Genomic DNA, 57671 nt, shown 5'->3' with positions numbered 1-57671 from the left:
GTCCCGTATCCCATGCGTAGGGGGGCGGCGGCTGGTACCGGTTGTTGCATGAAATCGCCACCGCGGCGGTCAGCAGCAGGACCGGAAGCGCCGCGAGCCGGCAAAAGATGGAGCGGTCGTCGCCCATTGCGTTGAGTCTATCGGCATCGCTCGCGCGGTTTCTTGCAAGAGTCCGCCGCAGGTGCTCGGCTATGCTTGGTGCATGCTCTTGCGCCGATCCTCGATCCTCAGGACCGCCGCCGCACTCGCGGCCCTTGCGGTGGTGTCGGCCCTGGCCATGTCCTTCGATGACGCAACTCCAACCGCGGACTCGCCCATGAAAACCAAGACTCGAACGCTCTCCCGCTCCGGTTACAGCGTGGCCCCGCTGGCCAAGGAGCAGGTTGAAATCCTCGCCAAGAAGCTGACTCCGGAGCAGTACAAGGTGACTCAGAAGGCGGGCACGGAGCCGGCCTTCTGCGGCAATCTGCTCGACAACCACAAGGAAGGTTCCTACTGCTGCGTGGTCTGCGGGCTGCCCCTCTTCTCGAGCGAGCACAAGTTCAATTCCGGCACGGGCTGGCCGAGCTTTTTCGCCCCCTTCGACACCGACCATGTGAGCTACAAGAAGGACAACGAGTTCGGCATGGAGCGCGTCGAGATTGATTGCGCCCGCTGCGGCGCCCACCTGGGCCACGTTTTCGAGGATGGACCCAAGCCGACCGGCCTGCGCTACTGCCTCAACTCGGCGGCGCTGGTCTTCCACGACAAGGGCGCGCCGCTGCCGTTGGAGAGCCAGCCGGTTCCCCTCAAGACCGCCTACTTCGCCGGCGGCTGCTTCTGGGGTGTGGAGCATCGCTTCCAGGAATGCCCGGGCGTGGCCGACGTGGTGAGCGGCTACATGAACGGCACCACCGAGAACCCGACCTACGAGGAAGTCTGCGCCCACAAGAGCGGCCATGCGGAGGCCGTGAAGGTGACCTACGACCCGTCGAAGGTCACGTTCCGGCAATTGCTCGACGGCTTCTTCCGCATGCACGATCCGACGCAGCTCAATCAACAGGGGCCTGACTTCGGCGACCAGTACCGCTCCGCCGTGTTCACCACCGACGAGGCGCAACTCTCTGAGGCGAAGGCCTTCGCCGCCGCGCTGCAGGTCTCGCCCGGGTTCGCGGGCAGGAAGATCGTCACGGTCATCGAGCCGGCGCGAAAATTCTTCCCCGCCGAGGAATATCACCAGGACTATGTCGAGCGGACCGGACGGGCCTGCCATGCGATCAATCCATGGCCCGCCGTCTTCGCCGAGAAGGCCGAGAAAAAGGAAGCTCCCGCCGCGAAGGCGGCGCCATGAGCGCGGGCAAGCTCAACCAAGCCAGGGCGATCGCGATCTCGTGCCTGCTCGGCGCCTCCATGGCCGCGGCGACCGGGCCCGATGCGCCGCAGACCGGCGAAGCCGCGCCGGTTCAAAGTGCCGCCACTCCAAAAACCGAGTCGAAGGCGCCGACGCCGCTCAACGCGCGGCAGTACGCCGACAAGCTGATCTCCCTGCCGCAGGCAGCCGAGCTGCGGCGCTGGCACGACGTGCTGACCCAGGAGCCCCATGTCGCGGGAACTCCGGGCGACGTGCGGCAACTCGACCGGCTGAAGCAGGCCTTCGAGTCCATGGGAATCGGGGCCCGGATCGAGGGCTTCCGCGCCTACCTCTGCCGACCGGTCAGCGCCACGCTCGAAATCGTCGAGGGCGGTGATTTGAGCGAGGCGGCCGCAGGCGCCGCCGCGAGCGGACGCAAGGGGGTCATGACGCTTTCGGTCTCGGAGAAGAACCTGCTCGAGGATCCGGCGACCGCGCATCCCGATCTGACCTACGGCTGGAACGCCTACAGCGGCAACGGCGACGTCACCGCCGAAGTGGTCTACGCGAACTATGGAACCCAGGAGGACTTCGATCGGCTGAAGGCGCTCGGAGTCGACGTCACCGGAAAAATCGTGCTCGCCCGCTACGGAAAAAATTTCCGCGGCTACAAGGCGCGCTTCGCGGAGAAGGCCGGCGCCGCCGGATTGATCATCTTCACCGATCCCGCCGACTCCGGTTTCTCCAAGGGCGCCACCTGGCCCGGCAAGGGCGGCTGGGCCAACGATTGCTGCATTCAGCGCGGCACGCTCAACACGCTTTCCTATCCCGGCGATCCGGGAACGCCCGGCGTCTATTCCTCCGACAACGTCATGCGCGAGGATCCGAAGCTGCTGGATCTGCCGCGCATCCCGGTGCAGCCGGTGGGCTACGCCGCCGCAGGAGCGATTCTCTCAAGGATGAAGGGCGTGGACTGTCCCGATCCGACATGGCAGGGCGGATTGAACCTGCCCTACAAGCTCACGGGCGGCAGCGGATTGAAGGTGCGCCTCGCGGTGGAGCAGCAGCGCTTCATCGGATCCTCCGCCAATGTGACGGCGCTGGTGCAGGGCTGGCGCCGGCCCGACGAAGTGATCGTCATCGGCTGCCACCACGACGCCTGGGGCTACGGCGCGGCCGACCCCTGCGCGGGAACGATCTGCCTGCTGGAGGCCGCGCGCTGCGTCGCCGAGCTGACCAAGCAGGGGATCTGGCCCGAGCGCTCGCTGATCTTCGCCGCCTGGGGCGCCGAGGAGTTCGGCATCATCGGCAGCACCGAATGGGTCGAGGCCCACGAGCTGGAGATGGGCCAGAAAATCGTCGCCTATGTCAACCTGGACATGGCGGCGATGGGGCCGAATCTCTCCATGGCCCTCTCGCCGGAGTTGACGCAAGTGGCCAAGGACACCGCCGCGATCATTCCTGCGGCGCGGAATCCTTCGGAGACGGCGCTGGCGGTCATGCTCAAGAACCACAAGTCCGACACGCTCTTCGGAACGCTTGGCGGCGGAAGCGACCATGTGGGATTCGTCTGCCGCATGGTGGTGCCATCGATATCCATTTCGGCCGGAGGCTCGGAGGGCACGAGCTACCACAGCAACTACGACACCACGGCGTGGTACCGCGCCACCGTGGGCGAAGACTATGAGCCGGCGCTGCTGGTGACGCGGGCCACGCTCGCCTTCACGGCGCTGATGTCCAACCAGAAATTTCTGCCCTATCAATATGGCGAGATCGGGCGGCTGGGATTGAAGGCGGTGGAAGATCTGATGACGGTGGCCAAAAGCGATCAGGAAAAATCCTCGATGGAGACTCTGCGCCCGCTGCTGGTGACGCTTCAATCCCAGGGCGAGATGGTCGACGCGGCGATCCTGCAGAATCGAACGCTCGATCCGCAGTCGGAGCAGAGGCTGGTCTCGGGCATGAAGAAATTCACCCGGGCCTTCCACGATCCCGGCGGATTGCCCGACCGTCCCTGGTATCGCAACCTCTGGGTCGCGACCGATCCCGCCAACAGCTATTCGCCCAGCGTCTTTCCCATGGTGCGCGACGCGCTGCTGGCGCAGGACCAGGCACAGGTGGACGAGGCCGTGGCCCGCACCGGGCTGGCGGTGCAGCGGGCGTCGGCCGCAGCGGACCTGATGCTGCTGGGGCTCCGCTCCGGCGCGAGTCCCAACTCTCAATAAACTTCCACCGGGAATTCGCGGGAAACCTCGAAAGAAATTCGAACGGGGTCCGCGCGACCTGCCGTAAACTGGGCACATGCCGCAGAAGCAATCGACCGTCCCTTTCGCCTGGCTCGCCGCGGTGCTGGGCATGCTGGTCTCGGCGGAATCCTTCGGACAGTCCGCTCCCGCAGCGGCTCCACCCGCCGGCGCGCCGACCGCCAAGGCCTCGACGGTGTCGATCGCGCCATCCCAGATTGACTTCGGCGTCATCAAGCCCGGCTCGCGCCAGAAAGGCGAGTTCAAGATTCAGAACAAGGGCACCACCGCGGTCAAGATCGAGTCGGCCTTTCCCAGCTGCAAGTGCACGACCATTTCTGATCTCGCGGGCAAGGAAATTCCCGCCGGCGGCGAGATCGACCTGATCGCCTCGCTCGACGCGCCGCGCACCCCCGGCCCGAAGGACGCCAAGGTCTTCGTCACGATCGCGGGCGATCCGCAACCGCTCATAGCCAAGATGCAGGGGGACGTGCAGCTGCCGCTGCTGGTGCAGCCCACCTACATCGACGCGCTCAAGGGAAAGATGCAGGGGGTGGTCGAGATTTCCAGCCCGAACGGGACGCCCTTCCATGTGCTTTCCTGCGACGGCGCGACGCCGGTCTTCGCCGGGTTCGATCCGGCCAAGGACGCGCCGCAGTCCAGCTACCGGCTGCGCTGGGACTTTTCGATGGTGCCCGACGGCAAGATGCAGCAATGGTGGTGCGTGGAGACCGATGTCGCCGATTGCCCGATCGTGCCCTTCCGGATTCGCCATGAATCCACGGGGCTTCGCTTCGATCCCAAGATGGACGAGCGCCGCTGGTTCATTCCGGAAGCGATCGTGGTCGCCGGCAAGATCGCCCTGAACAAGCCGGTCGAGCTGGAGATGGAGTTGGAGAGCTCGGTCGCCAAGGGCAAGCCCCAGCCCGCAGGCTGGGACGCGGTGCGCGGTTTGAAGTCGCCCAGCCCGGATGTGGCGGTCGAAGTGATCTCAAGCAAGCGCGACGGTGACCGGGTGCGCGTCCAGTTCCGCTTCACCGTGACCAAGTCCGCCGGCGGATTCCTCTACGCGCCGGTCACGATCACCACCGACACGGGCACGGCGCGCTTCTTCGTCGCGGCGACGGTGTCGCCGTGAAACTCGCCGACATCGACCACCTCGGCGCCGCCGGCGTGGCCCGACTGCTCGGCGCCGCCGCCCAGACCATGCAGTCCGATCCCAAGCGGCGCGGCTCCTGCGTGCATCTGGAGGGCGAGGGGCGGCTGCTGGCCACCGGCGACCTGCACGACAATCCGGTCCACTTCGTGAAGGTGGTCGCCTTCGCACAACTTGAGCAGCCGGAGAACCATCTGGTGCTGCATGAGCTGATCCACGGCGACCGGCTGACTTACGGCGTTGACATGAGTTGGCGGATGCTGGCGAAAGTGGCCCGCCTGATCGAGAAGCATCCCGGGCAGGTCCATGTGCTGCTGGCCAACCACGAGCTGGCTCAGGCCTTCAACCAGCCGGTGAGCAAGGGCGCCGGGGAGAACACGGAGCTCTTTCGCGGCGGTCTGCGCTGGACCTTCGGCGAGGACGCGGAGATCGTGGAGGAGGCAGTGCGGGTTTTCGTCCGGGCCATGCCGCTGGCGCTGCGGACCCGCGGCGGCATCCTCTGCTCGCACTCGCTGCCGAGCCCCTACGACATGAAATCCTTCGATATGGGGATTCTCGAGCGCGATCTTCAGGAGCCGGACTACGAGGCAACACGCGGCAGCGCCTGGCAGATGACCTGGGGAAGAAACCAGAAGCCGGAGCAAGTGGCGGCGCTGGCCAAGGCGTGGGGCGTCAAGGTCTTCATCTCGGGGCATGCCATGGTGCCGGAGGGCGCGGCGGCTCCCAACCCCGGGCTTCTGCTGTTGAACACTGATCATGAGCATGGCGCCGTTCTTCCCATCCAGCTTTCCAGCGAGGTGCCCAGCGCCCAGGAGCTGCTCCTGCACGCGGTGCCGATCAGCTCCATCGAAGGGTCGCTCGTTGACTAGGCGCTTTCGCACTCTTCAATCCGTTTCAAGGATCTCGCGATGAACGCGGCTCGCCTGATGCTGGCACTGGAGACCTCGCAGCGGAAGTCCTCAGTGGCGCTGGGCGCGGTCGCGCCGGGCGGCGGCGCGGATGAGATCTTCAGTGAATCGATCGACACCCGCGACCGGCTGGTGGAGGACGCGCTGCCCGCGGCGCAAAGGCTTTGCGCCCGCGCCGGCGCTTCGCCGCACAATCTCGGCGCGGTGGCGCTCAACGCCGGCCCGGGCGGATTCACCGGGCTTCGCATCGCCCACGCCGCGGCGCAGGCGATCGCGGAGTCGCTCTCCATTCCGCTCGTGCAGGTTTTCGCGGCGATCGTCGCCCGCGAGGCCGCCGTTCTTGCGGGCCGCGTTCAACCCGGGCAGACGGCGTGGGTGGCGCTGGTGGCCAAGGACGATGGCTGCTGGATGGCGAAAGTCTCCGGTGCGGCGCAGGAATTGGGCGAGCACGAGGATGCCGGCGTGCGCTCGATCGAGCAGTGGCCGCTCAGGGACGGGGAGGCGCTGATCGCCGACGAGCATCTGCCCGCGAGCTGGCGCGAGCGCGCGGAGCGCTCGAAGATCTCCATCGTGCCGCTCGAGCCCACCGCAGAGGCGGTGCTCCGCGCGGGGCGGCGCCTGCTGGCCCGCGGCCGGACGACTGCTCCCGAGCTCGCGCTGCCGGTCTATCCGCGCGAGGCCGAGGCGGTGCGCCTCTGGCGCGAGCGCCACGGCACAGCCTGAACAGGCCGCACAGACGGAACCGGACCCCATTCTTTTTGCCGGGCGCATGGAGTCGCTCCTGGGTTGCGTCGATTTCACGCGGAAGTGGAAGCCGATTCCTCCCATTCCTGGCAGAGCAACCCTCACGGCCGACTTCTGGTCGCGGGGGATCCCGGCAACTGGTCGCCGCTGGTCGCGCCGCTGGTCGACTATGGATTCCAGGTGGAGATGGTCACCGACATGGAGCGCGCCGCCATCCGATGCGTGGAGCAGGTGGTGGACGCGGTCGTCATCGACCTCTCCCAGTCCATCGACGAGATTTCCAAGGCGCTGCGCCTGCTGCAGCGCGTCTCCCACTACACCAAGATCGTGGTGCTCTGCGAATCCGCCCAGGACGTGCCGCCCACGCTTGCGGCCTATGACAATCTGCAGCGCGTCGTCTCCGATGTCTCTCCGGCCGACTTCATCCACATCATGCGCACCGCTGTCCGCGTCTCCCGGCTCAGCCGCGAGCGCAACGAGCGCATCCACACGCTGAAGTCCCTGGCGACCAAGGTGCAGGATGCCGAGCAGCCGACCGGCGACCTGGAGAAATTGCTGAGCATCCTGCAGGAGCACAATCCTCGAACCCAGTTTCCCAAGCTCAAGCTGCCTGAAATCGAGGCGCTCAACGAGGTCCTGGCCAAGTCGCTCGAGCCGCTGACCGCGTCGCGGGTGGCGGTCGACTTCGTCGAGCGCTGCCTTCCCGGCGCCATGGTGGTCTCCTGGCTCGTCGGGCCCGATCTGCGCACCGGCCTCGCCGCCTGCGCGGGCAACGGCGGCGCCAACGCCATCCTGTCCGCCCGGCTTCTGAGCGAGATCGAGACCCTGCATTTGCCCCGCGTGCTGCGCGAAAAAACGATTTGTGCCGTGGACGACATCCGGCAGTTCGTCGCCGGCGACGAGTACCAGGTCTTCGCCGGGCGTTGGGCCATGCTGGCGCCCTGCCGGGCCAATGGCGAGTGCTTTGCGGCCATCCTGATCATGGGCACGGCGGGGAGCCGTCCCGCGCAGGCCGAGCAAGGGCTGGGCGACGTCTGCTCTGCGCTGGCGACCCAGCTCGCCTTCGACGCGAGAATTCACCGGCGAATCTTTCCGGTGTGGCCAGGGGATTCCTCCGACGAAGAGCCCGAACTTTTTGGATGAACTACGGGGCTGAAGCGGCCGGAGCCAGGGAGGCGATCGCAGTGCGCCCCGCACGGACGCATGCGCCTTCGCGCACCAGGCTGGTCGCCCGCTCGGGCTGGGGCAGGATCAGTTCGGTGGTCGAGCCGAACTGGATCATTCCATATTTTTGACCGCGATGAAGGCGATCGCCGGGCTTGGCGCCGCAGATGATGCGCCGGGCGATCGCCCCCGAGATCTGCCGGATTCCGTAGACGCGGCCATCGTCGAGCCGGAGGGTGAGCAGCAGATTTTCATTCACGCGTGCGCCCGCGGCGGCGCGGGCGTCGAGATAGCGTCCGGGCTGATGGCGCAGGCCCACGACCACGCCATCCTGCGCGGCGCGATTGATGTGCACGTCGAGCACGCTCAGAAAAATCCGGATGACCAGCGCCGGTCCGCCGGTCGCCTCGTGGTGGGCGACGCGCACGACGGCGCTGATGGTTCCATCGGCGGGGCTCAGGAAGTGGGCGGGGTCTTCGGTCTCAGGCGTTCGCGGCGGATCGCGGAAAAAGGCGGCGAACCCCGCCAACAGCACCGTCAGGATTCCGGCGGGGATCCACCACTCGGGCTCGCCATTGGAGGCGAGCCAGGCGCAGGCGCCAGCCACGGGCAGAATGATCGCCGCAGCGGGAAGCCACTGGTTCATTCCATATTTTGTCAGCATGTCGTTGCGGCCCGCTTACTCAGTAGCCTTGCCGACGAAGAAGCCGATGCCGCCGCAGATCGCGATCGCGCCGGCGTAGCCGCCCGTCCAGACCATCCAGTCGCTGGCGAACATCACCGCAAGCTCGGGAGTTCCGCCCAGCCCCTTGACGACCAGCATCGCAGCCGTGGCGGTGAGCCCGACGATCGCCGGCACGAGCAGGCCGACGGTCAGTCCGCTCCATGAACCGCTGTAGACCTCGACGCCGACTGCGGCCGCGCCCGCGAAGGCGGGAGCCGCGGCGGCAATGGTGCCGCTGTTGACGATGGCCGCGTCGTTGATGCCGCTCTCGCCCGAAGCTCCGCCGAAAATGCCGCTGGCGTTCTTGGGCGCCTCTTCGTCGTCTCCCTGGAAGGCCTCGTCCATGAGCGCCGCGCCCATCTGACTGTCCTCGCTCTCCTGCGTGAGATCCAAAAGTCCGCTGCCGGAGCCCGGTTGATCGAGATTGATCTTGTCGGCCTCAAGGCTTCCGGAAGCTCCTATGGCGCTGTCGACCCGGCTGTCCAGGCCGAGCGCGCTGCCGTCGCGTGCATCCTCGATGGTCTGGTCGAAATCGGTGGTCTGGCCGCCGGTGGCGCTCTTGGCGGGGCTGGCGGCGATGCCGCTGGCGAGACTGTCCTCGAGGAACAATGCCTCAGAATCGGCCTGCGATTTGCCGCCCGACTTGGTCTTGCCGGGAGCCGCCGGGGCTGCGGGGGCGGAGTCGGAAAGATCGAGCTCGAGCGTGAGCGAGTCGTCGTCGAAGGCGGCAGACTTGGCGGCTGCGGATTTCGCCGCGGACGCGGAGGCCGAGGCGGCGGGCGCCGCGCTGGCGTTGGAGGCGTCCAGATCGAGCTCCAGAAGGAGGTCGTCGGAATCCGACTTTGATTTGGCGGGAGCGGCCGGAGTCTTCGCCGCCGGCGACTTCGCGGTCGGCGCCGCATCGGGCTCGAGCTCAAGCATCAGATCGTCGTTGTCATCCTTGATGCCCGCGGGGGCCGAAAGACCGACGGGGCTGTCACCCTTGGGATCGGCTGCGAGGGCCGGCGAGGCGGAGTCGGAAAGGTCCAGCTCGAAGCTGTCGCTGCCGCCGCCGAGATTGGCGGTGCCGGAGTCAAGCTTCAGGTCCAGGCCGCTGTCGGAGGCTGCGTCGGTGGAGAGGCTGTTTACGTCCTCGACTTTGAGCATGAGCTGTCCGCGGTCGCGGAACTCGCGGAGCTTGCCGTTCTTGATCAGCTCCATGACCTGGTCGTTGGACTTGCCGAGTTTGGCGCACGCTTCATCGATGGTGTAGAAAATTTTTGCCATTGCGGTGGGTCGGGTCGAAAAGCCTCGCGGCGGTCGGTTAGGGTAAATGGGGAGTCGCAGACTCGCAAGGGAGTATTCGCCAAACCCATGAGAAAGGTTGCCCGACAAGTGCCGAAAGAGCGAGCGATCGTCCCGCGGCTGGAGGCTTGGTTTCCAGCGGTTTTTCGCGATTTTCCGTGGCGAAAGCGGCGAACGCCGTGGCGGGTTCTGGTCAGCGAGGTGATGCTCCAGCAGACGCAGGCGGGGCGGGTGGCCCAGATGTATCCGGCGTTTCTCCGGCGGTTTCCCACCCCAAAACGGCTCGCCCGATCCACCGAGCAGGCGGTGCTTTCCCAATGGCAGGGACTGGGCTACTACCGTCGGGCTCGAAATCTTCAGGCCGCTGCGAAGGAGATGACGCTGCGGTTCGGCGGGCGGGTTCCGCGCTTGCTCGAGGATCTGCGCTCCCTTCCCGGCGTCGGGCGCTACACCGCCGGAGCGGTCGCCAGCCTCGCCTATGGGCAGGCGGCGCCGATCGTCGATGGCAATGTGGCGCGGGTGCTCTCGCGGCTTGCCGATCGGCGGGAGTCCGTCAAAGGCAGCGCGGCCCAGACCTGGCTCTGGAGCGCCGCTGAACGATTGGTGCGGGCCGCCAAGTCCCCCGCGGTGCTCAACGAGGCGCTGATGGAGTTGGGGGCGACGATCTGCACGCCGCGTTCCCCGCGCTGCGGAGCGTGTCCGCTGAAGAGCCTCTGCGCCTCGCGCCGCGCGAACTCGCAGGAGTTTGTGCCGCTGACCAGCCCGGACAAGCCCAGGCGGACGGTCGTCCACCATGCCTGCGTGGAGATTCGCGGCTCGAAACTGGGGGTCGAGACGCGCCCCGCCACAGGCTTGTGGGCCGGACTGCTCTCGCCGCCGGTGGTCGAGGCCCCCGGTAACGCCTCCCCGGCGCGGCTGCTGCAAATGCGCCGCGACATCAAGCGCATCAGGGGTTTCGACCGGGAGTTCGAGTTTCTCACCTCCCACCGGAGGATTCGATTCCGCGTCCACCACGTCGAGTTCCGCCCGGGAGCGAAGCTGCGCTGGATCCCCCTCGCAAAACTGGAGGATTACGCGGTCAGCAACGCGGTTTTGCAGATCGCCCGGCCGCCGCTCGAAGCGAAGCCCCGCCCCGGGAATCGCTAAAGTGTCCGGCGTGGATGCACTTCGAACGATCCTGGGCCGCGGCGCGCTGCTAGTGACGCTCCTCTGCGGCGCCTGCGCGGAGACCAAGACGCAACCGATCGTCACTTCCAACGACGTTTTTCCGGGAGATCTCCCGACCGTTGACCGCGAACTTTCGTCACGTGAGTCGCAGCGGGTGATCGACGCGATGGCCTCGACGCGCCGTCCGCAGGACATCTCGGAAGCGCGCCCTTTCGAGACAAGCCCCAAGGGCCGCTGGTCGGAGGTTCCACTCGCCGCAATTCTTGGCTCCAAGTTTGTCGAGATGGCCGTGGTGAACTGGGTTGTGGAGCCCGATGGAGTGCGTTTCACCATTGTCGCCTTGAACAACGACGCCGGCGAGCTGCTGGTGAAGGGCGATCCGATGCATGGAGTGACCAGCGCCACCGCGACCCTGGGATTGTTCGACGAGCGCCCGCAGGATGCGGATCTGCTGGTGGAATCTTTTTATTCCCACCTTCACACGCTGGGCGCGGTGCCGCGCCCGGCCCCGATGCCGCAGACCGCCTCGATGGTGCAGGAGTGACTCAGGAAAAATCGGGCGCCTGCCGCGGCAGATCCGGGTAGAGCTTCTCCACCATCCGCGCCGCACGCAGTAATTTTGATTCCGCGAATGCGGGGGCCTGCAGGTGGAAGCCGACCGGAAGCGATTTCGCGCCCTCCTTCACGAATCCAATCGGCACCGACAGGGCGGGCAATCCCGCGATATTCGTGTTCACCGTGTAGACGTCGCAGAGGTACATCTTGAGCGGATCGGACATGCCGCCGAAGGCAAAGGCGGGCGAGGGGCTCGCGGGACCGGCGATGACGTCGCACTTCTGGAAGGCGCGGTCGAATTCGCCCTTGATCAGGCGGCGGATGCGCAGCGCCCGTCCGTAGTAGGCGTCGTAGTAGCCCGAGCTGAGCACATAGGTGCCCAGCATGATGCGACGCTGCACCTCGGGGCCGAACCCCTCGGCACGGCTCCGCGCGTAGAGCGTGTCCAGGCTTTCGCCGGGCTTGAGCGCAGCGCGATGACCGTAGCGGATGCCGTCGAAGCGGGCCAGGTTTCCGCTCGCCTCGGCGGGGGCGATCACGTAGTAGGTGCTGATGCCGATGTCAGTCAGCGGCAGGTCGACCTCCACCAGCGTCACGCCCTGGCCCTTGAGCCGCTGCAGCGCGTCATTCACACAGTCGTTGACCGCGGGATCGTTCGCGTCGCTCAAATATTGCTTGGGCACGCCGACTCGAAGACCGGCGAGCGGAACCTCGAGTTCCTTCATCGGATCCTCGACGGCGAAATCGGCGCTGGTGCTGTCGCGGTGATCGAGTCCCGACATGACCTGGTAGGCCAGCGCGGCGTCGCGCACGCTGCGGGTCAGCGGACCGACCTGATCCAGACTGCTGCCGAAGGCGACAAGTCCGTAGCGGCTGATGCGCCCATACGTTGGCTTGAATCCGACGCATCCGCAGAGCGATGCGGGCTGGCGGATGCTGCCGCCGGTGTCGCTGCCCAGCGAAAATCCGCACAATCCCGCGGCCGCGGCCACGGCGCTGCCGCCGCTGGAGCCGCCGGGAACGCGCAACGTGTCCCAGGGATTCTTCACGGCGCCCCAGGCGCAATGCTCGGTGCTGGAGCCCATGGCGAACTCATCCATGTTGGTCTTTCCCATCACGATGGCGCCGGCGGCCTGGAGCCGCTCCACGCAGGTGGCCGTGAAGGGGGAGCGGTAGTTCTCGAGCATGCGGCTTGAGCAGGTGGTTTTCCCAACCTTCGTCGCCAGGTTGTCCTTCACCGCCACGGGAACGCCGGCGAGCGGGCCGGGATCATTGCCGGACTTCACCTTTGCGTCGATGGCTCGTGCGGCTTCGATCGCTTCGCTTTCAAAAACTTCATGGAAGGCGTTGAGGGCTTTGTTCGAAGTTGCGGCACGGCGCAGAAAATCCTTTGCGACCTGCTCGGCGGAGGTTTTCCCCGAACGAACTGCGTCGCGAATCGAAACCGCGTCGGTGAATTCGCCGCTCACGAGCTCTCCTCCGCCAAGACCTTCGGCACGGCGAGAAAGCGCCCCTCGACTGCGGGCGCGTTCATGAGCAACTCCTCCAGCGAGAGCACTGGGCCCGGTTCATCGGCGGCGAGCCGATTGACGGAGTCGACCGGGCTGGTCAGGGGCTCGACGCCTTCCACATCCACGGCCTTGAGCTTGGCGACGTGGCCCAGCACGCTGGCCAGCTCTCCGCGGTACTGCTCGAGCCTGTCCGGCGCGACTTCCAGCCGCGCCAGCTTGGCGACGTGGGCGGTCTCCTGGATCGAAAGCTCATGCGGAACGGTCACGATTTCGAGTGTAACGAGGAGAGGGACCGGGTCGGTTAGATTGCGCGCATGGCAGAGCGCAAACAGCGGTTCACCGGGCCGATCGTCGGCGTGGATCTGGGCGGCACCAACATCAGCATCGGGGTGATCGACGAAAAGGGGCGCGTGCTCGGCCGTTGCCGGCGCAAGACCAAGGCCGTCGAGGGACGGGAGCGGGTCGTCACGCGGCTGGTCGAGGGGATCGAGCGTGCCTGCGAAGACGCCAAGCTTCCGTTGAAGGAGATCGAGGCGGCGGGCGTCGGCGCCCCCAGCGCCGTCGACTGGGACAAGGGCAGCGTGATCCACGCGGGCAACCTGGGCTGGAAGAAGGTTCCGCTTCGCGACATCCTCTCCAAGCGCCTGGAGATGCCGGTGGTGGTCGACAACGACGTCAACGTGGCGGCGCTGGGCGAGAGCCGCCTGGGGGCGGGCAAGAATCGCGGCGACCTGCTCGCCATGTGGATCGGCACGGGCATCGGCGGCGGGCTCATCCTCAACGGAAAATTGTGGCGCGGCCCCTTCCACACTGCTGGAGAAGTCGGCCACGTCGTGCTCTTCCCGGGAGCGGGCCCGGGCCATCGCTCGCTCGAGGACCATTGCAGCCGCACGGCCATGGTGCGCAGCATGATGATGCTGCTGGGCCACTATCCCGACAGCATGCTGCGCGAGTTCCTCAACAAGGAGAAGGACGAGGAGGGCAAGCCCGATCCATCGGCGATCGGCAGCGGCGTACTCGCGGAGTGCTATTCCAAGGGCGATCCGCTGGTGCGCAAGGTGGTCGACGCCTCGGCCGAGCTGCTGGGGCTGGCGATCGCGAATTTCATCACGGTGTTGAGCCTGAGGACGGTCGTGCTCGGCGGCGGAGTCTCCGAGGCACTGGGCAAACCCTATCTCTACAGCGTCCACGAGAGCTTCGAGCGCACGGTTTTCCCGCAGTCGCTGCAGCGCTGCGAAATCGTTCCCAGCGAGCTCGGCGACGACGCGGGCATGCTCGGGGCGGCGCTGCTGGCGCGGGAGACGCTGCAGGAGGAAAAGGAGTGAGGCTCGTCGCGGCCCCAATCGGACTCCATCGAAATTGATGTCGTTCTAGATGTTCGCCAGCGGATGGCGGTCCTGCCGGCTCACGAGCAGACGCACCGCGGGCACATGCAGTTGAAGCAGCTTGGCGAAGTGGGGAAGGAATCCGCGCTCGGTGTTGGTGTGTCCAGCCAGCACCAGGTCGCAGCCATTGTCCTGCGCCAAGAGAACGTCGTGGTGCTTCGCCTCGCCGGTGACCATCAGGGTGCACTGCGCGGCCAGTGCCTGCGGCAACATGCTCGCTCCGGAGCCGGGCACAATGGCGACGCGCTCATGGCGCCGCGATTTCTTCGCGTCACATATTTGAACTGTCCCGGCCGGAAGTTTCAGCGAAGTCCGAAGCCGCCGCGCGATGGCGCCTGCCGTGTTTGGTTTGTTCAATGTCAGAGTGCGGCCCTGGCCCTGCGCATGATCCAACTCCGTCGCCAGAGGCACGACATGGATCGCCGGTGTCTCGTAGGGATGCGATCGTTCGATGGCCTGGATGACTTCGCCCTGGATGGAGGCACTGGCGATCATCGTGAGATGCGCCTCCGCGACTTCCTCGAGCGAGCCGCGGCGGCCGACGGCGGGATGGCTCGCAAAGCCGCCCAGGAAAGTTCCCCGGCCATCGACCGTGAAGGAACATTGCGAATAATCGCCGATGTGTCCCGCTCCGGCCTGCGCCATGGCCTCGCGCACCGCGTCCACCGAAGCGACGGGCACATGCGTGCTCACCAGGACCTGCGCTGCCCGCCCGGCCGGTTCCAGCGCCGCGCGCTCGCCCGCTCCAATCAGGTCCGCCAGCCAATCGGCCATGCCGCCACGAACTGCGTCCAGGGCCGTGTGCGGTGAAAGCAGCGCGATTTGGTGCACGGCGCAGCGCAGCAGCAGATTTTCCCGGGGATTCATCGCCGTCACCTGCTTGAGCGGTTCGAAGATGGGCGGGTGGTAGGCGACGATCGCCTCGCAGCGGGAGGCGATGGCCTCGTCGAGCACTTTCGACGTCAGGTCGATCGTCAGCAGGGCGCGGCGCAGCGGCAGGGAGGGATCGCCGAGCAGGAAACCGGTGTTGTCCCACGACGCGGCGAGTCGGCGCGGCGCGACCGCCTCCATCGCCAGTGCCAATTCACCGATCATCGACCCGGAGCGCTTGGGCATGAGGTCGCGTCCTCAATCTCGCTTGCCGCCGAAGATCATGGCGAGGCGGAAAATGATTTTCATCGACTCGAAGTAGATCCACACCAGGCTGACGGTGAGCCCGTAGGCCAGGTACCACTCGCTGCTGGCCGGCGCGCCCTCCTTCGCAGCCTGGTCCACCATCTGGATGTCGGCGACAAGGGTGAAGGCCGCCACCACCAGGATCAGCGCGTTGATCCCCAGGCCGATGTACGCCCCCGAGGATCCGCCCGTCTGACTCGGCAGCGCGATGAAGGGGGTCTGCACTCCGAAGAGGTAGAGCACGAAGGAGATGAGATAGGTCACGCCGATGCCGAGCACGCACGCCCAGAGGATGAACGCCCCGCGCTGGGTGATCCGCACGGCGCCGCTTCGGTAGAGGATCAGGCACGTGACGGCCACGCCCACCGTCATCACGAAGGCCTGCAGGGCGATGCCGCCGGTGAGCGAGATGCCCCGCGCCTTGAGCAGGTTGTCCAGCACCAGGCCGACCGCGCCCAGGAAAAAACCCTGGACCGCGGCGTAGATCGGGGCGAGAAAGACCGCCCAGCTGGGCCGGCCGAAGAGGGCGAAGCCAACGCCCAGCGAAACCGCGAACGCAGCGACATTCACAATGCCCAACTGGCTTGGATTGGCCTGGGCGAAGGCATTGCCCAGCGCCCCGAACACCACGGCAACGGCCAGGCAGAGTGTGGTCTTGTTGACGACGCCCCCGACGGTCACGGTTCCCTCCGAGCGCGGCGCGCAGCGCAGGGCCTCGGCCAGGCGGCCTTCGGCGAGCACGGGGTTGGAAGATTGCAAGATCGACATGATTTTCTCCTGGATTCCGAGTCTATCCCGACCGCCGGGGAAGCGGCGGAAATCCTACCGAATCAAAGGCCGGCGTCCGGCGCCCGCCGCGCACGCCGATCTTTTGAAAGGATAAAGATTGTGCGAACTTGACTCCAGGGACTTCCGAATCCAAGTTGCAGCACCCGAGTGGCCGATACTCTAGACGACAACTCGCACACCTCGCACCGTTTCGAAGGGAATTTGCCTCTTGAAGAATCCTTCGTCCTCCGCATCGCGGACGCCGTCTGAAACCCGAGCCGAGAAAACCAAACCCGCCGCAGGAATGCCCAGCGGGTCGTCCATTGGGGCCGCACCCAAGAGCGAAGCCTCCCAATCCGGCGCCGCCGATCTGCGCAAGCATTTCGTGCTCGACACGAACGTGTTGCTGCACAACCCCAACGCCATCTTCAAGTTCGAGGAGCACGAGGTGGTGATTCCTCTGCAGGTGATCGAGGAGCTCGATCACCTCAAGAAGAACAACGATGAAACCGGGCGCAACGCCCGCACCGTCATCCGCCGCCTCGACAAGATGCGCTCCATCGGGCGGCTCTTTGAGGGAGTGGTCTGGAACGAGCAGGGGGGCTCGATCCGCATCGAGCGCTGCGACCTGAAGACGCCCTTCGCCCTGGACTTGGATGTGGCCGACAACAAAATCCTGGGCGTGGCCCACCGCCTGCACAGCATGGGCCTGCGCACCATCTTCATTTCCAAGGACATCAACGCGCGGGTGAAGTGCGACGCGCTAAACATTCCCTGCGAGGACTTCGAGGCCGACCGCGTGGACGCCGACTGGCTCTACGGCGGCTACGCCTCGCTCTCATGCCCGGGCGCCACCATTGACGAGCTCTACCAGGAGCGGCAGCTCAGCCTGGAGCAACTTGAGGGATTGATCTTCCGCACGATCGAGGGGGCCGAGTTGAAGGCCCACGATCTGGTCGCCAACCAGTTCGTCATCCTGCAGGACGACGCCGACGAGAGCCACACCGGACTCGGGCGCGTGCTTTCCGACACGGGCCATCTGATCCCGGTCACGGGTCCGCGCAAGCCGATCTACGGCATTCTCGCACGCAATGTGCAGCAGACCATGGCGATGGATCTGCTGCTGGACGACGAAGTGCGCCTGGTCTCGCTCATCGGCGCCGCGGGCACGGGCAAGACGCTGCTGGCCATCGCGGCGGGCATGCACAAGGTGCTGCGCGAGGAGCGCTTCGACAAGCTGCTGGTGGCGCGGCCGATCATGCCGCTGGGCCGCGACATTGGCTTCCTGCCCGGCGACAAGGATGAGAAGCTCGCCCTCTGGATGCAGCCGGTCTTCGACAACGTTTCCTATTTGCTTTCCACCCGCGGCGGCAGCGGCACCGACGCCGACAGCCGCAGCACCGAGCAGCGCATGGACCAGCTCGTGGCCAGCGGCAAGCTGGTCATGGAGCCGCTGACCTACATCCGCGGCCGCAGCATTCCCCACCAATTCATCATCGTGGACGAGGCGCAAAACCTCTCGCCGCACGAGGTGAAGACCATCGTCAGCCGCGTCGGCGAGGGCACCAAGATCGTGCTCTCGGGCGACATCGGGCAGATCGACAATCCCTACCTCGACGCGGCCAGCAACGGCCTTTCGCACATGATTGAGCGCATGAAGGGACAGCGCATCGCCGGGCATGTGACGCTGAGCCGCACCGAGCGCAGCGAACTGGCCAGCCTCGCCGCCGACATCCTCTGAGCCGTCCTTGCGCGTTGGTTCGTCAACGGCGCGAGTCGCCGGACTTCGCCTTAACGCGCCGCACTGTCGCTGCGGTCGGTCGCATGCACGGTCGGTCCGGAGAGCTCGGCGCGGCGGATCCGGTACTGCATCGAGGTGGTGATCAGCGTGGCGTGGCTCCACGTCAACGGGCTCACTGATATTTGGGCGCCGGTGTAGGGGTGGTACTGCTCCGCCAGCACTCCGCTGGAGGAGGCCCGCCAGTTGGTCCATTCCAGGTAGGGAAGCGCTTCCTCCAGTTCCGCCGGCGTCTGGGCCTTGGCGATCAGCCACTGGGCGAACCAGAGCGTGCAGATCACCCAGGGATTTCCCGGGACCTGGTCCAGGTCGGCGTGCTCCACGCGCTGGTAGGAGTCGCGCTCATAGCGGGCGATGCCGCCGATCTCGGTGCGCACCCAGAGCCGGTCGCGGATGGCACGCATGTGGTCGGCGACGCGCGGGTCGCCGGCGGGCAGCACGCCGAAGGCGAAGAGCGCGAAGGCCGACGCGTCGAGCGTGAAGTCGAGCCGGTAGGAGCCATCTTCGCAGGGGATGGCGGTGCGGGCGAAAAGCCGTCGCTCGGGATCCCACATGTGCTTCATCATCGCCAGGCGCATGCGGTCGGCGGCCTCGCTGAAGTCGGTGGCGCGGTCGAAGGCGCCCATGTCCTCGGCGAACTGGCTGGCGGCCAGCAGGCCGCCGATGGTGGCGCAGACCGTGAACAGGTGCACGCCGCGCCGCTCCTCCCACAAGTCCCAGCTTGGAAGCGGCAGGCCATGGTGGTCGCGGTAGGCGATCATCCAGTTCGCGGTGTCGACCACCAGCGGGTTGTAGAGCGACTTGATGAACTCAACGTCGCGGAACTGCACGAAGTGCTGGCGCAGCGCCCAGGGAATCAGCGCCGTTTCATCCTGCTGGATGGGCAGCAGCGCGGGCTTCTCGGTCAGCCAGGGATGCCAGCTCGAGGCGACCGTTCCGTTGGGGTTGTACTTGTGGTGGAAGTAGCCGTCGGGATGGCGCACCCGCTCGCAGAAGCGGAAGAAGCTGCGGCTCAGCTCGCTCTGCCCCGAGAGCACCAGCGCCTGCGCCACCAGGGCGCCGTCGCGCGGCCACATGTAGGAGTAGGTGTCGCCGGCGAAGTGGGTGATGTCGTAGTCGTTGGCGGCGATGATCGCTCCGCCATTGTCGATCTGGGTGCGCGCGATCAGCAGGCTGCGGGTCTGCAGCTGCCGCAGGTGCTCGGGGAACTGGTCGTCGAAGGGAAGTTCCTGCCGCGACCAGAGCCGCCAGTAGGCCTCGGTGCGGTCGAGCATGCGCTGCGGACTCTTGGTGCAGACTTTCTGGTTGAGCTGGCTCACATCCTCGTAGCTGTGGCCGGCGGCGATCCAGTAGACGCAGGTCTCGCTGCCGCCGGGGGCGAGGGTGAGTTGGAATCCCACCGCGCTGTCCACGCTTCCCTGCGCGATGCTGTTGCGGCTGAGCATGCCATCCTCGGCGTCGCGCCAGGTGCCCTCGGCGTCGCCGATGCGCTTGGCGCCGGTCGCGTAGGTCGAGACGCCGACTCCCGCGGGGTGGCTGCCGTTGAAGAGAAAGTAGAAGTCATTCTTGTAGTGGATCAGCCCGCCGGTCTGCGGATCGAACGCCACCGTGTCGCCCACCGGGCTCTCGCTCACGCTCAGGTCGGCGTGGAAGAAGACGCGCACGTCGCGCGGACGGTTCCACAGGTCGGTCACGACGACCTTGCGAAAATAGACCGGGCTCCAGTAGTCGACCGCGTCGTTGCAGACCAGCTCAAGACCCAGGCGCTCGTTGCGCAGGCGCACCTCGGTCAGCAGGGTGTGGTGCTTGTAGGCGAAGTCGCGCGTCCAGCCCGGGCTGTCCAGCCAGGCGAACTGTCCATCGGCCCAGACGCCGAAGCGCTGCAGGTGCCCGCAGGTGTGGTTGGGCTGTCCCACGTGCGGCCAGTAGAGGTCGCGGATGCGGTAGAGGTCGTCGAAGGCCACCAGCATGTCGCCGTTGCCGACTGGAATGTTGCGGGGCATAGAGGTTTGGAAGCGGTCGCGGTCAGCCGTTGAAGCGGCCGAAGATCAGGCTGGTGTTGTGCCCGCCGAATCCGAAGGAGTTGTTGATGGCGTAGTCCAGTTTGCGCGGCTGCGGCGTGTGAGCCACGAAGTTCAGGTCCATGCCCTCGTCGGGATGGTCCAGGTTGATCGTCGGGGGCATCACGCCTTCGTGGATCGCCATCACCGTGGCCAGGCTCTCGATGCCGCCGGCGGCGCCCAGCGCGTGGCCGGTGACGCCCTTGGTGCTGCTCATGGCCAGCTTGTAGGCGTGCGGGCCGAAGAGTTGCTTGACCGCGTTGACCTCGGCGCGGTCCCCCAGCGGCGTGCTGGTCCCGTGGGCGTTGATGTAGCCGATCTGCTCGGCGTTGATCTGCCCGTCGCGCAGCGCCCAGGTCATTGAGCGCATGGCGCCGGCGCCCTGCTCGTCGGGGGCGGCGATGTGGAAGGCGTCGCCGCTGGATCCATAGCCGATGACCTCGGCGTAGATCTTGGCGCCGCGCTTCTTGGCGTGCTCCAGCTCCTCAAGCATGAGAATGGCGGCGCCATCGGCGAGCACGAATCCGTCGCGGTCCCTGTCGAAGGGGCGGCTCGCCTTGGTGGGATCGTCGTTGCGGGTGCTCAGCGCCTTCATGGCGCTGAAGGCCGCGACGCACACGGGCCCGATGCCGCTCTCCGCACCGCCGGCGAAAATCACGTCCGCATCGCTGCGCTGGATCGCCTGGTAGGCCGCGCCGATCGCGTGGCTTCCCGAGGCGCAGGCGGTGGCGGTGGCGATGTTGAAGCCGCAGAGGTTGTAGCGGATGCTGACCTGCCCGGCGCAGGCGTTGACCATGAGCCGCGGCACCACGAAGGGGCTGACCTTGCGCGGCCCGCCCTCGAGCAGCTTGAAGTAGCCCGACTCGATGGTGTTGATGCCGCCCACGCCGCTGCCGATGGCCACGCCGCGGCGTGAGGGATCGCCGCTCTTGAAGTCGATGCCGGAATCGGTCGCCGCCTGGATGGCCGCGCCCAGTCCGTAGATCGAGAAGTTGTCCATCCGCTTGGCTTCGCGGACGTCCAGTCCGGCGTGCTTTTCAGGCTCGAAGCCGCGGATCTCGCCGGCGAACCGGGTCGACCACTCCTCATTCTGCTCGAAATTGGTGATCGGGCCGATGCCGGATTTCCCCGCCAGCAGCGAGGCCCAGAAGGTGGGGACATCCAGACCGACGTCGGTCACAGCGCCGAGGCCGGTTACCACGACGCGGCGAAGCGTGATGGTTCGCATGGGAAGGTTTCAGGCGGACGAGACCGAAGCCGGTTCGTGCGTCACTTGTCCTTGTTCTTGTTCACGTTGTTGACGAAGTTCTTGTTGATGAAATCGATGGCCTGGCCGACGGTGTGGATCTTCTCCGCCTGCTCGTCGGGAATCTGGGTGTCGAATTCCTCCTCGAGTTCCATCACAAGCTCGACCGTGTCAAGGCTGTCCGCGTTGAGGTCATTGGTAAAACTGGTGTCGCGGGTGATCTGATCCTTGTCAACACCCATTTGCTCCGCGACGATGCCAATCACTTTGGTTTCGATCTCTTGCTCAGTCAAGGGGCTTCTCCTAATCAAAAAGTTGCAGGACTTAAGGACAATATGCTAGCGGAAATCAATGGTGACTGCACGGGCGGATGGTATCCATCACATGGACATGCCGCCATCGATGGCGAGAACCTGTCCTGTGATGTAGCCGGCCTCGTCGCTGGCGAGAAAGGCCGCCGCCGCCGCGATATCCGCGGGCAGGCCGAAGCGGCGCAGCGGAATGCCGGGCAGGGCCATCTCCTTGACCTGGGGCGGCAGGCCCGCGGTCATGTCGGTCTCGATGAATCCCGGGGCGATCACATTGGCGGTCAGCCCCTTGCTGCCCAGCTCGCGGGCGATGGACTTGGTCAGCCCGGTCAGCGCGGCCTTGGCGGCGGAATAGTTGACTTGCCCGGCGTTTCCCATCAATCCGCTGACGCTGCCCACGTTGATGATCCGCCCCCAGCGGCCCTTCATCATCGGCCGCGCCGCGGAGCGGCAGGTCACGAAGGCGCTGCGCAGGTTGACCTGGATCACCTCGTCGAAGTCCTGGTCGCTCATGCGCAGCAGCAGGCCGTCCTTGGTGATGCCGGCGTTGTTGACCAGAATGTCCAGCCGCCCGTGGCGCTCGGCCACGGCCTCGACCATCGCGGCCAGCGCCGCGCCGTCGGCGACATCGCAGCCGACGCCCTCAATGGATCCGCCCGCGGACTGCACCGCCTTGATCGTTTCGGACATGTTCGCCTCGGCGCGGGCCACGCCCACGACGTGCCGCCCATCCTTGGCGAGTCGCTCGGCGATCGCCCTTCCGATTCCGCGGCTGGCGCCGGTCACGATGGCTACACGCTTGTCGATGGTGCGATCTCCTGTTGAAGGCGCGCCCACGAAGGCGCCCCGGACAAAATCAAGTGTAACTGGGAAAAAAAACCGCGCATCCACGGTGGCGCGCCGCCATCAATGGTGTTGGCCGCGATCGAACAGCGCCAATCGCCGCGCAGATCAACCGGGCTTGAGCGGCGGGCCCCTGGGCGGAGCGACCGGCGGTCCATCCGGTTTGCGCCGGCCCGGACCGGCGGGGGCGCTTGGTCCGCCTTCGCCCGAGCCGCTGCCCGAGTCGGATTCGCCCTTGACCGAGCGGTCCTGCTGCGGAATCTCGATGATTTCGTCGGCCGCCTTGGCGGAGGCAAGCTCCTCCTTGTTCAGGGCCAGCCACTGCTTGATGCGGGCGTCAGTCTTGTTGCCCTGCAGCCGCTCCGCAATCTTCGGCGGCGAAGGCAGCGCGGTCATGATCAGCGGCTTCCCTTCTTCGAAAGCCGAAAGCGACCAGAGCTGCGCGGCGAAGTCATCGCCGACGGTGAAGAACCCGAGCACCGCGAGCGTTCCCGCCTCGGCCCCCGGGGCCCAGCCCACATTCACGCGCGAAATTTTTTCCGTCGCCGACTTCCACTGCCCGGACTTCTTCATCTCCGCCAGGACCGACTGGTCCGGCTTGCTCATGAGCGGCGCGATCTTGTCGGCGTTGCCCTGCACCATGGCGTCGAAGAAGACCAGCACGGCCTCGGCCTGCTTGACGTTCTCCGGCGACTTCTCTCCGTCGTCCACGCGAATGCGCTTGTCCACACCGAGCCGCTTGACGATCTCGTTGAGCGTTTCACTGGGAGCCGCCGCCACCTCGACGGGCTTGGCTTCCTGGGTCTCCTCCTGCTTGGGCGCGGGCTTGCTGCAGGCAGAGAGCAGCAGCAGCGACGCGGCCAGCGCGGCGCGGCCGATGAGGGCTCGGTCAGTTCTTCGCATTCTGAGTCTCTGGGATGGAATCATGGGTGGTGACCTCGGTGGCCTTGTCGATGCGTCTCATCAATCCTCGAAGCACGCTGCCCGGGGCGAGTTCATGGACCTTGCAGGTCTCGCCCAGGCCGGCGGTTTTCCGCCACGCGATCATATCGGCGCAGCAGGCATCCCAGCGAACCGGCTGGACCAGCTGGTCCACCAGCAGTTTTCGCACACTTTCCGCGTCCTTGGGCTGGTGGGGCTTGCCGGTGACGTTGCTCCAGACGGGGCAGCGCAGCGGGGCGATGGAAATCTCCGCGAGAGCCTTGGCCATGCCCTGGGCGGCCGGCGCCATCAGCGGGCTGTGGAAGGCGCCCGCGACGGTGAGCTTGCTGGCGCGAAGTCCCAGCGTGCCGGCTTCGGTCACGGCCCGATCGCAGGCCTCCGCATGTCCGCTGAGCACGATCTGGCCGGGGGCGTTGAAGTTCGCAGGCACGAGCACCTGGCCTTGCGCGGCCGCAGCGCAAACCGCGTTGGCCTTCGCCTCATCGGCACCGATGAGCGCCACCATCGAGCCGCGGCTGGCGACGGCGGCCTGCTGCATGAGGCGGCCACGGATCATCACCAACTTGAGGGCGTCCTGCCAGGAGAAGGCGCCGGCCAGGGCCAGCGCGGTGTATTCGCCCAGCGAGAGGCCGAGGGTTCCGGCGATTTGAATCGCGCCATTCTGCTCGACCAGCGCCGCGTGGCATGCGATGCCGCAGACCAGCAAGGCCGGCTGGCTGACGTCGGTCTGGTTGAGCCGCTCGGCGGGACCGTCGAAGCACAATTTGGAAAGCGACTCGCCGCCATCGAAGCGCGCGATCCGGTCGGCCTCCTCAAAGATGGCCCGCGCCGCGGGACTGGCGTCATGCCACGAGCGCCCCATGCCGACCGCCTGGGCGCCTTGGCCCGGTGCGAGAAAGATCGCGTTCATGCTCATTGGTCTTCTCCAAAAAAGGGTTCAGACATTCCAGACGCAGCTGGCCCAGGTGACTCCGCCGCCGAAGGCCACCAGCAGCATGGGCTTGCCCGCGGGCACCTTGCCGGCGCGCCAGACCTGGTCCAGGCAGAGGCCGACGCTGCCGGAGCTGGAGTTGCCGAACTGGTCGATGTTGATCAGGACCTTTTCGCGCGGCAGCTTCAGCTTCTCGATGGCGTTCTCGATGATGCGGGCGTTGCTCTGGTGGCAGACCACCTGGCTGATGTCGTCGGCGGTCAGGCCGGTCTTCTCCAGGGCGTCGGCGATGACCTCGCGGAACTTGGTCACCGCGAACTTGAAGACCTCGCGGCCATCCATGCGCAGGAATCCCAGGCGGATCGGGTTGTCGCGGTCGTTCTCCGGAATCTCCTGGGCGCGGGTGGGGATGTAAAGCGCGCTCCAGTCGCGGCCGTCGGAGCCGAGGGTCTGGTAGATGCAGCCGCGCTTCAGGTCGCGGTCGGGGGTCAGGATCGCGGCGCCGGCGGCGTCGCCGAAGAGGATGCTGACCGATCGGTCCTGGTAGTCGACCATGGTCGACATGGCGTCGGCGCCGACCACGCCGACATTGCGGTAGCGGCCGGAGCGCACCATGGTCTCGGCGATGTTGAGCGCGTAGACGAAGCCGCTGCACGCCGCCACCACGTCGAAGGCGCCGGCGTTGATCGCCCCGAGCTCACCGGCGACGCGGCAGGAAAGGCTGGGGCAGCGCATCTCCGCGGTGCAGGTGCCGATGATCACCAGGTCCAGGTCCGAGGCCTTCATCGAGGAAGCCTCGAGGGCGCGGCGCAGGGCATCGCGGGCCAGGGTGAAGGTGCCCTCCTTGGATTGGTCGCTCACCCGGCGGCAGCGGATACCCGTGCGCTGGGTGATCCACTCGTCGGTGGTGTCCATGATCCGGGCGAGGTCGTCGTTGGTGAGGATGGTGTCGGGAACGGCGGATCCGGTGCCCACCATCCGGACGCCGCAGGCGCCGGAGGGCTGGATCACGCAGAGACCTCTTCGGAAACCCGAAGGCGTCCGAGTTCCTCGCTCATGATCGTGTTGATCTTGGAGGCGGCGAAGGTCTTCATGCGCGTGATCGCGTTCATGACGGTGCGGGCCACGCTGGAGCCATGGCTGATCAGCGCGATGCCGTTCACCCCCAGCAGCGGTGCGCCGCCGAATTCGTGGTAGTCGTGCTTGGCGTAGAGGCTCTTGACCACCGGCTCGAGACGGGCCGCGAGCTCCGGATCGACCGAGAGCACCTCGCGGGCGAGCGCCTTGAAGATGCCGCTGGCCAACCCCTCGGCGAGCTTGATCATGACGTTGCCCACCACGCCGTCGGTGATGACCACGTCGGCTTCTCCGTTGAAAACGCCGCGCCCCTCGACGAATCCTGTGAAGTTCAGGTCGTGGGCGCCGCGGAGCATGTCGCGGGCAAGCCGCATGTCATCGGTGCCCTTGGCCTCCTCGCCGCCGACATTCATGATGGCGACGCGCGGGTTGGCGATGCCGCTGGAGATACGGGCGTAGATCGCGCCCATCACGCCATACTGGGCCAGGTGCACCGGCTTGGGCTCGATGTTGGCGCCGACGTCGATCAGCACGACCGGGCCCGCGAAGGTGGGGACGGTGACGGCGATGCCGGGGCGAACCACGTTGGGGATGCGCCGCATGTGCATCTGCGACGCGCTGACCATCGCGCCGGTGTTGCCGGCGCTCATGATCGCGTCGAGGCGGTTGGCGGTCTTCGGGCTGGCGTCCTTGGTCATCACCACCATGCTGGCGTCGCGCTTGGAGCGGATGGCCTCCACGGGAGACTCGTCCATGCCGATGACCTCGGTTGTGGCCACCACCGTGACGCGGGGATCGCGGATGCCCCGTTCCTTGAATGTTTCATCGATGACGCGGCGGTCGCCGTAGAGGACCAGTTCGTCGTTCGCGGCAAGTTTCGGCAGGGCGGCGATGCAGCCCTTCAGGATCTCGTCGGGCGCATTGTCGCCACCCATGACATCCACGCCGAGTCGCATGAATTATTGACCTATCTGGCCGGTCTTCAACTGCAGACCCGGCCGCACGTAGCCGCAGCCTGAGCATGCGGTGTGGGGGCGCTTCGCGGCGCCGCAATTCGGGCACAAAACGGTGTGCGTCGCCTTGATCGCTTGATGCGAGCGTCGACGACGGGTTCGGCCTGGGGATTGTCTGAATGCTGGAGTCATGGCGTTTTTCCCGAATGCGGGGGATTGGCAAAGGTAATCGAAAGCGGCCTTTTGTCAAGCATGCCGCAACCTGACCCGGTGGGGATCGGGCCTGGATTGAGCGTACATTGAAAGCGTGCAAAGTTTCGAACTCTTCACGGATGGGGCGTGCTCCGGCAATCCCGGCCCCGGCGGCTGGGGCTTTATTTTGCGGGAAACGGGAGCTTCGGAGGAAGTCCTCGGCTCGGGGGCGGAGCCCGACACCACCAATAATCGCATGGAATTGACCGCCGTGATCCGTGGATTCGAGGCCATTTCCAAGCCCTCCCGGGTGCGGCTGGTTTCGGACAGCGAGTATGTCATCAAGGGCTTGAATGAATGGCTGGCGGGATGGAAAGTCCGGGGGTGGAAAACCGCCGCGAAAAAGCCGGTCAAGAATGTCGATCTCTGGCAGCGGCTGGATCAATTGCGGTCGATCCACCAGGTTTCGCCGCAATGGATACGGGGCCATGCCGAGCACCCCGAGAACACAAAATGCGATGAAATGGCGGTCGCGGCCATTTTCACCCTGCGAAACGGTTGAATTTCCGTTACACTCCCCGACCCGGTCCATCGACCCACAAGCGACTCCTCCATGCCAACGATCAATCAACTCATCAAGAATCCCCGACGCAATCCTCCCGCCAAGAGCAAGGTGAAGGATCTTGCCCGCTGCCCGCAGCGACGCGGCGTCTGCCTCCAGGTGAAGACCGTCACCCCGAAGAAGCCCAACTCGGCTCTCCGCAAGGTGGCCCGCGTCCGCCTGAGCAACGGCAAGGAAATTACCGCCTACATCGGCGGCGAAGGACACAACCTGCAGGAGCATTCGATCGTCCTGGTGCGCGGCGGCCGCGTCCGCGATCTGCCCGGCGTGCGCTACCACGTGGTGCGCGGCATCCTGGACTGCCTCGGCGTCGATGGCCGCAAGAAGGGCCGCTCGCTCTACGGCGTGAAGAAGAAGGCCGCGGCCAAGAAGAAGTAAGACATTCGCCCGGCGGAAGCGATTCCGGCCGGGAAGTTTGGTTTGAGTTTGTTTCGGACAATTTCGGCAAGTAATCAAGGAGCCACCTGCGGGCGCGTTGCCCGGACCTTGGTGAACTGACGTCCCACTTCGGGATGCCGAGCCACAGGAGATCCCCCAATGGGCGGACGTATTACGCACAGCGAAGCTCAGCTTCAGCCGGACCCTCGTTACCAAGACAAGTTGGTATCCAAGTTTGTCAATTGCATCATGTATGACGGCAAGAAAGCCACGGCCCAGAAGGTCGTCTATCAGGCTTTCGACGCCATCCAGGCCCGACTCGAGAAGGAGAAGGCCGAGGGCATGCCACGAACCGCGATTGAAGTCTTCCAGAAGGCGATCGAGAACGTGAAGCCCGTCGTCGAAGTGCGCTCCAAGCGCGTCGGCGGAGCCAACTACCAGGTGCCGATGCAGTTGAATCGGCGCCGCGCTCAAAGTTTGACTTTCCGCTGGATCATCGAGGCGGCCCGCGCTGAAAAGGGTCGGCCGATGCACCTGAAGCTCGCCAACGAGCTGCTCAGCGCCTGCAAGAACGAAGGCAAGGCCGTCGCGACCCGCGAGAACACGCATCGCATGGCGGACGCCAACAAGGCCTTCGCCCACTTCGCGTGGTGATTCGGGTTCGCGGTTTGCACATGAATTCATCGCGGCGATCCTTCGGGGTCGCCGCGTTTCTTTTTGCGAATTTCTTTTCCCGGTCAAACTCGGGACAATGCGGCCATGTCTGAGGCGCAACGCCATCTTCGACAGATCGCTTTGCCCTGGTGCGGGCCGCAGGGACAGGCGCGCCTCAAGAGTTCGCATGCGCTGGTGGTGGGGTGCGGCGCCCTGGGCTCCGCGTCCATCGAGTGGCTTGCCCGCGCGGGTGTGGGTCGTCTCACGCTGGTCGACCGCGACGTGGTGGAGTGGTCAAACCTGCAGCGGCAGCAGCTTTTCAGCGAGCGCGACGCGCGATCGGGCGCGCCCAAGGCGGAGGCCGCCTCGCGCCGCGTCAAGGAGATCGATTCCGGCATCCGCGTCGACGCCTGCGTCGAGCATCTCGACGCCCACAACGCGGCCGAGCTCGCCCGCGGCGCCGATGTGATCGTTGACGGACTCGACAATGTCGCGACGCGGTTCATCCTGAACGACCTTTCGGTGCGCGACGGGATTCCCTACATCTACGCCGCGGCGGTGGCGATGGAGGGCTTGTCGCTGGCGGTGGTGCCGCGGGACCTCGGCGCTGCCGGCGACGAAAACTTCGCGGCGCGCGGCGCCTGCCTGCGCTGCGTCTATCCCGATCTTCCGGCGCCCGGCGAGCTGCCCACCTGCGATCGCGCCGGAGTGCTCGGACCTCTGGTCGGCATGGTGGGTTCGTTCGCGGCGAGCCAGGCGCTCTTCATCCTCGCGGGTCGACCCGACCTGCTGGAGCGGAAATTGTGGAGCGTGGACCTGGCGGATCATCGCCGCGCGTCCATCGCGGTCTCCATTGATGGGCAGTGCGAATGCTGCGGCAAGCGGAAGTTTCCCTTCCTGGAGCCGGCCGATGACAATCCGCGCGTCGCGCACCTGTGCGGGCGCGGAGCCATCCAGGTGCTGCCCTCGCGGCGCGGTCGGGGAGCCATGGATTTGGCGGTCTTGCAATCGCAGTTGAAAATCCATGGTCAATTCGCCATGCAGGGGGGTCGGCTTCAGGGACAACTGAAGGACCTGCCGGGCACGGGCGGCGAGCCGGTCGAGCTCACCGTCTTTGCGGATGGCCGGGCGATCGTCGGGCAATGCAGCGACGAGGTTGTGGCGCAATCGATCTACGACCGATTCATCGGCGGATGATCATTTCGACGGCGGGGGAAATGGGGATAAGATCACCCCCATGACCACCTCCACCGCAACCACCGTCGGCGTCGGCTCCATGATCTCATTCAACCTTCGCATGGCCATGACCTATGCGGAGAAACTTTGCGCTGACATTCCCGCCGACAAGTTCGGGCACATTCCGATGAAGGGGGTGAACCACCCGCTCTTCTGCATCGGCCACCTCGGGCTCTACGCCGAGCGCGCGCTGACGCTGATTGGCCGCGAGGACCTGGCCCGCAAGGTCGATCCGAAGCAGGAGGAGCTCTTCAAGAACGGCGCGCCCTGCCTCGAGCAGGATGGCCGCTATCCGAACAAGGACGCCGTGCTCAAGAACTACATGGAGCGCTACAAGGTCGTGGCCGACGCGCTCCCCGAGGTCTCGGACGAAACCTTTGCCCGCGCGAATCCCATGGGCGGACGCATGACCGAGATTCTTCCGACCATCGGCGCTGCGACCATGTTCATGTGCGGAAGCCATCTGCAGATGCACCTGGGCCAGATCAGCGCGTGGCGCCGGGTCATCGGCATGGGCAGCTGCATGTGAGGCACGAGCCCGCCGCAACCCCAGGGACTTCATGACCCGGTCTCACATTCTGGCTTTTGACCAAGGCACCACCAGTTCGCGCTCGATCCTTTTCGATTCCAGGGGGGCGATCCGCGCCGTGGCGCAGCAGGAGTTTCGCCAGTCCTTTCCCAAGTCGGGATGGGTGGAGCACGACGCGCAGGAAATCTGGTCGACGCAGCTGGAGACGGCCAAGGAATGCCTGCACCGTGCTGGCCTGGGCCCGCGCGATGTCGCAGCGATCGCCATCACCAATCAGCGCGAGACGACCGTCATCTGGGAGCGCTCTTCGGGCCGACCAATTGCGCCGGCCATCGTTTGGCAGGATCGGCGCACGGCGCACGCGATGGAGAAGCTGCGTGCCGATGGAGTTGAGCCGCGCGTGCGCAAAAAGACAGGTCTTCTGCTTGATCCCTATTTCAGCGCCTCCAAGATGGCGTGGATCTTGGACCATGTCACCGGCGCGCGCAAGCGCGCCGCCAAGGGAGAATTGGCGGCGGGCACGATCGACTCGTGGCTGCTGTGGAAATTGACCGGCGGCCGCGTGCACAAGACCGATGTCACCAACGCATGCCGCACAAGCTTGCTCGATTTGAAGACGTTGTCCTGGAATCCCGAGATGCTCTCCATCTTCAATGTTCCGGCGGAGATTCTTCCCGAGGTCGTTTCGTGCGACAACGAATTCGGCGAGTGCGAGCCGAAGCTTTTGGGCGGTGCGATTCCGATCCGCTCGATGATCGGCGACCAGCAGGCGGCGCTCTTCGGCCAATTGTGCTTCGAGAAGGGAATGGCGAAGAACACTTTTGGCACCGGCTGTTTCATGCTGATGCAGACGGGAACCAAACCCGCTGCGAGCAAGAACCGGCTGCTGTCCACCGTCGCCTGGCGGATGGAAGGCAAGCCGGCGCACTACGCGCTGGAGGGAAGCGTCTTCGTCGGCGGCAGCGCTGTGCAATGGCTGCGCGACGGCCTGGGCATCATCAAGAAAAGCGCGGATGTGAATCCGCTGGCGGAGTCGGTGCCGGATTCGGATGGCGTCTTCGTGGTGCCCGCCTTCGCCGGGCTCGGCGCGCCGACGTGGGATCCACGGGCGCGAGGCTGCATCGTCGGTCTGACGCGCGGAAGCACCGCAGCGCACATCGCGCGGGCGACGCTGGAGGGCATCGCCCACCAGGTGGCCGATGTGCTTGAAGCCATGACTTCCGACGCCGGCGCCCCCGTGGGCATTCTGCGCGTGGATGGCGGCGCCTGCGCCAGCGATCTGCTCATGCAGACGCAGGCCGACCTGCTCAACGCTGCGGTGGAGCGGCCCAAGGTGATTGAAACCACGGCGCAGGGGGCTGCCTTCGTGGCCGGGCTTGCCTGTGGAATCTGGAAGGACGCCGCCGAACTCAGCAAGCATCGCGCAGTCGACCACGTGTTCAAGCCGAAGATTTCGGAGGATGAGCGACGCACGCGCCGCGCCAACTGGAAGCGGGCCCTGGCCCGCGCTGGCGACTGGCAGCAGGGCGAAACCAAATAGACTGCAACCTTGGCCTTCTTTGACAGGCGCGTATTTGGAGGACTTCAATGCGAACGGAACATGGGTTTGAATTCCAAGCAGCTTGGATTCGAAAGAGACGACTGCACTTCAGTTTGCTCATGGCTGTGCTGGCTATCGGTTCGGACCGAGTCATGGCTCGGGAAGGCAATGCAGGCAACCAGAATGCCGAATTACCAACTGAGTTGCCGATTGGTTTACAAATTGTTTCACCCAGTGCCGGCACGGTCGTGCACGCCGGCAGTAAGGTGGATGTCTGTGTCGATCTGTTGCCGGGTTTTATGCCGGTGAGCGTGCTCATTGGAGGACCCGACAACGCGGCAATTGTGACAGAAGCTCCTTATACGACCACGCTGTCCATTCCTTCAGAAATGTTGGGTGCCGGCAAGTTGTGGGCGCTCGGCAAAGATGCGAACGGCAATCGCTTTTGTGCGGAACCGCTGGACATCGATGTCGTCACAACGGCGGTCGTGACATCAATCGCCACCGTATCGGACGAGTTCTATTTCACCAAATACTTGTCTTCCTATCGTTTAAGAGTTCTTGGAAAATATAGCGACGGTGCAACACGCGATGTGTCCAGCGCCTCGCGTGGGACAACCTATTCCAGCGACGACACTTCAATTGCGACTGTGAGTGCGATTGGCGAGATGCGCTCTGTCCGAGTCGGCAAGACAGTCATTCGTGCGCATAACGGTCAACTGGAATCAGCCTTGCCAGTGACCGTCGTGGACATGCCGCTGATTGGCGACTTGGATGGTTCCGGTGAAAACGACGGTAGGGACATCGATATGTTGCTGTTCCATTTTGGTCCATGTTCGGGTTGTGAGTACGACCTCGACGGTTCCGGCGAGGTTGATGGCGCGGATGTTGGAATACTGCTGAATGGGTGGAGGGAGTGAGCGATGGGTTGTAGATATGCTCGGTGATCTACAACAATCGCCATGCAATCCACGACCATCCAATCCGCCCGCGAATCATCGCTGAAAAATCTTGGCGGCCAACAGTTTGACATCCTGGTGATCGGTGGCGGGGCGACCGGCCTGGGTACGGCGGTGGACGCCGCGAACCGCGGGTTCAAAACCGCGCTGGTCGAGGCGCATGACTGGGCAAAGGGCACCAGCAGCCGAAGCACCAAGCTGGTCCACGGCGGCGTGCGCTACCTGGAGCAGATGGACATTTCGCTGGTCATGGAGGCGCTGCGCGAACGCGGCCTGCTCCACCAGAACGCCTCGCACCTGGTCCATCCATTGGCATTCATCGTGCCGCGCTATACCTGGTGGGAGGGCCCTTTCTATGGGGCCGGTTTGAAACTCTACGACGCGCTGGCCGGCAAGCTGAACTTGAAGTCAAGCCGCACTCTTTCCGCGGAGCAGACCATCGAGCTCATTCCCAATGTGCATCGCGAGGATCTGCAGGGAGGCATCGAGTATTACGACGGACAATTCGACGACGCCCGCCTGGCGGTGAATCTTCTGCAGACGGCGCAGCAGTTCGGCGCCGTGGCCGCCAATCGCGTCGCGGTCGTGAAGCTTTTGCATGAGGGCGGCCGCGCGGTCGGCGCCGTCGTCCGCTGCGAGGAGACGAGCCGGGAGTTCACCATTCGCGCCAAGGTGGTCGTGAACGCAACCGGCATCTTCGCCGACTCCATCCGCCGCATGGATGATCCCGCGGCCACGCCGATGATCGAGCCCGCCCAGGGCGTGCATCTGGTGCTGCCCAAGTCCTTCCTGTCGGGCGAGACTGCGATCATGGTGCCGCACACCGACGATGGCCGCGTGCTCTTCGTGATTCCCTGGCATGACCGGGTGATCCTGGGCACAACCGACACGCCGATGAAAGTCGCCGAGATCGAGCCCAAGCCGCTCGAGGAGGAGATCGGATTCATATTGCGAAACGCCTCGCGCTACCTGCAGCGCGAGCCGCAGCGATCGGATGTGCTGAGCGTCTTCGCCGGGCAAAGGCCGCTGGTCCACGCCGGCGGCGCCGACGGCGGAGCCAGCAAAAAGGTGAGTCGCGAGCACGTTGTGCTGACCAGCGCGAGCGGCATGGTCAGCGTGATGGGCGGCAAGTGGACCACCTATCGAAAGATGGCCGAAGACACGGTCGACGCCGCGATTCTTTCGGGATCGCTGCCCTCGGCACCCTGCCGGACCGAGGCGCTGCTTGTCCATGGCGCATCGCACGATCTCAAGTCGCTCGCCAAATTTCCAGAGTGGCTGCGCTGCTACGGCAGCGATGCCGAGGCCGTCGCCGCGCTGATGAAGTCACGGCCGGAGCTGGCAGCGCCGCTGCATCCGCGCCTGCCCTATCCAATGGCGGTGGTCGCCTGGGCGGCGCGCTGCGAGCAGGCGCGGACGCTGGAGGATGTGCTTTCGCGGCGTACGCGCTCGCTTCTGTTGGACGCGCGGGCGACCCTTGAGTGCTCCGCCGCGGTCGCCGATCTCCTTGCGGGTGAACTCGGTCGCAACCGGGCATGGGCCATCGAGCAGACGGCCCAATTTGCCCAACTGGCCCGGCACTACCTGCCGATGTGATATTCCACCACACTCATGGCCGTGCACATCCATCCTCTCGACGTCGGCTACCTGGAGCTTCCCGGCGCGGCCAACGCCTACCTGATCGAGGGGCCAGAGGGATTTGCGATGGTCGAATGCGGTACGGCCGTGACCTGGCCTGCGCTCGAGGCGAAGTTGGAAGAATGCGGTGTGCATCCGACTCAGATCGAGGATCTCTTTCTCACCCACATTCATCTGGACCATGCGGGAGCGGCGGGTCATCTCGCGGCATGCGGCGCCCGGATCTGGGTCCATCCCTTCGGTCATCCGCACCTGATCGATCCGGAAAAATTGCTCGCCAGCAGTCGGCGCGTGCATGGAGCGATGTACGAGCGCTATTACGGCGACCTCTGGCCGGTGCCGCCCACGCAGGCGCATGCCGTCGATGACGGAGGAATCGTCTCCGCCGCGGGACTTCAATTCCGCGCCATTGAAACAGCAGGTCACGCGCGGCATCACCACGCCTGGCAACTCGACTCCGACGGTCATCGCCACATCTTCGTCGGGGATGTACTCGGCATCGCCATGCCCGAGAGCGGTTTCATCTCCATTCCCACTCCGCCGCCCGAGTTCGATCCAGCCGCATGGAAGCGAAGCCTGCAGAAATTGCGCGATGCGGAACCGACCCATCTCTGGCTCACGCATGGAGGGCTTCGATCGGAGAGCGCCGCCACTGCGCGGCAGTACATCGACCGCGTGGAAGCCCGGCTCGACGAGGAGAGAGCGGAGCTCCGTCATCTTGCCCAGGCGGTCGTCGCCAGCGGGCCGCGCGAGAGCGAGGCGCATCGGATCGCGCTCTCGAAGGCTGTCGACGACTATCGCGCCTGGCTCCACCCGAAGGCGGAAGCCGCCGGCGTGACGGCGCCGCACTTCAAGGCCTTCCTCGGCGATTATTTTCTGCGGATGAATCTGCAGGGTGCGGTCCGGCTCGCCTCAACGGGTGCCTAGGCCGACGACGCCGCCCATGCCGAGGCGCCCGACCACTTGGTTGCTCTTGATCTGCGGAATGTTGCTGAGCACCTGCATGTAGAGCACGACGATGCGACGGTCGCCGCCGGATTCGCTCAGCAGCAGGTCGAGGACGCCGTTGCTGTCGAAGTCGCGCAAGCCCGTGACGTTCCAGTGCCCGGTTGGAATGCCCGTGCACACCTGCGAAATGGAATTGCCGTTCATGAGGTAGAAGCGGACCTGATCGTCGGCGGCGCTGCGCGCCACCAGGTCGGGCTGACCGTCAGCGTCGAGATCGCCGATCGCCTGGATTTCGTAGCTCGCGGGGGGCGAACCCACCTCGATGGTGCGCGAGTCGACGCCTGTGTCCGGCATGGTGATGCGCCGAAGCTCGCCAGTGCCCGGGTTGCGGATCAGCACCGAGTTGGCGATGAAGGGATAGGGCACCGGTCGCCATCCGCCGCCCGGCATCGCCAGATCGACCGTGTTGACCGCCTCGCCGTCGTACATGTTCACAACGCTCAGCGTCGAGGTCGCGGGATTGAGCAGCAGGATGTCGTCGGCGCTGCCGTCGCCCTGCACGTCGTAAGCGGCGACCGCGGTGACTCCGGCGGCGGGAGTCGCGACCACCTTGGTCTTGGTGATCGTGGTTCCATCGCGGGTCCACAGCACCACCTCGTTGGTGTTTCGATCCTGCCAGAGCAGATCGCTGCCTCCGTCGCCGTTGCAGTCGGCGACCGCGACCAGCCGAAGGTTGCCCGGATAGGTGGCCAGCAGCAGCGGGCTGGCCTGAAGTTCTGCATTGAGCGTCTCGGGGTGGGCGAGCTGCAGTCCTGTGATCGTCTGGCTGACGGCGTTGTCCGCGACCAGAGTGTCGCTCACCATGCCGATGTTGTTCTGCAGCGGCGAGAGGGCATTGACCGGACGGACATTGCCGCCGGCGCCGAAGGTGTCGGCCGGATCATCGCCCGGTCCGCCTGCGGAGCCGGTGTCGCCGGAACCTCCGCTTCCCGACGAGCCTCCGCCGCCGGAGCCGCCGCTTCCCGAACCTCCACTGCCCGACGAGCCGCCTCCCGATGAGCCGCTCGTGGCGCCGCTTCCGGAAGACGAGGCGGCGTCGAACACGAAAGGAAAGGCGCCGCCGGTGGAATTCGTCGGGCCGTCGGTGGCCAGCGCCACCACGGATCCATCGGAGGAGATGCCCAGCGACTTGCCGATGTTCTGATTGGCCACCGCCGCCGAGGTCCAGAGATCCGTGTCATCCAGCTTCCAGGAATTTGCCGAGCCGCGGAAGGCGAAGGCGGCGCCGGAGTTGGCCAGCGGCGTGTCGCGCGAAAGAGCCGACCCGACCACGATCCCCTGGACAGAGTTGGGCAGTGGCGCGGCGCCGACGGCGTAGCCGAAGGAGTCGCCCGAAATCTCCGAGCGCGCGGTGATCGTCGCGCCTTCCTGCCAGATCGTGCCGTTGCTGTAGAAAATGACCACGGCTCCAGCGCGGCTTTCGCCCGCGCTGCCCAGGCGGCTGGGCGCTCCGACGGCGACGAAATTTCCGGCGCTGGCCACGCTGAATCCGAAGTTGTCGCCCAGCGCCGACGCCGCGGCGGACAGCTTCGCGGTCTGGCTCCACACCGGCGTGTCCCCGACCATCGAGCGCGTGAAGATGTAGGCAACGCGCCGGCGGGGAACGCCGGCGACCAAGGTTCCATCTCGAACGGAAAGGCTTGTTCCAAGCTGGTCGGAGCGCGTTGCGTCGGAGGCCGTGAGCTTGGACACCTGGGTCCAGGTTCCGTCGCGCCCTTCGAACACATAGATTGCGCCGGTGCTGTTGATCGTGTCGTTCACGCGCCCGACCGCGATGACTCCGGGTCCCGATGAGGGCATGTCCAGCGAAACGCTCCAGCCGAAGAGAGCCGGCTTGGCAGGCTGGGGATCGGCCGCTTCAAGCGTCGCGGCGAGCGTCCAGCGGCCATCACCTCCGCGCGTGTAGACAAAGGCGCGGCCCGCGAAGCCGTTGCTTCCCCACGAGCCGACGACCAGATGATCCTGCCGCAGCGCCACCGCGTTGCCGAAGGCCTGGAAGGAAAAGGGCGCCGGATGGAAAAGCGTCTGTCGAAAAAGCCATTGATCGCCGACACGCTCGAAGAGATGGACGGCGCCGGTCGATCGAAATCCAACGATGGCGGTGTCGGTGGCGCCGACCGCGAGCCAGTTGCCATCCGTCGCCACGGAGCATCCGAATTTTTCCTTGGTGATCGCGGGGTAGGCGGTCAGCTTGTCATTGATGACCCAGCCCGCGCTTGATGGAGAGGCCAAGCCCAGGACAAGGGCGCAGCAGGCCATCAGGAATGTGTTGCGGCTGAATCGCATCGGGTGCCTCACTATGATCCGCTCCAACTATGAGCTTGAAGAGGAGAAATGGGTCAGAATTGCAGAGATGGCTTCTTTTTCGGCATTCCGCAACATTTTGAAATGCCAGGTCGATCCGAACACGGTTATAAGACCACAGTTTCGACTCGACCGTTGCACTGAAACTCACGCCGCGAGCGCGTTCAAAGCCGGAAAATTCTTCTTCCAATCAGGTGAAACTCGGCAACTTGGGCGAATATGCCCTGACCATGAACGTTTCCATCGCCATGAACAAAACAGCATTCGTCCTTGCGCCGCTCGCCCTGTCCTTCATGGCGACGGCTCAGACGCCGCCTGCATCGGGAGCCGGCGCGCCGCCATCGCCGGCGGCAGCCGCTGGCCAAGCGGACAAGTCCGCGCCGCCCGCTGATCAGGGAAACCGGCAAGGCAATCGCCAGGATGGACGGCAGGGTGGCCAGGGCGGACCCGGCGGCCGTGGCATGGGAGGCATGGGAGGCATGGGCGGCGGCCCGGGCGGAGGGCTCCAGCGTTCGCTCGGCGCCGTGACCGAATTGCGCGAGCAGTTCCAGCCCTACATCGTGAAGCGCGACGTGCCACTGATCAAGGAGCAGCTCAAGCTGGACGACGGCCAGATCACCGTGGTCGAGAATTTCGTGGTCGACTACGAGACGACCTTCACCGCCGCCAGCGACAAGGCTTCCGCGGCGCAGCAGGAATTGATGCGCTCCATGTTCCAGAGCTTCATGGGCGGGAACATGCGCGAGCGCTTCCAGAACTTCGGCGAGAAGGCCCAGAAGGACATCGAGCAGATCGAGAAGGAGTCCGGCGCCGAGATGTCCCCCGAGCAGCGCGGCCAGTACTTCCGCGACCAGATGGACAAGATGTCGCAGCAGATCGCCGCGGAGCGCGAGACCAGCGGCGAGGCCGCGGAGACCCGCAAGATCGTCGGCAACATGAACCAGCTCTACGAGAAGTGGCGCAGGGAGCGGGCCGTGATGGACCGCCAGGTCATGGACGACATCAAGACCACGCTCAAGCCGGAACAAGCCGCCCGATGGGAATCCTTCGAGCGCTTCATGCGTCGCGAGAAGCTGCTGAGCCGCGGCCGCCTCAGCGGCGAGAACGTGAATCTTTTCGCCGTGGTCGACGAGGCGGGCCTCTCCAAGGAGCAGATCACCGCGGTCACGCCGATCCTGGACGAATACGAGCTGCGCCTGGACGAGGCGCTGAAGCGACGCAGCGACTACCTGGCCCAGAACGAGTCGAAGGTGCTTGCCGCGATTCAGAACAGCGACGCCAAGAGCATCGAACAGATCGCCTCCAAGGGCATCGACCTGCGCAACAATGTGCGCGACACCAACGAGCAGTTCCGCACCGCCGTCGCCGGCGCGCTTCCCCCGGAGGAGGCACAGCGCTTCACCAAGGCGGCGCTGGCCGCAGGTTTCGGCCGCGTCTACCGGCCGACCCGCGCCGAGCGTGCCTTCGACAAGGCCCTGACGTTTGAGGACCTGAACCCCGACACCAAGGCCGCCATCGCCGAAATGCAGACGGCCATGATGGCGGAGATCGTCGGCATGAACGAGAAGATCGCCCAGGCGATCCGCAAGAACGAACCCACGCAGCTCCAAGAGGAGGCGGTCCGATCCGCGGGGCTTCTGAATGGCGGCGCGGGGCGCATGTTCGGTCGCAACGATCCCGATGTGGCCGACGAGATGCTTTCCAAGCGCGGCACCATGACCGACAAATATGTCGAGCGACTGAAGTCGCTGCTCACTGCGGAGCAAGTCGCCCAGTTGCCCAAGGGCAATGGACGGGAAGACGGCCGTCAGCGCGGGCCCTTCGGATCGTGGACCATCGCGGACATGCCGGAGGAAAATCGAGCCATGGCCAAGAGCGTGGACAAGGACGGCAACGGCATCATCGAGGGCGATGAGCGCGGCGAATTGTTCCGCCAGATGCGGCCAAACGATGGCGGGCCCGGTGGCCCTGGCGGGGGCCCCGGCGGCGCGCAGGGCGGTCGACAAGGCGGCGGTCAGGGCGGTGGCGGCCAAGGTGGTCGTCAGCGCGGCGGCAACACCATCAACTGAGGCCTTTTCATGCGGCGCGGCGGGGGCGGGTCAATTCCCGCGATGTACCATTGCCGCATGACGAAAACCACTTCGAATCAAGCGGCCGAGTCTTCCGCCCTCAGCCCTCGTTTGGCGAACCTCTGGAATCCCTCCCGGCGCACCTTCATCCGCAGCGCCGCCGCCTTCGCCGTGCTTCCGCTGATGCCGCGCCTCGAGCCGCGCTTCCAGCTGGGGCCGAACCAGCGTCTTCAGCTCGCCAAGGTCGCCGTCGGCGGCATGGGGGAGTCCGATCTGGAGCAGCTCTCCGCGCACCCGAACGTCGACATTGTCGCGCTCTGCGACGTCGATTCACAGGAAAAGTCGAAGCTGTCCGCGAAGTTTCCCAAGGCGCAGTGGTTTTCCGATTGGCGCGAAATGTTCGCCAAGCTTGGCGACAAGTTCGACGCCGTCTCGGTGTCGACCCCCGACCACATGCACGCGCCGATCGCCATGAGCGCCATGCAGATGGGCAAGCACGTCTACTGCCAGAAGCCCCTGGCGCACTCCGCCTACGAGAACCGGATGCTGGCCGACTTCGCCAAGGCGAACTCCAAGGTGGTTACGCAGATGGGAACGCAGCGATCCGCCATGATCGGGCGCCGTCAGCAGCTGCAGCTCCTCAACGAGGGCATCGTCGGAAAAATCAGCGCCATCCATGCGTGGAGCGATCGGCCCATGGGCTGGTGGCCGCAGGGCAAGCCCATGCCGACCGGCTCGGAGAAGCCGCCGGAATGGCTCTCTTGGGACCTCTGGCTGGGCGTCGCGCCGACCCGCCCCTATGTGAAGGACGCTTACGCCCCCTTCATGTGGCGCGGCACCTACGACTTCGGCTGCGGCGCGCTGGGCGACATGGGCTGCCACATCCTTGACTATCCCTTCCTGGCGGCGAAGCTGGGGCTGCCGACCTCTGTTCGCTGCGACTGCACCGACGCGACCGAGGATGAGTTCCCGACCAAGGAGACCATCACATTGAAGTACGCGCCGACCGACCGGACCGTGGCGGAGGGCGTGACCGTGACCTGGTATGACGGCGGGCTTCGGCCGACCAACGCCCAGATGGGCATACCGGATGGCGTCGACATCCGCGGCAACGCGGCGGTGGTGATCGGCGAGAAAGGCGTGATGCTCTGCCCGCTGGATCCGGAGCGCGCCGACCCGAAGGATCCCAAGAAGCTCGCCCTCACCGACGAGCCGCAGGTCTGGGACAAGAACAAGAAGGCGATCGCGCTGAACCTGCCCAAGTTGGAGACCCGCAACCACTGGCACCACTGGGTGGATGGGTGCTTCGGCAAGACCAAGCCCGAGGCCAATTTCGCCTTCGCGGGACTGCTCTGCGAAAGCCTGAGCGTGGGCGCGGCGGCGAGCCATTTCGCCAATCGCGATCTGCAGTACGACCCGAAGAGCTTCGCCTTCTCCAACGAGCCCAAGGGCGCTCAGTTCCTGAAGACCAAGTACCGGGACGGATGGAGCGTCAAGGGACTCTCCTGAATCAGCGCTCTCGCGTCGACTCGGGAAGCGTCGGCACCAGCCCGATCAACGGACTCTTGTCGTCGGTCTGGATCTGCACGAGCACCATCGGCGTGGGCTGGAAATAGCGGAAGGCTCCGCCTGAAAATGGCGTGCCGCCCGCCTGGTCCCACATCGTGTTCAAGCGCACCTCGATCGTTTGTCCGGCCAGTAGCTCCGGCATGTGCACCACGTAGCGCTGATTCAGCCAGAGGTCGAAGTTCCGGTAGTCGGTCGCGGTCGCGTTGATGATCCGCAGCGAATCCGCCTCGGGAATTACCTGTACCTGCGCCACGCTTCCCTGCGGCAGCTCGAAGGGATAGGGGCGGGTCGCCTTCGAGGGCTCGTAGGGCACCATGGTGCATGAGACAGCCAACGAACCGGCCAGAAGCGGGGCCAGGCCCAATCGCCGAAACATTCCGTGAAAAGTTCGATCCATCGTCGATGGAAAGGATAGCGGCTGGAATATGCTGGGCTCCGTGAGCGTCAACCTCGAACCCGAAGAACAGGCACCGCGCGCCTCGCGCGAGCAGGCGGCCGAAGTAGCCCGCCAATTCCGGATGGACCCGCGGATTCCCGCGACGGTCCCCGGCTTCGACGCCCCGTTTTTCCAGGCGGGGCTCGCCGGCTACAGCGATGGCGCCATGCGCCTGGTGGCGCGGCGGCATGGCGCGCCCTTCTGCATCACCGAGGCGCTGCTGGATCGGACCCTGGTCAACGGCGGCAAGGGCCGCCGCAAGGAGGATCCGGATCTGATCGCCAGCGAGTGCGGGCTGGGCGAAGTCGAGGACAACCAGGTCGCGGGGCTGGACGACCATCCGATCGCAGGCCAGGTCATGGGCACACATCCCGACGAGATGGCCAAGGCGGCGCTGATCCTGGTCAAGATGGGCTACGACGTGATCGACGTCAACCTTGCCTGCCCCGTCAAGAAGATCCAGAAGTCCAACCGCGGCGGGCACTTCCTCGCCCATCCGCGCGAGGCGATCGAGGTGCTCAAGGCGGTTCGGCAGGCGGTTCCCGCGTCGGTGCCCTGCACGGTCAAGATGCGCCGCGCCTGGGACGACACTCCCGAGATGGCGGGGAACTTCGAGATGGTCTTCGACGCCGCCTACGAGATCGGCTACGCGTGGGCGGTGGTGCATGCCCGCACCGTCCTCCAGAAGTACCAGGGGTTCGCGCGCTGGGAGGTGCTCAGGGATCTCGTGTCGCGACGGCCCGATCGGATCGTGATGGGTTCCGGCGATGTGTGGAGCGCCTGGGACATCTTTCACATGTTGCACCTGTGCGGCGTGCACGCGGTGAGCGTGGCCCGCGGCTGCATCGGCAATCCCTGGATCTTCACCCAGGCCCGCGATCTGATGGCGGGGCGCACGCCGCGACTTCCCTCGCTCGCCGAGCAGCGCGAGGCGCTGCTGCAGCATTGCCAGTTCGCCCAGACGATCCACGGCGAGCGCAACGCCGGGCGGCGGATGCGCAAGTTCGGCATCAAGTTCGCCGCCCACCATCCGAGCGAGCTGGAAGTGAAGAACGATTTCATCCAGTGCGAAACCATGGAGCAGTGGCGGAGCGTGATCGCGCGGCACTACGGCACGGCGGAGGATTGCGCCGCGGACGCCGTGGTTTCCTCGCGCTGAGGCGTCGGCGCGGAAGCGGCCACGAACACCGAGACCGCGCCTGGGGCGGGATCCTCCTCCGGATTTCCCAAGCGGCCGACGACGATGCGCGGACCGAACAATGCAACCGCATGCCCCGCGAGTTGCCCGGCGGCCGCGTCAGGCGGCGCGAGTCTATCCACGCTCCAGAGACCCTCGGAGTTGCGCGATCCCGCGAACGCGGCGCCGGCAAGATGCCCCGAGCGTGAATCAGCGCTGGCTCCGAACACGGCGCGATCCTTTTGCAGCGCCACAGCGCATCCGAACGAGTCCCCCTCAAGTGGATCGGCAGGCATGATGGCCGCGGCGCCAAACCATCCCTCCTTGGCACGACGAAATTCAAACACGGCTCCGCGCGGGTCGAAGTCCGTCCGACCGGCGCGGACCAGCCGCGGCGCGCCGATCAGGATGCGGCCCTGGCTTGCGGAGACGGCGCTGCCAAACCAGCCGCGCGTTCCGCCCGGGCAGGAGAGCGAGGCTTCGAGCGACCAACCTCCGGCGCCTCGCGTGAAGATGAAGGCCCGGCCCGAGTACGCGCCATCCGTTCGATCGCCTGGAGCGCCGACCACGATCCGCCCTCCGTCGATGGCGATCGAGAGGCCGAAAAGCGCGCCGGCCACTGGCGGATTGGACACCAGCGTGGCGACCGGGCGCCAGGACTGGCCCACGCGCTCGAACACCTCGACGGCGCCTGAGTCGATCGCCCCCTCGTCCGCCTTGGGCGCACCGATGACCAGCGTGTGCTCGTCGCAGGCGACCGCCGCCCCGAACTGGTCTCCGGCGCCGACGACGGATCTTCGCAGCGTCGCGTCCAAATCCCATTGCTCGCCGGTTTGCCGATAGACGAACGCCGCCCCTTGTTCAAAGGCGATCTCGGAATCGCGCGGCGCGCCCACCAACAGCATCCGGTTCTGAAGGGCAAGTGACGCGCCGAACTGCGAGTGTCCGTCGCCGGATGGCGGCGACAGCGCCGCGCACTGGTTCCAGCGCCGACCGGAGAACGCAAACATCTGCACGCCGCCCTGGTCTGTTCCAAGGTCCCAATCGCGCGCAGGTCCGACGGCGAGCGTGCGCTCAAATATCGAAACTGCGGCGCCCAGCTTCCAGTCGAAGTTGTTGGCATTGGGCTCGATGGTGGACTGCCATTGCCAGGCCGGAGGCATCGGGGCGGAGGAATGGGCCGCGGGTGCCGCACTGCCATGCGGCAGCGCCGCTTGGATCCCTCCGCCCATGATGCCGCTTCCCGGCGGCGTCCCTTCGCCGATGCGCACGGGCCCCACCGCGCACACGCAGACCACGATGCAATGGGCGACGACCTTCCAGCCTTCCATGGCTCCTCCCTTTCCGCCTCTTCGCGATTCCTTGACGAGCGGGCACCTTAGCGGCGCCACGCGGTGCTTCCGAAATGCTGCCCCTTTTTCCTGGGCTAGGATCCGCGTCATGCAAACCGAGATCATTTCCTACGCCGACGACCGGATGGAGTACGAGGGGTACGCCGCCTTTGACGATGCCGAAAGAGATCGTCGCCCCGGCGTGCTGATCTTCCACGCCTGGGCGGGCCAGGATGCCTTCGCCCGCCTGCAGGCGGAGAAATTGGCGGCGCTGGGATATGTCGGCTTCGCCGTGGACATGTATGGCAAGGGCCGCCGCGGCAACTCCACCGAGGAAAATGCCGCCCTCATGCAACCGCTGGTCCAGGACCGCGCCCTCTTGCTGTCGCGGGCGCAGGCGGCGCTGAACACGCTTCGCCACCATCCTCGAGTGGATCGACATCGAATCGCAGCGATCGGCTTCTGCTTCGGCGGCCTCTGCGCGATGGATGTGGCCCGCGCCGGTCTCGAAGGCGTGCGCAGTGTGGTGAGCTTTCATGGTTTGCTCGGAGCTCCATCCGGTGTGACCGCCGGCGCGAAGCCGCTGCACACCAAGATATTGGCGCTCCATGGCTGGAACGATCCCATGGCGAAGCCCGCGGATGTGCTTGCCTGGGCGAAGGAGTTGACCGATTCAGGATGCGACTGGACCCTTGAGGCCTACGGACATCGCGGTCATGCCTTCACGAATCCGCAGGCTACGGATGCTGCGGGCGGAATGCAATTCTGCCCGCTGGCGAATCGGCGTGCCTTCGCGGCGATGGAAGATTTCCTGCGCGAAACGCTTGCAGAGTCGCCGGCCGCGTCCTGGGCGAAATGTCCCGTGCCCGGCTGAGTCTCACGGCCGCTGGCCGCGGCGTCCGCGTTTGAAGCCTCGCTTGTGGCCCTTGGTCTGCGCGACATCGTCGCGCGTGAAGAGGTCTCGGCGCGGATCGCGCCCTCCCGAGGTCCGCGGCTTGTTCTTCTTGTCGACCGGCGCCGCGGTCGCATCCTTCTTGAGACCGAGCCGTGTGATGGAGAGGTCCATCGAACGGCTGGCCAGATTGATCGCCAGCACGGTGACCTTGACCGGATCGCCCAGACCGATGCTCATGCCGCTGCGGGCGCTGACCAGCCGCCCCGACTTCTCGTTGAGGATCCACCGGTCGGAGCGGTCGCGGCTTGAAGGCAGTGCGTTGAACTTCACCAGCCCGTCGGCGAGATAGCGGTTGATGCTGACCCAGACGCCCGCCGGCGCCAGGTTGGTGACCACCGCGTCCATCTCGTCGCCCATGTGGTTCTCATGCAGGAACTGCAGCACCAGGAAGGCGCGCAGGTCGCGCTCCGCGGATTCGCTGTTGACTTCGGTGTCGGAGCAGTGGCGACCGGCTTCGGCCAGGCGCACCTCGTCCAGGCAGCGGGCGTCGCCTTCGAGTTGATGCTGGAACGCCTTGCGTTTCTTGCCGCCGGGAACTACGGTTCCATTCTCGGTGTGGTCAAGCCACGCCTGCAGGGCGCGGTGCACCAGCAGATCGGGATAGCGCCGGATTGGGCTGGTGAAATGCGTGTAGTGCTCGCTGGCCAGCGCGTAGTGCCCGATCATCGCGGGCGAGTAGGTGGCCTTGGAGAGCGTCTTGAGCACCGCCATGTGGACGGCGCGGGCGGAGTCGCTGCCGCGGGTCTTCTCCAGCAGCGCCAGCAGATCCTGGCGCTCCGGCTCGTCGGGCAGTCGGAAACCCACGCTTCGAGCGAAGGTCCGCAGCTCTTCCATGGTCTTGAAAGCGGGCGGTGGATGGATGCGGCGGATCAGCGGGATGTCGAGCTCGGCGAAAAGGCGGGCGACCGACTCGTTGGCCTCCACCATGAACATCTCGATCAGGGTGTGCGTGAAGGCATTGTCCTCGGGCACGGCGTCGATGACATGTCCTGCCTCGTCATAGACCAGCACCGAGACGGGCAGATCCAGAACCAATTGCCCCTGCGCCATGCGGCGCTTCTTCAGGATCTTGGCGAGTTGGTCGGCCAGCCGAAGGTTGGCGACCACCTCGTCGGTCGGCTCGGTGTCGCTGCGCGCGTGCTTCTTGGCCTCGGCGGTGCGGCCATCGATCAGGTTCTGCGCCTCGAGATAGGTGAGGCGCTTGTCGCTCTTGATCACCGTGCTGGCGAAGTGCGACTCCAGCGGGCGGCCCCGCGCGTCGAAGCGCATGATGGAGGTCTTGCAGAAGCGCGGCACGCCTTCCTGCAAACTGCACACGCCGTTGGAAAGGGTCTCGGGAAGCATGGGCACCACGCGCCGCGGCAGGTAGGTGCTGTTGCCGCGCTCGGCGGCCTCCATGTCCAGCTCGGAGCCCTGGGTCACGAAGTGGCTGACATCGGCGATGTGCACCATCAGTTCCCAGGTGTTGCTTTCGGCGTCGAAGTGGACCGAGCAGGCATCGTCGTAGTCCTTGGCGTCGGGCGGATCGATCGTCCAGGTCAGTGTGTCAGTGAGGTCGAGCCGCTCTTCTTTTTTCCAGGGGCCGGCGCTCTCGCGCTCGAAGGAGATCGCCGCCAGCGCCGCCTCCGACGCGACTTTCTCGCTGAAGCCTTCGCTGAGCTGGAAGAGGCGCATCACGGCAGAGGTCTCGACATCGGGCCGTCCCGCGGGGCCGAGCACCTCCACGATGGCGCCCTCGGCCAGCACTCCCTCGGAGGGGAAGCGGACGAGATCCAGCGTCACCTTGTCTCCGGCTTTGGCGTCCTTCGCATGCGGATCTCGCACGATGATGGGTTCGCCGCGGAAAGCCTTGCCGTCGGGCTGCACGATCCAGCGCTTTCCATCCTGCGCCAAAGTCCCCGTGAAGCGGGTCCGGCCGCGCTCAAGCACTTCAAGGACGCGCCCGGTCACGCCCGATTCGCTCGCCGCGCCGCGGACCGGCGCCGACCAGCTGCGATTCTTTCGGATCACGGCGCAGCGCACACGGTCGCCGCTCATGGCGTCGCCGAGATTGCCCGCCTGCAGGAAAAGATCGCCGTCGCGCGAGACGCGGTCGGGCCGCACGAATCCATGGCCCTTCTGGGTCACGAAGAGGCGGCCGGTCACTTCGTCCTCATGCAGGGGCAGGCGCAGGCGGCCCTTGGGGTCGAGTTCGATCCGTCCGTCGGTCGCCAGCAGCTTGACTGCGGCATGGAATGCGGCGCGCTCATCGTCCTCGATTCGAAGCCGGTGTGCGACCACGTCGGCCTCCATGGCGCGCTCGCCATCGTGGGACAAATGTTGGATGATTCGGTCAGTAAATCTGCGGGGCATTGGACGAGTCTATCTTTGAAAGAGAATTGGGATCATGTGCGGCCGCGCGATCACTTGGTCTTGCGGCGCAGGTTGCCCTGGCCGCGACCCACGCGCGATGGATGGACCGCTTTCGCCGCCATGCCCTCTTTTGAGGAACGCCGCGGCTTTTCATCGGAACTGGTTTTGGTCGGCTCGGAGGTGGTCGCCTTGGCCGCGCTTGAATCGGCGCCGCTCTTCTTCGAATCATTCGATGCCGCGCTTCCGGCGGTCGCTCCGCTTGCAGGCTTTGCGGCTTCGGCGCCGGGCTTTGAAGTTTCATTCGCCGAAGATGCGTCGGCCTTGGGTGTCTCGGAGGACTTGCGGTCCGCTTCGGCGGCCTTGGTGTAGCCCTCGCTTCGGTAGTCGGTTTCGTAGAAGCCGCTGCCCTTGAAGATCACCGCCGAGCCGATGCCGATCTTGCGGCGCACCTTGCGGGCCTTGCATTTCGGGCAGACGCGGTCGGGCTTGGAAGTGATCGACTGGAACTTCTCGTACTCCTTGCCGCAGGCGTCACAGATGTATTCATAGGTCGGCATGGTCGTGACAGCGAGGCGCTCAGCTGTTGGGCTGGATGGCGACCTTCGCGGGGCGCAGCACCGTTTCGCCGATGCGATATCCATCCTGCAGGCGCATGCTGATCGCGCCCGCCTCGACCCCTTCGGCGGGCTGCTGCAGCACGGCCTCATGCTTGTCCGGCTCGAAGGCGTCGCCGATGCTGGGCTCGATCTTGGCCACTCCCACGCGCTCAAGCGACTTCCACAGCTCGCTCTGGAGCAGGCGCAGCCCCTCGGCGGCCTGCTTGGCGGTCAGATCCTTCTGCTGCAGGGCCAGCTCGAACTGGTCCAGCACCGGAATGACTCCGCGCGCCGCGCCCATGATGCCCTGGATCCGCGCCCGCGTTTCGTTCTCCACGCCGCGCCGCGCGGTGTTCTGCAGATCGGCCAGCGCCCGCAGGCGCGACTCCTTGAGCTCGACGATCTCCTGCTCGAGCTGGACGATGGTCTCTTCGGGGGTGCCGGCGGCTTCCGGCATTTCGTCGTCGGCGTCCGCGGTGTTGTTGGTTTGGTCGTTGCTGTTCATGGTGATCCTTATCCGCCGGTGAGGGAATCCTTCAGATCCTTCATCTTGTCCCAGAAGCCGCTCTTGGAGGCGCCTTTGCGCGGCTCGATCTTCTCGGTGCGGGCGAACTCCTCCAGGAGCTGGCGCTGCCGGTCGGTGAGCTTGTTCGGAACCTGCAGCATCAGCACCGCGACCAGGTCGCCGCGCTTCTTGCTCTTGAGGTTGGGCACGCCGCGGTTGTCGATGCGCACCGTGTCGCCCTGCTGCGAGCCGTGGGGAATCTCGATCGAGACCGGGCCGTCGATCGACTTGACCTCGACCACGCCGCCCAGCGCCGCCCGCGAGAATCCGATGGTCAGGGCCATGACCAGGTCGTCTCCGTCGCGCTCGAAATCCTTGTGTTCCTTGACGCGCACCACGGCGTGCAGGTCGCCGCGCACGCCGCTGCCGTCCATGCTGAGCTCGCGGCGCGGTGGCTCGCCCTCGCCGGCCACGCGAATCACCTGGCCGTCGGCGATGCCGGCGGGCACCTTGATCCGCAGCCGCTTGTTGGTGGGCACGCGGCTGCTGCCGCGGCAGGTGGTGCACTTGTCGATGACGATCTTGCCGGCACCCTGGCAGTTGGGGCAGGTGGTGACCATGCGGAACATGCCGCCGAGCCCCGACTGCTGCACCTGTCCGCGGCCCTGGCAGGTCGGGCAGGTCACGGGGGTCGAGCCCGCCTTGGCGCCGCTGCCGGAGCAGACGGTGCAGACATCCTGCCGCGTGAACTCCACGTCGCGCTCGCAGCCGTTGAGGACGTCCTTCAGCTCCAGCTCCACCTCGGTCTCCAGGTCGTAGCCGCGGGCCACGCCGCGCTGGCGCCCGCCGCCGCCACCGCCAGCGCCGCCGAAGATGTCGTTGAACATCGAGAAGATGTCCTCCACGTGCATCGAGCGGAAGTCATGGTGGGGATTGGAGCGCAGGCCCGCATGGCCATACCGGTCGTAGAGGGCGCGCTTTTCCGGGTCGCCCAGCACCTCGTAGGCCTCGGCGCAGGCCTTGAATTCCGCCTCGGCCGCGGCGTCGCCGGGATTGCGGTCGGGGTGGTACTTCATCGCCAGGCGCCGATAGGCGCGCTTGATGTCGTCCGCCGAGGCGTCCTTGGCGATGCCGAACAATTCGTAGTAGTCGCGAGGTTCCGCCACGGGGGCTCCGCTGGGTGGGTTGAACGAAAAAGGGACCGAGCCGGTTTTCAATGCCGACTCGGTCCCTGGGTCAAGACCGAATCAAACCCATGTCGCATGGGTGTCAACTGACGCTGTCTTCCACGGGCTCCGCGTCGTCCTTCAAGTCCGTCACCAGGACGTCGGTGGTAAGCATGAGGCCGGCGACGCTGGCCGCGTTTTGCAGCGCGGTGCGGGTGACCAGGACGGGATCGATAATGCCCGCCTTCACCAGATCCTCGTACTCGCCGCTGCCGGCGTTGAAGCCGTAGGCGCCCTTGCCTTCAAGCACCTTCTCCACGGTGACGTCGCCGTCCACGCCGGAGTTCTGGGCGATCTGCCAGCAGGGAGTCCGCATGGCGCTGATCACGATGTCGAAGCCGAACTTCTCGTCGCCGTCGGCCTTGGCCTTCGCCTTGGTGACCGCGTCGATGGCCCGCAGATAGGCCACGCCGCCGCCGGGCACATAGCCCTCCTTGGCGGCCGCGCGGGTCGCGTGGATCGCGTCGTCGACGCGATCCTTCTTCTCCTTGAGGGCCGCCTCGGTGGAGGCGCCGACATGGATCACGGCGACGCCGCTGGTGAGCTTGGCGTGGCGCTCCATCAGCTTCTCGCGGTCGTAGTCGCTGGTGCTCTTGTCGTGCAGCGACTTGATCTGCTCGGCGCGGGCGGTGACTTCGCTCTTCTTGCCGCCGCCCTGCACGATGATGGTCTCGTCCTTGCCGATGACGACGCGCTTGGCCGTTCCCAGCTCGTCCAGCGCCACGTCCTCGAGATTGCGACCGAGGTCCTCGGCGATGAAGGTTCCGCCGGTCAGCGTGGCGATGTCGCCCAGCATGGCCTTGCGGCGATCACCGAAACCGGGAGCCTTGACGGCGCAGACCTGCAGCACGCCGCGGAGGCGGTTGACGACCAGGGCCGCGAGGGCCTCGTTCTCGACTTCCTCGGCGATGATCAGCAGGGGCTTGCCGGACTGGGCCACCTTGTTCAGCAGGGGCAGCAGATCGGCGAGGTTGGAGATCTTCTTCTCGTGGATCAGGATCTGCGGATTCTCAAGCACGCACTCGCCCTTCTTGGGATCGGTCATGAAGTAGGGGGAGAGGTAGCCCTTGTCGAAACTCATGCCCTCGACGTATTCGAGTGTGGTCTCGGCGGTCCGGCCATCCTCCACCTCGACGACGCCGTTGGCGCCGACGCGGTCGATGGCCTCGGCGATCAGCTTGCCGAGCTGAGCGTCGTGGTTGGCGCTGACGGTGGCGATCTTCTCCAGATCGGCCTTGCCCTTGCACTTCTGGGCCATCTCGACCAGCGCGTTGCTGGCGGCGGTGGCCGCAAGATTGATGCCGCGCTGCAGAGCGACGGCGTTGACCGCGCCCGCGACGAACTTCAACCCGCCGTTGAAGATGGCGGCGGCCAGCACGGTGGCGGCGGTGGTGCCGTCGCCGGCGACATCCGCGGTCTTCTTGGCGACCTGGTGCACCAGCTTGGCGCCCATATTTTCAAAAGGACAGGGCAGCTCGACTTCCTTGGCGACGCTGACGCCGTCCTTGGTCACGCTCGGGTTGCCGAAGGACTTCTGCACGATCACATTGCGGCCGGTCGGTCCCATTGTCACCGCGACGGCGCGGGCGATCTGGTCGACGCCGCGCTTGAGTTCGGCGTGGGCCAGGGCCTTGAATTTCATCTGCTTGTTGCTCATGGTGTTTCCTTTGGTCTTTCTGAATCAGCCTTCGATGATGCCCAGCAGCTCGCTCTCGCGAACGATCAGGTGCTTGGTGTTCTTGATCTCGACTTCGGTGCCGGAGTACTTCCCGTACACGACGGTGTCGCCCTTCTTGACGAGCGGGGTTTGGCGCGTGCCGTTGTCCAGCAGCTTGCCCGGACCGGTGGCGACCACCTTGCCCTGCATGGGCTTTTCCTTGGCGCTCTCCGGAAGGTAGAGGCCGGTTGCGGTCTTGGTCTCGGGATCGAGCGGCTTGACGAGGATGCGGTCTTCGAGGGGACGAATGTTTGACATGGTGTTGACTCCGTTGGGTTGTGAACGATTGATGATTGGAAACGATTTAGTGGGCGTGCGAATGGTCGTGGGCGGCCGGCGCATCCTTCGGCTTGGGAGCCTCGGTGATGACGCAGTCGGCGCTGAGCAGCAGTCCGGCGACGCTGGCCGCGTTCTGCAATGCGGAGCGGTCGACCTTGGCCGGCGTGATGACGCCGTCCTTGATCAGGTCGCCGTAGGTGCGGGTGAGTGCGTTGAAGCCGTTGTGACCGGTCATGGAGAGCACCTTGGAGACGACCACGGTGCCCTTTTCACCGGCGTTCTCGGCGATCACGCGCAGCGGAACCGAGAGGGCCTCGGCGATGACATCGAAGCCGAAGGCCTCGTCGCCCTCGACGGTGGTTCGGGCCTTCTTGACCGCGGCGATGCTGCGGACGAAGCTGACGCCTCCGCCGGCGACCACGCCTTCGGCGACCGCGGCTCGGGTCGCGTGCAGTGCGTCCTCGACGCGGCTCTTCTTCTCCTTGAGCTCGGTCTCGGAGCTGGCTCCAACCTTGATCTGAGCAACGCCGCCGGCGAGCTTGGCCAGGCGCTCCTGCAGTTTCTCGCGGTCGTAGTCGCTGTCGGTCTTCTCCATCTCGGCGCGAATCTGCTCGCAGCGATCCTTGATGGCCTTGGTGCTTCCCGCGCCCTCGACGAGCGTGGTGTTGTCGGCGTCGACGGTGACCTTCTTGACCTGGCCGAGCTGGGAGATGACGACCTTGTCAAGATCGATGCCCAGATCCTTCATGATCGCTTCGCCGCCGGTGAGAATCGCGAGATCTTCGAGCATGGCCTTGCGGCGGTCGCCGTAGCCGGGGGCCTTCACCGCGCAGACGTTCAGCACGCCGCGCATCTTGTTGATCACCAGCGTGCTCAGGGCCTCGCCGGTGATGTCCTCGGCGATGATCAGCAGAGGCTTCTTGGCGTCCATGACCTTCTCGAGGAAGGGCACCAGCTTGGTGATGGAGTCGATCTTGTCCTCGTAGATCAGGACCAGAGCGCGGCTGAACTCGACGGTCATCTCATCGGTGTCGGTGATGAAGTTGGCGCTGAGGTAGCCGCGGTCGAACTGCATGCCTTCGACCACGTCCACGACGGTCTCCAGGCCCTTGCCTTCTTCGACCGTGATCACGCCATCCTTGCCGACCTTCTCGAAGGCCTTGGCCATCATGGCGCCGACCTCCTCGTCGTTGTTGGCGGAGATGCTGGCGACCGCGGCGATGCCGCCGGCCACGCTGGAAACAGGCTTGGCCAGCGACTCGATGTTCTTGGTGACCACCAGAACCGCCTTGCGGATGCCGCGCACCAGGGCATTGGCCTCGGCGCCGCTGGCGATGAACTTCAGTCCGCTGCGGAAGATGGCCTCGGCCAGGACCGTGGCGGTGGTGGTACCGTCGCCGGCATCGTCGCTGGTCTTGCTCGCGGCTTCCTTGACGAGCTTGGCGCCCATGTTCTCCGTCTTGTTGGTCAACTCGATCTCCTCGGCGACGCTGACGCCGTCCTTGGTCACCGTCGGTCCGCCCCAGCTCTTGTCCAGCACTGCGTTGCGTCCGCGGGGACCCAGCGTGCTCTTGACGGCGGCGGCGAGTTTCTCGACGCCGGCAAGCAGGGACTTGCGGGCTTCGATGTCGAAGGAGAGTTCTTTGACGGACATGGGGGTGTTTCTCCGTGGGAGTGTTGGTGAAGGTGATGTGACGTTGCGTGCCTCAAAATTGAGGGAGACCCCTCTAGATACAAATGGGATGCCAAAGTGCTGGAGATGATCAGGGACCGGTTTCCCCCGAGTATGAACTCGCGTAAACATCTATAAAACAGGCGGTTAGAGCCAATTTGACGAGACTTCAACCAGACCTTTGTGGGGCTCGGAGCCTCATTTGAACTGGAAAAATGGTGCCCTTGGACCTGGGCATGATCCGAATCTGGCTTCAACGGAGGCCAGTCTGCCAACCTGACAGCGCCAGGCGGGGTTTTGGGCCCCATTGGGGACCCCCCGGTCAATTCGAAATGTCGAATTTCATCGGGGGCATCAGCAGGCTGTGCGCGATCCACCAAGCGTTGGCGACCAGGTAGGCCAGGCCAAAAATGAGAATCCCGGTTTCGATCACCACCAGGCTGTCCGCCAGCACGGCGACCAAGTCCCATCCGAGGCGGTTGCGGAGAATCGGAGAGGCAATCGCGCCCACCATGACCAGGCCGAGGGCGTAGATGAGCAGATTGATTTTTTGCCGCGCCGCCCCCGCCTCGCGGAAGGCCTGCGAGCGCCGGCCGCAGACGAAAATCAATCGGCGATAGCTGATCAGGGTGATCGCGAATGCGGGCAGCTGCAGCGCGGGGGCGATCATCTCAAGCACGCCGCGCGGAAGGACCGGACGCATCGACACCACGATGATCGCGGCGAGCGTCGCGGCCCAGAGCAGCAGCCCCGAGTTGAGCCAGTGCCGCCACCGGCGCATTTCGGCGCGAAGGGAGAGCTCGGCCGGGAGCAGGGCCAGCATCGCGATCAGGATCGCGACGGCAACCAGCGCGAAAGAGGCGCTCCATCCCCAGAAGCGGACCTGCTCCGCGAAGCGGCTGGTCTGGTTCGACATGGAGTCGATGAAGGCGAGCAGGGGACCGGCGGATTGCAGCACCGCGGCCAGCAGGCATGCCAGCGGAATCGCGATCATCAGGGCCGCCACGCGATGGGGCCGCTGCAACGCGACGAGCGAACGGACGGTCTGGTCCTCGCTGCCGGCCAGCGTGGTCGCCACCGCGAGACCGCACTCCGGGCAGACGTCGAGCAGGGCGAGCCCGTGCAGGTCGTACTTGCAGCGGTCGCAGCGGATGTGGGTCGCCAATGTCGCCATCGAGTGAAAGTTATACTTCAACGCGGCGCCCGCGCCGGAATCCCCGATGAAACCGATTCGAGACACGCCTCCCGATGCCCGCAGGGCGGTCGTCCTGCTTTCCGGCGGACTCGACAGCGCGGTCACGCTGGCGGCCCTGCAGGCCGAGGGATGCCGCTGCGCCACCCTGGCCATCGACTATGGGCAGCGGCACCGGATCGAGCTGGAGTTCGCGCGGCGCGTTTCGAAAGCGCTCGGCGCCGCGGAGCACCGGCAGGTGGCCGTCGACTTGCGGACGCTCGGCGGCAGCGCGCTCACCGCCGACATCGAGGTTCCCCGCGGCCGCGACCTCGGCGGGGTCGATGTCCCGGTCACCTACGTGCCGGCGCGCAACACCATCTTCCTCTCGGTCGCCCTCGGATTCGCCGAGTCGATCGGCGCCCGGCAGATCGCCTTCGGCGCCAACGCGCTGGACTACTCCGGCTATCCGGATTGCCGTCCGGAGTTCATCGAGGCCTTCGAGCGACTCGCGAATCTGGCCACGCGCGACGGCGTGGAAGCCCCCCCCGCGGGCGAGCCTTGGTTCACGGTGCGGGCGCCGCTGCTGCGGATGACCAAGGGGGAGATTGTTTCGCTGGGAAGGAAGCTCGGGGTGGACTTCGCACTCACCACCAGCTGCTACGACCCCGGTCCCGGCGCCGAGCCCTGTGGGACCTGCGACTCGTGCCGGCTGCGCGCCAAGGGCTTCGCCGAGGCTCGCGAGCGCGACCCGCGCGTCAAGTGAATTGACGCCGAGCCGAAATCAAATGTCGAGATTCTTGACTTCGAGCGCGTGCTTCTCGATGTAGTTGCGACGCTGCTCCACGTCCTCGCCCATCAGGATGGAGAAGAGATTGTCGGCGTTGCTGGCCTGATCCCAGGTCACGCGCAGCAGCGTGCGCCGCGCCGGATCCATGGTGGTGTCCCAGAGCTGGATGGCTTCCATCTCGCCCAGGCCCTTGAAGCGCTTCACCTCGATGCCGCGGCGGCCGACCTCGTGCAGCTTCTGCAGGATCGAAGGGATGTTCGCCACCTCGACCAGCTCGGTGTCCTTGGACTTCTCGTTCTGCACCAGCCAGCCGTAGCGCGTGGGCAGTCGCTCTCCGGTCACGCCCTCCTCCTGAACCAGGGTCCAGTGACTCATTGAGAGGCCGGCCTTCTCGAGGGATTCGAAGATCTTGTCGATCTCGCGGTTCTCGTGCAGCACGCGCAGGGTGGCTAGGGTCGCGGGATCCTCGCCCTCGTGGCTGGTGCCCACGTCGACCAGTTTCAGTTTGTGCGCGGCCAGGGCCTTCATGGCATCCGCCTCGCGGTGGAAGAGCTCGTCGTGGCCGCGCCAGGCCAGGATGAAGCTGGGCAGGCGGTTCTTGCCTTCGGGATCCTTGGCCCGGGACTCCAGCAGCCGCGGGAACTGCAGCCCGCGGTACTGACTGACGACGCAGAGCTCCTCGAGACGGGTCAACTCGCGGATGACGCGGCGCAGCGCCTCGCCCTCGATGCGGCCGGTCTCCTTGCCCTTGGCGTCGCGCAGAATCAGCGCCGCGTTGCTGCGCATGGCCAGCGTCACCAGCACCTCGTTCATGCGGTGGTCGTTGAGCACGTACTCGACGCTCTTGCCGCGGGCCACCTGGTAGAGCGGCGGCTGCGCGATGAAGATTTTTCCCAGCCGCACCAGCTCCGGGATCTGCCGGAAGAAGAAGGTGAGCAACAGGGTGCGGATGTGGCTGCCGTCGACGTCGGCGTCGGTCATGATGACGATCTTGCCGTAGCGGAGCTTGTTGATGTCGAATTCCTGCAGGCCGATGCCGCAGGAGAGGGCCTGGACGATGGTGCGGATTTCTTCATGGCCGAGCATCTTGTCGATGCGGGCCTTTTCGACGGTGAGGATTTTTCCCTTGATGGGGAGGATGGCCTGGAAGACGCGGTCGCGGCCGCCCTTGGCGGTGCCGCCTGCCGACTGGCCTTCGACGATGTAGAGTTCGGTGGATTCCATGTCCTTGGAGGAGCAGTCCCAGAGCTTGCCGGGTAGGCCGCCGGAGGAGAGGGCGCCCTTGCGGGTGAGCTCGCGGGCCTTGCGGGCGGCTTCGCGGGCGTGCCGGGCCAGCAGTCCTTTTTGGAAAATTCGCTTGGCGTCAGCCGGATGTTCCTCCAGCCAAGTGCCGAGAGTCTCATTGACCGCCTGTGTCACGAAGCCCTCAATCTCACCGCTGCTGAGTTTGTGCTTAGTGTTACCTTCAAACTGAGGATTCGGCAATTTCACCGTGACGACTGCCGCAAGGCCTTCGCGGAGATCATCGCCGCTAGGCATTTCCTTTTCGTCTTTGATCAAGTTATTGCTCTTGGCGTAGTAATTCATGGTGCGAGTGAGCGCAGTCTTGAACCCGGAGAGATGCGTACCGCCCTCCGGCGTATTAATGGCGTTGGCGAAAGAATGGATGTTTTCCGAATAGCCATCGCTGTACTGCATAGCAATCGCCAGCGACATCGGAGACTCTTTTCCATCTTCCTCTTTTTCCAGATAGACCACATGGGCGTGTAGCGCTTCTTTGCCTTCGTTGAGTTGCTTGACGAACTGGATGATCCCCTTGCTGTACTTGAATTCATCCTTCTTGCCCGTGCGTTCGTCTTCGATGTAGAAGGCGAGGGATTCGTTGAGATAAGCCAGTTCGCGGCAACGCGCCACCAGCCGGTCATAATCCAGATTGATATCGGGAAATATCTGCGCATCGGGCATGAACGACACCTTGGTGCCGGTCTTATCCCGTTTTCCAATCACCTTGATGGGGGAACTCACGTCGCCCCGTTCAAATTCGATGTGGTAGACCTTGCCGCCGCGCGCCACTTCGACCTCGCACCATTCGGACAGCGCATTCACCACCGAGGCGCCCACGCCGTGCAGGCCTCCGGAAACCTTGTAGCTTCCGCCGCCGAACTTTCCACCCGCGTGGAGCTCGCACATGATTACTTCGAGGGTCTCGCGCTTCTCGGTGGGATGCATGCCAACAGGCATTCCGCGCCCATCGTCCGAAACTGAGGCCGAACCGTCGGCGTTAATCTTGACCCAGATATTCTCAGCGTGGCCGGCCATCGCTTCATCAACAGAATTGTTGACGATTTCCAGTACTAGCTGATGAAGTCCGCGGGTGGTTGTGTCCCCAATATACATGCCGGGACGTTTGCGCACAGCCTCGAGGCCCTTAAGCGCTTGAATGTCCGCCGCATTGTATTCTTTGGTGACCTTCTGCCCACTGATCTTCGGCTC

General features: G+C 65.4%; 52 protein-coding genes (1 of these 52 running past the window's edge). 24 read left to right on the top strand and 28 right to left on the bottom strand.

Annotated features, from left to right (window positions below):
• Positions 1-127, bottom strand: the 5' portion of a protein-coding gene (locus tag K8R92_00260; protein MCE9618329.1) for an FG-GAP repeat protein. It extends 1370 nt beyond the left edge of the window; only the first 127 of its 1497 coding nucleotides appear in the window; the start codon lies at positions 125-127; the stop codon falls past the left edge of the window.
• A 189-nt stretch (positions 128-316) separates the two neighbouring features.
• Between K8R92_00260 and K8R92_00255 the strand changes: the two genes are divergently transcribed.
• The 6 genes from K8R92_00255 (at position 317) to K8R92_00230 (ending at position 7524) form a co-directional block, all read left to right on the top strand.
• Entirely contained in the window at positions 317-1330 is a 1014-nt protein-coding gene (locus K8R92_00255; protein MCE9618328.1) for a bifunctional methionine sulfoxide reductase B/A protein, read from the top strand.
• Positions 1327-3555, top strand: coding sequence for a M28 family peptidase (locus K8R92_00250; GenBank protein MCE9618327.1), 2229 nt, complete (start codon positions 1327-1329; stop codon positions 3553-3555). Before K8R92_00255 ends, K8R92_00250 begins: the two co-directional genes overlap by 4 nt.
• A 76-nt stretch (positions 3556-3631) precedes the next feature.
• Positions 3632-4711, top strand: a complete 1080-nt coding sequence (locus K8R92_00245) for a DUF1573 domain-containing protein (GenBank protein MCE9618326.1) — start codon at positions 3632-3634, stop codon at positions 4709-4711.
• Positions 4708-5598, top strand: a complete 891-nt coding sequence (locus K8R92_00240) for a metallophosphoesterase (protein MCE9618325.1) — start codon at positions 4708-4710, stop codon at positions 5596-5598. Before K8R92_00245 ends, K8R92_00240 begins: the two co-directional genes overlap by 4 nt.
• Positions 5599-5637: 39 nt before the next feature.
• Entirely contained in the window at positions 5638-6360 is a 723-nt protein-coding gene (gene tsaB, locus K8R92_00235) for a tRNA (adenosine(37)-N6)-threonylcarbamoyltransferase complex dimerization subunit type 1 TsaB (GenBank protein ID MCE9618324.1), read from the top strand.
• 63 nt (positions 6361-6423) lie between these two features.
• Complete coding sequence (locus K8R92_00230; GenBank protein ID MCE9618323.1) at positions 6424-7524, top strand: hypothetical protein; 1101 nt, start codon at positions 6424-6426, stop codon at positions 7522-7524.
• Between the two features lies 1 nt (position 7525).
• Here K8R92_00230 and K8R92_00225 read toward each other — a convergent pair whose 3' ends face one another.
• A complete protein-coding gene (locus K8R92_00225; GenBank protein MCE9618322.1) occupies positions 7526-8191 on the bottom strand; it encodes a phosphatidylserine decarboxylase in 666 nt (221 codons plus the stop codon).
• A gap of 33 nt (positions 8192-8224) precedes the next feature.
• On the bottom strand, positions 8225-9535 hold the full coding sequence (locus K8R92_00220; protein MCE9618321.1) for a hypothetical protein: 1311 nt from the start codon (positions 9533-9535) through the stop codon (positions 8225-8227).
• A 222-nt stretch (positions 9536-9757) separates the two neighbouring features.
• On the opposite strand from K8R92_00220, the gene K8R92_00215 reads away from it, so the two are divergent.
• A complete protein-coding gene (locus tag K8R92_00215) occupies positions 9758-10699 on the top strand; it encodes an NUDIX domain-containing protein (protein ID MCE9618320.1) in 942 nt (313 codons plus the stop codon).
• A gap of 10 nt (positions 10700-10709) precedes the next feature.
• Entirely contained in the window at positions 10710-11264 is a 555-nt protein-coding gene (locus K8R92_00210) for a hypothetical protein (protein ID MCE9618319.1), read from the top strand.
• A gap of 1 nt (position 11265) precedes the next feature.
• On the opposite strand, the gene gatA is transcribed toward K8R92_00210, so the two are convergent.
• Together gatA and gatC are read right to left on the bottom strand one after the other, a co-directional pair.
• A complete protein-coding gene (gene gatA / locus K8R92_00205) occupies positions 11266-12744 on the bottom strand; it encodes an Asp-tRNA(Asn)/Glu-tRNA(Gln) amidotransferase subunit GatA (GenBank protein MCE9618318.1) in 1479 nt (492 codons plus the stop codon).
• A complete protein-coding gene (gene gatC, locus K8R92_00200; GenBank protein MCE9618317.1) occupies positions 12741-13052 on the bottom strand; it encodes an Asp-tRNA(Asn)/Glu-tRNA(Gln) amidotransferase subunit GatC in 312 nt (103 codons plus the stop codon). Before gatC ends, gatA begins: the two co-directional genes overlap by 4 nt.
• 48 nt (positions 13053-13100) lie before the next feature.
• Between gatC and K8R92_00195 the strand changes: the two genes are divergently transcribed.
• A complete protein-coding gene (locus tag K8R92_00195; protein MCE9618316.1) occupies positions 13101-14111 on the top strand; it encodes an ROK family protein in 1011 nt (336 codons plus the stop codon).
• Between the two features lie 45 nt (positions 14112-14156).
• Here the strand turns inward: K8R92_00195 and K8R92_00190 are convergent, their stop codons facing one another.
• Complete coding sequence (locus tag K8R92_00190) at positions 14157-15287, bottom strand: Nif3-like dinuclear metal center hexameric protein (protein MCE9618315.1); 1131 nt, start codon at positions 15285-15287, stop codon at positions 14157-14159.
• Between the two features lie 12 nt (positions 15288-15299).
• Positions 15300-16115 carry a Bax inhibitor-1/YccA family protein gene (locus K8R92_00185; GenBank protein MCE9618314.1) on the bottom strand — a complete coding sequence of 272 codons (816 nt, stop codon included), beginning with the start codon at positions 16113-16115 and terminating at the stop codon, positions 15300-15302.
• A 304-nt stretch (positions 16116-16419) separates the two neighbouring features.
• On the opposite strand from K8R92_00185, the gene K8R92_00180 reads away from it, so the two are divergent.
• Positions 16420-17856, top strand: a complete 1437-nt coding sequence (locus tag K8R92_00180) for a PhoH family protein (protein MCE9618313.1) — start codon at positions 16420-16422, stop codon at positions 17854-17856.
• 50 nt (positions 17857-17906) lie between these two features.
• On the opposite strand, the gene K8R92_00175 is transcribed toward K8R92_00180, so the two are convergent.
• The 9 genes from K8R92_00175 to rpmF all read right to left on the bottom strand — a co-directional run bounded on the left by K8R92_00175 (position 17907) and on the right by rpmF (position 26465).
• Complete coding sequence (locus K8R92_00175; GenBank protein MCE9618312.1) at positions 17907-19916, bottom strand: glycoside hydrolase family 15 protein; 2010 nt, start codon at positions 19914-19916, stop codon at positions 17907-17909.
• Positions 19917-19938: 22 nt separating this feature from the next.
• Positions 19939-21192 (bottom strand): beta-ketoacyl-ACP synthase II, encoded by a 1254-nt coding sequence (gene fabF, locus K8R92_00170; protein ID MCE9618311.1) that lies wholly within the window; start codon positions 21190-21192, stop codon positions 19939-19941.
• 50 nt (positions 21193-21242) lie between these two features.
• A complete protein-coding gene (acpP, locus tag K8R92_00165) occupies positions 21243-21512 on the bottom strand; it encodes an acyl carrier protein (GenBank protein ID MCE9618310.1) in 270 nt (89 codons plus the stop codon).
• An 87-nt stretch (positions 21513-21599) separates the two neighbouring features.
• Complete coding sequence (gene fabG, locus K8R92_00160; protein MCE9618309.1) at positions 21600-22364, bottom strand: 3-oxoacyl-[acyl-carrier-protein] reductase; 765 nt, start codon at positions 22362-22364, stop codon at positions 21600-21602.
• 114 nt (positions 22365-22478) lie between these two features.
• Entirely contained in the window at positions 22479-23273 is a 795-nt protein-coding gene (locus K8R92_00155) for a hypothetical protein (GenBank protein MCE9618308.1), read from the bottom strand.
• Positions 23260-24228 carry an ACP S-malonyltransferase gene (locus K8R92_00150; protein ID MCE9618307.1) on the bottom strand — a complete coding sequence of 323 codons (969 nt, stop codon included), beginning with the start codon at positions 24226-24228 and terminating at the stop codon, positions 23260-23262. Before K8R92_00150 ends, K8R92_00155 begins: the two co-directional genes overlap by 14 nt.
• A 21-nt stretch (positions 24229-24249) precedes the next feature.
• Positions 24250-25254: a ketoacyl-ACP synthase III gene (locus tag K8R92_00145; GenBank protein MCE9618306.1), complete on the bottom strand. Its 1005-nt coding sequence runs from the start codon at positions 25252-25254 to the stop codon at positions 24250-24252.
• Positions 25251-26276 carry a phosphate acyltransferase PlsX gene (plsX, locus tag K8R92_00140; GenBank protein ID MCE9618305.1) on the bottom strand — a complete coding sequence of 342 codons (1026 nt, stop codon included), beginning with the start codon at positions 26274-26276 and terminating at the stop codon, positions 25251-25253. The genes K8R92_00145 and plsX overlap by 4 nt, the downstream gene beginning before the upstream one ends.
• 3 nt (positions 26277-26279) lie before the next feature.
• Complete coding sequence (gene rpmF / locus K8R92_00135; GenBank protein ID MCE9618304.1) at positions 26280-26465, bottom strand: 50S ribosomal protein L32; 186 nt, start codon at positions 26463-26465, stop codon at positions 26280-26282.
• A 115-nt stretch (positions 26466-26580) separates the two neighbouring features.
• Between rpmF and rnhA the strand changes: the two genes are divergently transcribed.
• The 9 genes from rnhA (at position 26581) to K8R92_00090 (ending at position 34948) form a co-directional block, all read left to right on the top strand.
• Positions 26581-27027, top strand: a complete 447-nt coding sequence (gene rnhA / locus K8R92_00130; GenBank protein ID MCE9618303.1) for a ribonuclease HI — start codon at positions 26581-26583, stop codon at positions 27025-27027.
• Between the two features lie 51 nt (positions 27028-27078).
• Complete coding sequence (gene rpsL / locus K8R92_00125) at positions 27079-27465, top strand: 30S ribosomal protein S12 (protein ID MCE9618302.1); 387 nt, start codon at positions 27079-27081, stop codon at positions 27463-27465.
• 159 nt (positions 27466-27624) lie between these two features.
• Complete coding sequence (rpsG, locus tag K8R92_00120; GenBank protein MCE9618301.1) at positions 27625-28119, top strand: 30S ribosomal protein S7; 495 nt, start codon at positions 27625-27627, stop codon at positions 28117-28119.
• Between the two features lie 105 nt (positions 28120-28224).
• Positions 28225-29316 (top strand): ThiF family adenylyltransferase, encoded by a 1092-nt coding sequence (locus K8R92_00115; protein ID MCE9618300.1) that lies wholly within the window; start codon positions 28225-28227, stop codon positions 29314-29316.
• Between the two features lie 40 nt (positions 29317-29356).
• Positions 29357-29884, top strand: coding sequence for a DinB family protein (locus K8R92_00110; protein ID MCE9618299.1), 528 nt, complete (start codon positions 29357-29359; stop codon positions 29882-29884).
• Between the two features lie 31 nt (positions 29885-29915).
• Entirely contained in the window at positions 29916-31424 is a 1509-nt protein-coding gene (gene glpK / locus K8R92_00105; protein MCE9618298.1) for a glycerol kinase GlpK, read from the top strand.
• 119 nt (positions 31425-31543) lie between these two features.
• Entirely contained in the window at positions 31544-32344 is an 801-nt protein-coding gene (locus tag K8R92_00100) for an Ig-like domain-containing protein (protein ID MCE9618297.1), read from the top strand.
• Positions 32345-32386: 42 nt separating this feature from the next.
• Complete coding sequence (locus K8R92_00095; protein ID MCE9618296.1) at positions 32387-33979, top strand: glycerol-3-phosphate dehydrogenase/oxidase; 1593 nt, start codon at positions 32387-32389, stop codon at positions 33977-33979.
• 21 nt (positions 33980-34000) lie between these two features.
• Positions 34001-34948 carry an MBL fold metallo-hydrolase gene (locus K8R92_00090; protein ID MCE9618295.1) on the top strand — a complete coding sequence of 316 codons (948 nt, stop codon included), beginning with the start codon at positions 34001-34003 and terminating at the stop codon, positions 34946-34948.
• Here the strand turns inward: K8R92_00090 and K8R92_00085 are convergent.
• Positions 34934-37315 carry an FG-GAP-like repeat-containing protein gene (locus tag K8R92_00085; protein ID MCE9618294.1) on the bottom strand — a complete coding sequence of 794 codons (2382 nt, stop codon included), beginning with the start codon at positions 37313-37315 and terminating at the stop codon, positions 34934-34936. The genes K8R92_00090 and K8R92_00085 overlap by 15 nt on opposite strands.
• A gap of 248 nt (positions 37316-37563) precedes the next feature.
• On the opposite strand from K8R92_00085, the gene K8R92_00080 reads away from it, so the two are divergent.
• Together K8R92_00080 and K8R92_00075 are read left to right on the top strand one after the other, a co-directional pair.
• Positions 37564-39402, top strand: coding sequence for a hypothetical protein (locus K8R92_00080; protein ID MCE9618293.1), 1839 nt, complete (start codon positions 37564-37566; stop codon positions 39400-39402).
• 57 nt (positions 39403-39459) lie between these two features.
• Positions 39460-40911 carry a Gfo/Idh/MocA family oxidoreductase gene (locus tag K8R92_00075; GenBank protein ID MCE9618292.1) on the top strand — a complete coding sequence of 484 codons (1452 nt, stop codon included), beginning with the start codon at positions 39460-39462 and terminating at the stop codon, positions 40909-40911.
• Between the two features lies 1 nt (position 40912).
• Here K8R92_00075 and K8R92_00070 read toward each other — a convergent pair whose 3' ends face one another.
• Positions 40913-41347, bottom strand: a complete 435-nt coding sequence (locus K8R92_00070; protein MCE9618291.1) for a hypothetical protein — start codon at positions 41345-41347, stop codon at positions 40913-40915.
• 61 nt (positions 41348-41408) lie between these two features.
• Here K8R92_00070 and K8R92_00065 point away from each other — a divergent pair, with 61 nt between their 5' ends.
• Positions 41409-42566 carry a tRNA-dihydrouridine synthase family protein gene (locus tag K8R92_00065; GenBank protein MCE9618290.1) on the top strand — a complete coding sequence of 386 codons (1158 nt, stop codon included), beginning with the start codon at positions 41409-41411 and terminating at the stop codon, positions 42564-42566.
• Here K8R92_00065 and K8R92_00060 read toward each other — a convergent pair.
• Positions 42515-43915 carry an FG-GAP repeat protein gene (locus K8R92_00060; protein ID MCE9618289.1) on the bottom strand — a complete coding sequence of 467 codons (1401 nt, stop codon included), beginning with the start codon at positions 43913-43915 and terminating at the stop codon, positions 42515-42517. The two genes, K8R92_00065 and K8R92_00060, sit on opposite strands and share 52 nt — an antisense overlap.
• A gap of 109 nt (positions 43916-44024) precedes the next feature.
• Between K8R92_00060 and K8R92_00055 the strand changes: the two genes are divergently transcribed.
• Positions 44025-44789, top strand: a complete 765-nt coding sequence (locus K8R92_00055) for a dienelactone hydrolase family protein (protein ID MCE9618288.1) — start codon at positions 44025-44027, stop codon at positions 44787-44789.
• A gap of 3 nt (positions 44790-44792) precedes the next feature.
• Here K8R92_00055 and K8R92_00050 read toward each other — a convergent pair whose 3' ends face one another.
• From K8R92_00050 to K8R92_00015, 8 genes are all read right to left on the bottom strand, one after another.
• Positions 44793-47222 (bottom strand): VacB/RNase II family 3'-5' exoribonuclease, encoded by a 2430-nt coding sequence (locus K8R92_00050; GenBank protein MCE9618287.1) that lies wholly within the window; start codon positions 47220-47222, stop codon positions 44793-44795.
• 50 nt (positions 47223-47272) lie between these two features.
• Positions 47273-47779 carry a hypothetical protein gene (locus K8R92_00045; GenBank protein MCE9618286.1) on the bottom strand — a complete coding sequence of 169 codons (507 nt, stop codon included), beginning with the start codon at positions 47777-47779 and terminating at the stop codon, positions 47273-47275.
• A gap of 19 nt (positions 47780-47798) precedes the next feature.
• The gene (locus tag K8R92_00040; GenBank protein MCE9618285.1) at positions 47799-48323 is read right to left on the bottom strand and encodes a nucleotide exchange factor GrpE; all 525 of its coding nucleotides are present in this window, start codon (positions 48321-48323) and stop codon (positions 47799-47801) included.
• A gap of 8 nt (positions 48324-48331) precedes the next feature.
• Positions 48332-49489, bottom strand: coding sequence for a molecular chaperone DnaJ (gene dnaJ / locus K8R92_00035; GenBank protein MCE9618284.1), 1158 nt, complete (start codon positions 49487-49489; stop codon positions 48332-48334).
• Positions 49490-49592: 103 nt separating this feature from the next.
• A complete protein-coding gene (gene groL, locus K8R92_00030; GenBank protein MCE9618283.1) occupies positions 49593-51206 on the bottom strand; it encodes a chaperonin GroEL in 1614 nt (537 codons plus the stop codon).
• 24 nt (positions 51207-51230) lie between these two features.
• On the bottom strand, positions 51231-51524 hold the full coding sequence (locus K8R92_00025) for a co-chaperone GroES (GenBank protein MCE9618282.1): 294 nt from the start codon (positions 51522-51524) through the stop codon (positions 51231-51233).
• 46 nt (positions 51525-51570) lie between these two features.
• Complete coding sequence (gene groL / locus K8R92_00020; protein ID MCE9618281.1) at positions 51571-53199, bottom strand: chaperonin GroEL; 1629 nt, start codon at positions 53197-53199, stop codon at positions 51571-51573.
• A gap of 340 nt (positions 53200-53539) precedes the next feature.
• Positions 53540-54391: a hypothetical protein gene (locus tag K8R92_00015; GenBank protein MCE9618280.1), complete on the bottom strand. Its 852-nt coding sequence runs from the start codon at positions 54389-54391 to the stop codon at positions 53540-53542.
• Positions 54392-54437: 46 nt separating this feature from the next.
• On the opposite strand from K8R92_00015, the gene queC reads away from it, so the two are divergent.
• Positions 54438-55154 carry a 7-cyano-7-deazaguanine synthase QueC gene (gene queC, locus K8R92_00010; GenBank protein MCE9618279.1) on the top strand — a complete coding sequence of 239 codons (717 nt, stop codon included), beginning with the start codon at positions 54438-54440 and terminating at the stop codon, positions 55152-55154.
• Positions 55155-55172: 18 nt separating this feature from the next.
• Here queC and K8R92_00005 read toward each other — a convergent pair whose 3' ends face one another.
• Positions 55173-57662, bottom strand: a complete 2490-nt coding sequence (locus K8R92_00005; protein MCE9618278.1) for a DNA gyrase subunit B — start codon at positions 57660-57662, stop codon at positions 55173-55175.
• Positions 57663-57671 lie beyond the last annotated feature (9 nt).

This window comes from Planctomycetota bacterium, from assembly GCA_021414025.1.
GTDB lineage: Bacteria > Planctomycetota > Phycisphaerae > Phycisphaerales > SM1A02 > SYAC01.
The sequence above is the reverse complement of the archived record's forward strand: the minus strand, read 5'-3'. Positions and strand labels throughout refer to the sequence as shown.

Coding starts and splice junctions, on each gene's coding strand:
- groL (MCE9618283.1), bottom strand. CDS start 51,206: ATGAGCAACAAGCAGATGAAATTCAAGGCCCTGGCCCACGCCGAACTC.
- K8R92_00110 (MCE9618299.1), top strand. CDS start 29,357: ATGACCACCTCCACCGCAACCACCGTCGGCGTCGGCTCCATGATCTCA.
- groL (MCE9618281.1), bottom strand. CDS start 53,199: ATGTCCGTCAAAGAACTCTCCTTCGACATCGAAGCCCGCAAGTCCCTG.
- K8R92_00015 (MCE9618280.1), bottom strand. CDS start 54,391: ATGGCGACATTGGCGACCCACATCCGCTGCGACCGCTGCAAGTACGAC.
- K8R92_00040 (MCE9618285.1), bottom strand. CDS start 48,323: ATGAACAGCAACGACCAAACCAACAACACCGCGGACGCCGACGACGAA.
- K8R92_00255 (MCE9618328.1), top strand. CDS start 317: ATGAAAACCAAGACTCGAACGCTCTCCCGCTCCGGTTACAGCGTGGCC.
- K8R92_00025 (MCE9618282.1), bottom strand. CDS start 51,524: ATGTCAAACATTCGTCCCCTCGAAGACCGCATCCTCGTCAAGCCGCTC.
- glpK (MCE9618298.1), top strand. CDS start 29,916: ATGACCCGGTCTCACATTCTGGCTTTTGACCAAGGCACCACCAGTTCG.
- K8R92_00045 (MCE9618286.1), bottom strand. CDS start 47,779: ATGCCGACCTATGAATACATCTGTGACGCCTGCGGCAAGGAGTACGAG.
- K8R92_00100 (MCE9618297.1), top strand. CDS start 31,544: ATGGCTGTGCTGGCTATCGGTTCGGACCGAGTCATGGCTCGGGAAGGC.
- K8R92_00070 (MCE9618291.1), bottom strand. CDS start 41,347: ATGTTTCGGCGATTGGGCCTGGCCCCGCTTCTGGCCGGTTCGTTGGCT.
- K8R92_00075 (MCE9618292.1), top strand. CDS start 39,460: ATGACGAAAACCACTTCGAATCAAGCGGCCGAGTCTTCCGCCCTCAGC.
- K8R92_00085 (MCE9618294.1), bottom strand. CDS start 37,315: ATGCGATTCAGCCGCAACACATTCCTGATGGCCTGCTGCGCCCTTGTC.
- K8R92_00195 (MCE9618316.1), top strand. CDS start 13,101: ATGGCAGAGCGCAAACAGCGGTTCACCGGGCCGATCGTCGGCGTGGAT.
- K8R92_00150 (MCE9618307.1), bottom strand. CDS start 24,228: ATGAGCATGAACGCGATCTTTCTCGCACCGGGCCAAGGCGCCCAGGCG.
- K8R92_00250 (MCE9618327.1), top strand. CDS start 1,327: ATGAGCGCGGGCAAGCTCAACCAAGCCAGGGCGATCGCGATCTCGTGC.
- K8R92_00220 (MCE9618321.1), bottom strand. CDS start 9,535: ATGGCAAAAATTTTCTACACCATCGATGAAGCGTGCGCCAAACTCGGC.
- rpsL (MCE9618302.1), top strand. CDS start 27,079: ATGCCAACGATCAATCAACTCATCAAGAATCCCCGACGCAATCCTCCC.
- K8R92_00050 (MCE9618287.1), bottom strand. CDS start 47,222: ATGCCCCGCAGATTTACTGACCGAATCATCCAACATTTGTCCCACGAT.
- K8R92_00215 (MCE9618320.1), top strand. CDS start 9,758: ATGCTCCAGCAGACGCAGGCGGGGCGGGTGGCCCAGATGTATCCGGCG.
- K8R92_00060 (MCE9618289.1), bottom strand. CDS start 43,915: ATGGAAGGCTGGAAGGTCGTCGCCCATTGCATCGTGGTCTGCGTGTGC.
- plsX (MCE9618305.1), bottom strand. CDS start 26,276: ATGCGACTCGGCGTGGATGTCATGGGTGGCGACAATGCGCCCGACGAG.
- K8R92_00245 (MCE9618326.1), top strand. CDS start 3,632: ATGCCGCAGAAGCAATCGACCGTCCCTTTCGCCTGGCTCGCCGCGGTG.
- K8R92_00055 (MCE9618288.1), top strand. CDS start 44,025: ATGCAAACCGAGATCATTTCCTACGCCGACGACCGGATGGAGTACGAG.
- rpsG (MCE9618301.1), top strand. CDS start 27,625: ATGGGCGGACGTATTACGCACAGCGAAGCTCAGCTTCAGCCGGACCCT.
- rpmF (MCE9618304.1), bottom strand. CDS start 26,465: ATGACTCCAGCATTCAGACAATCCCCAGGCCGAACCCGTCGTCGACGC.
- K8R92_00175 (MCE9618312.1), bottom strand. CDS start 19,916: ATGCCCCGCAACATTCCAGTCGGCAACGGCGACATGCTGGTGGCCTTC.
- queC (MCE9618279.1), top strand. CDS start 54,438: ATGAAACCGATTCGAGACACGCCTCCCGATGCCCGCAGGGCGGTCGTC.
- K8R92_00095 (MCE9618296.1), top strand. CDS start 32,387: ATGCAATCCACGACCATCCAATCCGCCCGCGAATCATCGCTGAAAAAT.
- tsaB (MCE9618324.1), top strand. CDS start 5,638: ATGAACGCGGCTCGCCTGATGCTGGCACTGGAGACCTCGCAGCGGAAG.
- K8R92_00225 (MCE9618322.1), bottom strand. CDS start 8,191: ATGAACCAGTGGCTTCCCGCTGCGGCGATCATTCTGCCCGTGGCTGGC.
- K8R92_00185 (MCE9618314.1), bottom strand. CDS start 16,115: ATGTCGATCTTGCAATCTTCCAACCCCGTGCTCGCCGAAGGCCGCCTG.
- K8R92_00080 (MCE9618293.1), top strand. CDS start 37,564: ATGAACGTTTCCATCGCCATGAACAAAACAGCATTCGTCCTTGCGCCG.
- K8R92_00190 (MCE9618315.1), bottom strand. CDS start 15,287: ATGCCCAAGCGCTCCGGGTCGATGATCGGTGAATTGGCACTGGCGATG.
- K8R92_00180 (MCE9618313.1), top strand. CDS start 16,420: ATGCCCAGCGGGTCGTCCATTGGGGCCGCACCCAAGAGCGAAGCCTCC.
- K8R92_00155 (MCE9618308.1), bottom strand. CDS start 23,273: ATGCGAAGAACTGACCGAGCCCTCATCGGCCGCGCCGCGCTGGCCGCG.
- K8R92_00115 (MCE9618300.1), top strand. CDS start 28,225: ATGTCTGAGGCGCAACGCCATCTTCGACAGATCGCTTTGCCCTGGTGC.